Here is a 57671-nt window from a genome sequence, read left to right as displayed (position 1 = left end):
CGCATCGCGATTTGTTCTTGGGAGATCCCGCGAGAGCCGATAACCGGCTGGCCGGAGAGCAAGCTAAATAGGACCGCGGGTTCATTCCGCGCGTAAGCATGCTGACCGACGACGGATGTCCGATACAGCGAGGTTGCCGTAGTAGGATGAGCTTGGGCAACGACTAGCGCCGAGTTCTTGTCCGTCATGGGGCAATCGATGAACACATCCGCTTGGGAGATGTCCGCGATCAGTTGCAAGTGCCTCGCCAAGTTTGCTATCGTCTCCGCGTCGTGCTCGTTTAGTACGGTATGCTCTAGACAGAGCTCCTTAATCGAATCCATAGAAAATCCCTCTTTATCTTGGATTTGCCCTGATCGATTCTATTCTGACATAGGAGATCGCGAATCGCTGTCGAACGTACCCGTCGGTTCTTTACTTATTTTGCCTCACTGCCGTACCGCGACAACATTTGCTGCATTTCGTCGATGCCCGTGCGGCTCAACGCCGAAGTTAGAACGATGTCTCCGGCAGGCAACGCTTGCCGGAGCAGTCCGATCGCCCTTTCCGGATTCGCGTCCGGATGGTCGATCTTAGTTACCGCGCCGATCGCGGGAACCGGAAAGCCCCCGGCGAATCCCGGCGGGAATGCGTTCCGGTCCCTTGTCGCATCTTGAACGAGCAGGACCGCGGCCGCTTGATGCGACGTCGCCATGAGCGAACGATAAAATAACGGGTTCTCCGTATATTCGCCCGGCGTATCGATCAAGGCATCGTAATAGACGAGACTTTGCGTCTTCACCACTTGCTGCTTCGCATCCGTTAAAGCTCTAATTAACGACGACTTGCCCGTACCGACGGCTCCGATGACCATGATTCTTCTCATCCTCTACGACCTCGTTAACGATGCAATGGAAAATTGCAGCTTCTCTTGCAGGAACGCGTTAACCGCGCTCAGCGCCATCTCTACCGCGGAAACCTCCCCGGTAATGACAAGTGATCCCGTAAAGCGATCCAAGTAGCCAATGCCCACGCTGGCTGCTTTCGTAGCGACATCCGCCGCGATAATGGCCGTCTCCGTTGGTGTTAAGGTGAGAATGCCGATCGCGTTGCCCGTCTCCAATCCCAGCTTAGAGTAGAGGATCGGATCGGGATTCGCGATGACGTGGCACAAGGTGAGCTGCTTGCCGGGTACGTATTCCTGGATTACCCGTTGCTTCTGCTGCTCCATGTCCCCTCCTCCTTTTCTTCCTCGAACCGATCCGTCACCTCGAAGCTGTCCACGATGCCCACGATCATGGCGTCGATCGGCACCATTCTTTGATTGAACAAAATTCTGGCCGGGCTTCCTCGCGACACGATGACTCTCTCGCCTACTCCGGCTCCGATCCGATCTGCCACAATGACGTGCTGTCCATCCTCGCGATGATGGAAGTCGATAGGCTGGATGACGAGCAACTTCAAATTATCCATGCCTTCTTCTTTTTGCGTCGCCCATACGCTACCGATGACTTTTCCCAAAAACATCGCAATCTCACCCTTCGTCGTCGGCGTATCGGATCGTAATGCCGTTGATCTTCAACAAGTCGTGCGCCAGCGGAGAAATAAGCGTTCGGCGACGAATGGCCAACTCGTGGAATTTCCGGAGCTTAAGCTGCGAAATCAACCACTCCGCGCTAACGAGCTTCCCTTCGAACTTATGCCGTTCCTGTTCCTCTCGCTCCGGAGGTTGTTGTATCGCAGAGGCTCCCGACTCTACGGGTACGGGATATTCCTGTTCCTTGCCGCATTTCTTAACCGCAAGCTCGGCCAATCGTTTCTGTTCTCCGAACTCCACTCCGTACATTCGAAGTTCTTGTTTGTAGTAACTAAAAAGATGGACATAAGGCTGAGGAAGCGCGATCGTCTTGAGCGTGCGCCGATCCGACCGCTTCAAGCCGGGGCTGTCTTCCCCGACAAGCACGAATTTTCCTTGAACGAGAGCGGAGAAGACGATTTCCGATTTGATCGTGCCTTTCATTCCCAAGGCGATTCTAGCCGCGTTGTCCAAATCCAGCTCCGGAATGACGATGCCGTCGTAATCCCTCGGAACCTCCAACGGCGCCGGAGCGTACTCGTCCGCCATCAATATTCGACCTGCCCCGCCGCATTCGAGCTTATTCATGCCTAGCCATCCCGACGTCTCTCCATCTAGGAACAATAAGTCGTGGCATATCCCGTTGTTGTGCAGGTGGATAAAATGATCCGAATACGCCTCTTGGGCTGTGCTATCGCAAAAGATATACAGAAGCTTCGGTTTGGGAGGTTGAACGGCGGATTCCTTCCGCCATTCGCTGAACAGCTCGCGAACGATAGATTCAATCATCGGTTTGATCTCCATGCTCACGATGGCTCCCCCCAGGCGGAATCCCGTAGTTTACCGTTCACGCCGATAAGCGTTACGTTATCCCCGTTATTCAGGAACGAGGAATTCGCCTCGTCCGTATCGATGTGAAAATCCAATGAAAAGCGAGGATTAACTCTTGCAATGACTTCCGCGAAAATAACCGGTCGATCGCCGGTCGTTCGCAACATAAGACGATCTCCTTGTGCGACTTGCAGCCGTTTCGCTTCTTCGGGAGAGAGATGAAGGTGATTGCGCGCCACGATTAAGCCTTCGGACAGAACGACTGTGCCTGCCGTTCCGATAAGCGTAATTCCCGGCGTTCCCCGAATGTCGCCGGACAACCGGACCGGAGGTTGCACCCCTAACCGGTAGCCATCCGTACGCGAGATCTCTACTTGCGTCTCGCCTCTGGCCGGACCGAGAATCCGTACTTCGGGAATTTCCCCCTTAGGCCCGACTAACGCAACTGTTTCCCGTGCCGCGAATTGTCCTTTCTGGGATAACTCGCGGCGCGGCTGTAATTCGTATCTGACACCGAACAAAGCTTCTACGTGCCGGGGAGCCAGATGAACGTGCCGATTGGATACGCCGACGGGAATACGCGAGTGGTCATCTAGGCTGCCTCGTTCCGAACGCCTTATGGCGATATTCCGTTGCTTCAGGAAATCCGCCGCGGCGGGAGTGAGCTTATCTCCTGTCCCGATAGGGAACGGATCGGGCAATAACCTGCCTCGGCCCAGCATGGCGCGCAAGCTCGTTTCCGTGATGTGCGCCATCGTTCGTCTTACCCTTCAAGCTTCGGAAGGATGAATTCGATATCGGAATGCGGACGAGGAATGACATGCACCGATACGAGCTCCCCGATTTTCTCCGCCGCGGCCGCTCCCGCATCGGTTGCCGCCTTTACCGCTCCTACGTCGCCCCGCACCATGACGGTGACCAGCCCGCCCCCGACGTGTACTTTGCCGATCAGCTTTACGTTCGCTGCTTTCACCATCGCATCCGCGGCTTCTATCGATCCGACTAACCCTTTCGTTTCGATCATCCCAAGCGCCGTCAATTCTCCAGCCATCACAACATTCCTCCTTCTCTATTTTCCATCTCGGCGAGCACTTTCCTAACGATGCGGGTCACTTCTTCCCGGGAGATGGCCTGCCTGTTGACACCGCTGTTTGCGGTTATTGCTTCGACGACTCTCTCCTCTGCTTGTCGGTGCTCAAGTGTGGGAGCTGCCGGCATTTCGCGAATGCCGAAAGCGACCCGCTTCGTATTGAGCAGATGCTGCGGACCGATATTATCCGAAGTAATGTTGCCTCCGAAAGAGCCGCAGCCAAGCGTCATGGAAGGGAAAAGCGCGGTCGTCGCGCCGATCCCTCCGAAAGTCGTTCCGGTATTAACGACGATGCGCGAAGCCGGTTTCTCTAACCCGAATGCCTCGATGATCATAAAATCTTCGCAGTGGATGCCAAGCGTATGGCCTAACCCGCCTTGTTCCAGCAATTCAATGCATCGCCTGCAGCCTTCCTGCCAATCCTTCACCGTATAGAACGCGAGTACCGGACAAAGCTTCTCTACGGAAAAAGGGTACTCGTGCCCGACCGCTATTTCCTCGGCAATGATGACGCGTGTTGTACTTGGTACGTTAATCCCCGCTTGCGATGCAATAACCTGCGGCGATCTTCCGACGACCTTTGGATTCATTCCTTTACCGATGGTCAAAATCGAGGCAACCCGCTGCTTCTCCCCCTCGTTCAGGAAATGAGCGCCTTGTCTTTGCAATTCCTCGATTACTTGCTTCTTAATCGCCTCGTCTACGACCAAGGCCTGCTCGGAAGCGCATATCGTCCCGTAATCGAACGTCTTGCTCTGAACAATTCGGGAGACGGCTTGCTTCACGTTCGCGCTTCGGTGAATGTATACCGGAACGTTGCCAGGACCGACGCCGTATGCCGGTTTTCCCGAGCTATATGCGGCTTTCACCATCCCCGTCCCGCCCGTCGCGAGAATGATATCGGTCAGCTTGTGCCTCATCAGCTCATGACTCGCCTCGATAGACGGGATGGAGAGACAATGAATAACGCCGGGAGGCGCCCCTGCCGCTTCGGCGGCAGCCTTCATGAGCGCTGCCGATTCCGCTGAACACCTTAGAGCGGAGGGATGCGGGCTTATTACGATCGCATTCCTCGCTTTTAAAGCGATCAGGCATTTGAAAATGACCGTCGAAGTCGGGTTCGTCGAAGGAATAATAGCTGCCACGACGCCCATCGGTTGGGCGATCTCCCACACTTGCCCCGACTCATCTTTGCGGATGATGCCGACAGTCTTCATATCCTTGATCTCGTTGTACACATCTCTTGCCACGAACAAGTTTTTAGCTTTCTTGTCCGCCTTCAAGCCGAATCCCGTCTCCTCTACGGCCAGAGTCCCCAGTCTTTCCGCTTCCGCCTCGGCGGCTTGAGCCATCCGCTCCACGATGCCGTCAATCTGCGCTTGGGTCATCTGCTCCAGCAGTTTCTGTGCCCGTTTCGCCTCTAGCAACGCATTCCTCACTTCTTGAATGCCTAATAAATCCTCGTCCAGCTTCATGAGGAATCGCCTCCGTTGCCGGCGCCGTTGCCATTGTCTTGACCGTCGCCTTCTTGCGGGTATCCCGCTTCGCCTTCGTTTTCACCTATGTCTTCGCTGTCGCCAATTCCTTCGCCGCTATCCCTTCCGCTCAGGAAACAGCCCCATACCATTTCGAATACCGAGTCGTCAGGCCGTGGGATAACATGCGTTCCGAGCAGCTTGCCGACCTTCTTCGCGGCTTCCCCTCCTGCGTCCACTGCCGTTTGTACCGCGGCGACATCACCCAGTAAGTAGATCGTCACGATTCCCGCATCGGCCTTCTCATAGGCAGTGACCTCTACATCCGCCGTCTTGGCGGCGGCATCCGCAGCTGCGATCAGTGCCGGTACGCCCCAAGTTTCAATCATGCCAAGCGCTAACTTTCTTGTCGCCAACTGTTCTCACCCGCCTTATTTCCTCGGATCACGCGCCACTTCGTATACGGCATTCGCGAAAGCCTCGGCCGCCGCGCTGCAGGCGGATTGGCTTCCCGTCAGCAGCCCCCCGCCGAAGTTAGTTTCCGTGGGCGGCCCGTACAGCTGACAAAGCCGAACATCCGCCGCTTTTAACGCGGCATCCAGTCCATAGATGGCCTCTAACGGAGGAGCAATCAAATAAGCAAGCGGCTCGCCTTCCCCGATGCCTGCGATATTGGACAAATACGAGCCCGTACGGGAAATGACGTGCGCGTAATACGCATGGGTCCCTTCCTCGTTCAAAGAATAAAAGCAAGCACCGCTTTCCATCAACTCGAGAGCGGCATCCAATCCGCTCCTTACTTCTGCTGGAGTCTGCCCGCCGATAATTCCAATGAATTCTCCCGATAAAGGTCCCGAAGCATGACCCGAGCCCGCATAGAACGAACGGGCGTAGACGACTTCGACTGCCGCCTTCTTCGTTGCTTCGTCTACCGCGGTATAGCCAACGTCATCCACGGTCGAAGTAAATAGGCCCAAGCTGCGTATTCCTTCTCCAAGCTTTAACTCCTTCGCGAGCTCTGCGTCCACGTTCGGAATCAGCCTCACGGCAAGCGGAATCCCCCGGATCGGTTGACGGTTCACTCCTTTCACCTCTTCGCGTTCGGAATGGTGTTCCCAAGACGAAAAAAACAAAAAAGTGCCCAGGTTAGAAGAACGATCAACGTTCTTAAACCCTAGGCACCTTTGCCTCAAAACTATTCTTTTTTAAAATTCATTTTTTCCGAAGCTACGTAAGCTGCGGATCCGACATCGAATCTTGGATCCAGCCTGGCCTTCCAACCATCTACGTCCTGATAAGCTAACTCTATGTACAATCATTTGATTAGTTGCTCAACTCTTCCTTTAGTTTAAGGCAAGCCCGCCCCTAATTCAAGGAGATTCATTCCCCAGGAAATGATAGGATCCGAGGCGATTCGAGGGGATTTGATTATGTATAAAAATGAAGCTTCGGATTTGATAATACGATCCACTTATCCAATCTGGCGGACATAGGAGCCGTTATTTGTGATAATACGAGCTAAATAGCCAGTCTTGCGGACATAGGAGCCCTTATCCATCGAAAAACAACCACAATTCCCGCATTTTGGTGAAAATAACGACTCTAATGTCCGGCGAACTATCATAATACCTGATTTATGCTGGAATAACGGCTCTCATGTCCGCGAACTCTACATTTGTCTCGCTTCTCCCCTTTATCTCCACTCCTCCTCTTCTTCTCCACTCTCTCGCCTCGCTAATACGCCAAAAACCAAACCATCCGACAAAAGGAGTGGTTTGGTTTTCGGTTCTACGGTTTAGCTACCCACCTTGGCTGCCACATAACGATTAGTCGGAACTGGCAGGCCTAAGTTTCCACGCAACGTATCCGACTCGTACTCCGTCCGATAGATGCCGCGCTCCTGCAGGATCGGTACGACATGCTCCACGAAATCCTTCAACGTACCGGGAGTGGCCCCATGGATGATAAACCCGTCAGCCGCCTCTTCCTCGTGCCATCTCTGGATCAGATTCGCGATTTTCTCCGGCGTACCGATGAATTCGCTGCGCGGAGTAGCCGAGCGAATGGCAACTTCACGGAGCGTTAGCTGTTGCTCTTTGGCGACTTGCTTAAGCTTATCTGTACCGCTGCGGAAGCTGTTCGAGCCTAAATCTCCAAGCTCGGGAAACGGCTCGTCAAGCGGATACTGGGAGAAATCGTGGTGGTCGAAGAATCGGCCCAAATATTCCAGCGCCTTGTCGATGGTCACCAGATTGGCGAATTCCAGATACTTTCGCTCGGCTTCTTCTTCGGTTTTCCCGATAATCGGACCAATGCCAGGGAAGATGGCGATCTCGTCGCGAGAACGGCCGCCAGCGACAGCGCGATCCTTCACGTCCTTATAGAATCGTTTCGCTTCTTCGATGTTCTCATGTCCCGTAAAGACGGCGTCCGCTCCTTTGGCCGCCAGCGTTTTGCCGCTTTCCGAAGATCCGGCTTGGAAAATCACCGGATGCCCTTGCTTGGACCGGGCGATATTCAAGGGACCTTGCACGGAGAAATAAGTCCCTTTATGGTTCAACTGATGCAACTTGGATGGATCGAAGAAAACGCCGGATTCCTTATCGCGGACGAAGGCGTCGTCCTCCCAAGAATCCCATAGTCCGCGAGCGACCTCAAGAAACTCCTCGGCGATTTTATAGCGCTCATCGTGCGAAGGATGTTCCGGTTTACCGTAATTTTTGGCGGAGCCCTCCAGCGGAGAGGTTACGACGTTCCATCCCGCGCGTCCCCCGCTAATATGGTCGAGTGAACCGAACTGCCTGGATACGGTGAAAGGTTCGCTATAAGAGCTGGACAAAGTACCGACAAGACCGATATGCTTCGTAACCGCCGCCAATGCCGACAAAATCGTGATCGGCTCGAATCGGTTCAGGAAGTGCGGAATCGACTTCTCGTTAATGTATAAGCCGTCCGCGATAAACACGAGATCGAATTTTCCGGCTTCCGCGGTTTGTGCCTGCTGCTTGTAAAATTCGAAGTTTACGCTTGCGTCGACAGGCACATCAGGATGTCTCCATGCGGAGATATTGCCTCCTACCCCATGAATAATCGCGCCTAGTTTTAGCTGTTTTCTTGTCCCCATCTTAATTCCTCCCATTCTTGACTCTCCAATTTCTCCTAGTCCCATCTCTTAAACCTTTAGCAGTGCCGCTTCCTTCAACTGAAGCCGATAGCTCTTCACAAGCACCTCTCCGTTGTTGAATTCCTTATCGTAAGCCCGTTCGAAGCCCAATCGTTCATATAGTCTGACGGCGGAGTCCATAATATCGGAAGTATGGAGATGGATCGTTTCCGCGCCCCAATCCCGCGCGAGCTTGGCGCTCGATCGAATCAGTTCCGTTGCCACCCCAAGTCCGCGAACGCTGGGAGATACGCCGAGCAAGCGAACAATGGGAGTATCAATGTCCAATTGCGGCGCGCCGTACGCCGTTTCGGCACCGTCATACAGGAACACGCTGCCAACGATTTCCCCGTCCAACACGGCAACGAGCCTAGCTTTCGTCGTCTCCGAATCTACCGATTGCTCGATGTTTTCTCTGTATTGCTCCCAACGTTCCCTGGAAAGGGTATGTTCATATTGTTGGTAAGCGGCCTTGAGAACTTCCTTAATCGCTACGCGATCGCTTTCCTCAGCGGCGCGAACAACGACTTTGCTATCCGACATGATCTCCACCTCGTCTCTCAGATCGTGCAGCTCGAGTTCTGCGAGCTGATCTCGCCTTGCTTGATTCTATCGATTTGTTTCAAATGGACTTGAACATGGGCGGTAAAAGCCTGAACGATAGCCGCAATCGTCACCGTTTCCCCTTTGAAGTTAACCCCGGTCTTGTTCCAATCGTCCGGCGTCAAACGGCGGAATAGCAAGCTGTTATAGATCAGCAGGTTTCTGAAAATATCGAGCACGTCCGAAGCTTTACCTTCATTCGCCTTCTGCCCGGCAACCCAGGGATCCTGGCTGAAAGCGGGCAACCGAACGTCGGAGCCGGACAACACTTCGCGAATACGGAAGCTCACCACGATATTATGATCCGCTAGATGCGTAAGCACCTCCGTAACGCTCCACTGGGTATCATTCGCTTTCCATTTTAGCTGTTCGTCAGATAACCCCGAAATCGCTTCTTGCAACTGCTCGTAAGTGTGTAAATAAGAATCGATGGGATCAAGAGATTGGCTCATGCGTATTGCCTCCTTAAGAAAGGTTTATGATATGGATTGCGCAAATCGGGAAACGGAGAATAAGCCGACATTCTGTCCCCATTGGCCCCCCTCGATCTGGTTAGCCAGTAGCTCGCCCACAACGCTTGAGAACTTAAAGCCATGACCCGAAAATCCTCCTGCGAGTAAAACGTTCGAATGCTCGGGATGAGTATCGATAATAAAGTGATCATCCGGCGTATGCTCGTATTTGCATACCGCGCTTCTGAGAAGCTTGCCGGCAGCCCCCGGCAGGAACGTATCCAATGCGCGGCGCAGGTCCCCTTCGTCTTCGGGGTAGGCGCCGAATGGTTCGGACTCCTGACCCGGCTGCCATTCCACTCCCGTTTCATGACGGCCGATTTTTACTCCCGCACCCGAGATACTGGGAAAACCGTAGTAACCGCCTAAGCTGCTTCCGAACGTGAATCCGGGGAAGTTGCCTGCGTCGAACGAATTGCCGCTCGGCTCGAACCAGCCGACGACTTTACGGACGGATCGGATAGGTAGCCTGATGAACGGCTCTAACGTCTTGAACCAAGCTCCTGCGCTGAGAATGACTTTATTCGCTATAAATTCGTCCGATTTCGTAGATACCGATACGAACGAGTTGCCCGGTTGAATGCGAGTCACGAACGCGTTCGTCAACAACGAAGCACCCGCTTGCAGAGCAAGCTTCTTATAGGCGGACACGCATCTTTCGCTATAGAGATACCCGGCGTTAGGTTCATACATCGCGCGGTAATGATCGGGGATTCGTACGCCCGGCCAGCGATCGCGGATTTGCTCCGCATCTAAATCTTCGATAATGACCCCGTGATCGGACGCGTCCTGAAACCTGCCTTCATAGGAATAGAAATCCGGGTCCGCGACATTCAACACGCCTGCCCTCTCCAGCAGCTTCTCTCCCGTTGCTTCTTCCAGCTCTCGCCACAGCTCATCCGCGCGAAGCGCTAGCTTAACATAAGAGGGTCCTCCGCTATAAGCATGCCTGATCAAACGCGGATCGCCGTGATGGCTGCCGTTCGGATGAGGGGGATCAAAAGCGTCTATTAGCAATGTCTTGAGACCTCTGCGGGCAAGCTCGTATCCTGCGCTCATCCCCATCGATCCCGCTCCGACTACGATAACATCGTATAATTTTCGAATGGCCGCTACCTCCTACTTAAGGGACTGACCTGTTAAATGCGCCAAAGCGTCAACGGCTAATGCAGCAAAGAAAGATGCGCCGATTGGAAGCGCGCGTTCGTCTACATCGAAGGCGGGATGATGCCATTCCTGAGGACCTGAAGTTCCTAAGAAGAAAAAGATGCCCGGCGTCCGCTGCAAGTAAAAGGAGAAATCCTCCCCAGCCGGCGAAAGCGCCGGATCTACGATCGTCAGGCCAAGAGATTCCGCGGTTCGCGTCGCCTGTTCCGCCCATTTCGGATCGTTCACGACAGGGGGCGGACCTTCCAGCCATTCCACCGTTGCTTTCGTTCCAAGCGCGGATGCGACTCCCGTCACGACTTGCTCGAATCGTTCGCGTACCTTACCTCTCACTTTCTCGTCGAATGTCCGCAAGGTGCCGTCGAATACGGCCTTCTCCGCAATAACATTCCAAGCGGTTCCGCTATTCAGACGCGTTACGCTGATGACCGCGCTATCGAGCGCGCTAACGTTCCGGCTGACGATCGATTGCAAAGCGGTAATGATGTGCGCGGAAGCGACGATCGGATCCAATCCCGCTTCCGGCACGGCGGCATGCGTGCCTCGGCCTTCCACCTCTACGATGAAGCCATCTGCCGCAGCCATAATCGGACCCGCTTTAATGCCGATCGTGCCGACCGGCAAGTTCGGCTTGTTATGCAATCCGAATATCGCCCGCACTCCCTCCAGCGCTCCGCTGGCAATGACTTGCGATGCGCCCTTCGCCTTCTCCTCCGCCGGCTGGAACAGAAACCTAACCGTTCCCTCTAGCTCTTGCTCCTGCTTCTTAAGCAATAATGCCGCTCCCAGCGCCGTTGCCGTATGGAAATCGTGACCGCAGGCATGCATCTTGCCGGGAACGCGCGAAGCGAAAGGAAGATCCGTCTCTTCCTGAATCGGAAGAGCGTCGATATCCGCCCGGATCGCGATAATCGGCCCTCCGCGCAGCCCTCCGACTTCGGCGATCAATCCGGTCTTAAGCGGATAATTCGCAATCCGGATTCCCGCATCGAGAAGCCAGCCGCGAATCGTTTCCGTCGTCTCGAACTCCTCGTGCGATAGCTCCGGATTGGCGTGCAGATGTCTCCGGAAAGTGACTAACCGTTCTGCTAACGTCTCTGCCGTCAATGTTCCCATTGTTCTTCCCTCCCGAATTCAATTCCGTATACCTATCCTAATTAAGCCGGCTGCTCCTCGAAAGCTTCCTTCAGCAATTGGAACGACCGGACGCGCTTGCCGAAATCGGGAACGATCGTTGTAAAGATAAGTTCATCCACATCATAGGTATCCCGTAATTCCAATAGTCGCTTGCGGACGGTTTCCTTAGTCCCCTTCGTAATGTCCGCATCCCGTACTTCCGCCGTATACGTCTCTCCCGTTTGCCTCGCGAATTCCTCCGCTTGTTCCAGTGTTCCCACGTTTACGGTTTTACCGCTGGACAACGTCACCCGTACGTTCTTGAATTGGCCTGCAAGCTCCTTAGCTTCCTCTTCTGTATCTGCCGCAATGACCGACAGCCCTAATATCGTTCTAGGCTCGTTGCCGCTCGCCGTGTTGAAATGCTCCCGGTAAGTATCGAATGCGGCTCGGGCCGCTTCCGGATCATTATTAATGAATAACGCGAACGCGTATGGGTAACCTCTCTCCGCGGCGAGCCTAGCGCTGGATACGCTCGTTCCGAGCAAATAGATTTCCGCCGGTTGAGCCGGCAGCGGATTCGCTTGCAACCCTGCGAGCGAATGATCCTCTCCTAGCGAGCCGGTCAGCAATTGTTCAAGCTCGACTAGCTTAGCCTCCAGAGTTTCGGGTTCCGCGACTCCCTTCTGCAATGCCTTCGTCGAACGGGGCAATCCGCCGGGTGCCCGGCCGATTCCCAAATCTACCCGTCCCGGCGCGAGAGACGCGAGGACGTTAAAGTTCTCCGCTACCTTATAAGGGCTGTAATGCTGGAGCATGACGCCGCCTGAGCCGATGCGGATTTTGTCCGTATGAGCCAGCAAATGCGAGATAAGAATCTCGGGAGAAGCCCCCGCCATCTGCGGGGAGTCATGATGCTCCGATACCCAGAATCGCTCGAAGCCGAGCTTCTCCGCCAGTTGGGCAAGCTTGATCGTATTTCCCAAAGCCTCGGAAGGCGTCTGTCCCGGAAATACGATACTTTGATCCAATATACCGAATTTAAGCGTCATTTCTCACTCACTCCACTCTATGAATTTATATCGAATAGGCGCTTTCGGGGGTAATCCTCGCCAGGAACTGTTTCGTTCTCTCCTCTTTGGGAGATTGAAAGATGACTTTAGGCGACCCTTCCTCGACGATCACGCCTCCGTCCATGAACACCACATGGTTCGCGACATCTTGCGCGAAGCCCATTTCGTGCGTCACGATAATCATCGTGATCCCTTCCTTAGCGATCTTGCGAATAACGGCTAGCACTTCTCCTACCAGCTCTGGATCCAACGCCGAAGTCGGCTCATCGAACAAGATGACTTCCGGATTCAATGCTAAAGCGCGAGCAATCCCTACGCGTTGCTGCTGTCCGCCCGACAACTGGCTCGGATAGGCGTCCAATTTCGTGCCGAGGCCCACTTTCTCCAACAGCTCCGCGCTCAGCTTGCGCGCTTCCTCTTTCGTAAGCTTTTTCACGACTACGAGCCCTTCCATCACGTTCTCCAAAGCCGTTTTATGACGAAATAGATTATATTGTTGAAAAACCATCGCGGTTTTCTGTCGGAGCGTATGAATGTCTTTCTTCGCGGGTTTTCGGCAATTGACGGTGAATTCGGCGATGGAAATTTCTCCGTCGCTCGGCTTCTCTAAATAATTGATGCACCTCAGAAGCGTTGTCTTGCCTGATCCGCTAGGTCCGAGAATCGCCACGACTTCGCCTTTCTCCACAGTTAGATCGATGCCTTTCAACACTTCGTTGCGACCGAACGACTTGGAAATCCGACTCAGCTTGATCATGTTACACCCCCGCGATTGTATAGATTAATACGCTTCTCGATAAGCGCCGTCAGTCTCTCGACGAGAACGGTGAGCCCCCAGAAAATAACGGCTGCCGCGAGATAGGCTTCAAAAAACTTCCAATTCGACGAAGCTACGATCTGGGCTTGCGCGTTAATGTCTACGACGGATACGGTAAACGCGAGCGTAGAACCGTGCAGCATCCCGATCACTCCGTTAGACAGGTTCGGCAAGCTTGCCGCGAACGCTTGCGGCAATACGATGCGTCGCAGCGCTTGGAACGTTGTCATTCCAACCGAGTGCGCAGCTTCGAGCTGTCCCCGATCCACGGCGATAATGCCGGAACGAACGACCTCGGACATGTAAGCTCCCGCCGTAATCGAGAAGGAGATATAAGCAAACCCGATCATCGGAATCGACACGGAGCGGAAGGACCAACCGAAGGACTCGGCCAAGCTATCGATCAGCATCGGAAGCCCGAAATAGATCAATAACAAATGCGTGAGCATCGGGGTACCCCGGATTAGCGTGACGTATCCCGCGGCAAGCGGATGCAGTACAGGAACCTTGTATATTCGAATCAAAACTACCGCCGTTCCGATCAATAATCCGAAGAACATTGAAACGATCGTAATGTAGAGAGTCGTCGGGATGGCCGGCAAGATTTGGACGAACGCGGTCCAGATAAACGAGGGATCCAATGTCATATTCCCGTCCCTCCCTTAGTCCATGCGACTTTCGTTTCCAATCTGCGTTTAAGCCATTTTTTTCCTAACGAAACTCTCTCCGCTGTCTCCGACCTGCTCTCATGCCTTAGAAGTCTCCGTTCGAGGGCAAAGAAAACCTTCTCCAGCAGGAAACTCAGAATAAAGTAAATCGCGGCAAGCGCAATGTAGGATTCGATAAAATGTCTGGATAGCTGCCCAAGGGACTGCGATTTGGCCGTTAATTCCATCACCCCGAGCGTAAAGGCGAGAGAGGTGTCCTTAAGAGTCGCGATGATCAAGTTTCCTAGAATCGGAATCGCCACGGCCAACGCCTGCGGAAATACGATTCTCGTAAAAGCTTGGAAGCCGGTCATTCCGACCGCATATCCCGCTTCGATCTGTCCCCGGTCGACGGTCGTTACCGCGGCACGGATTCCCTCCGAGATATAGGCGGCGCTATGCAATCCGTAAGTTAAAATAACAAAGTAGAGAACGGGTACTCGGGATACGTCGATATGGACGGTCTTCAACAGTTCAGGCAGCCCGTAGTAGAACAAGAACAGTTGGATAAGGATAGGCGTTCCCCTGAAGAAGGAAGCGTACACTTGGGAAATCCGTTGCAGAACCGGAATGCGATAAAGCCGCGGAAGGGCGACGAGAAATCCGACGCCCAGCCCTACGACGATTGAACCGGCAACGATTAGCAACGAAATCTTGATGAACGGAAGCAGCTTGACGAAATATTCGAACACGGCGGTGATATCGAATTGTGCGCCCATATTACGATGTCACCCTTCCTTGGATTAATGAGCCTATTCGGCGGTAGTGAAATCTTGGCCCAGCCATTGCTTGCTTAACGCGCTAAGCGTGCCATCGGCTTTAATCTCGGTGATCGCTTTGTCGATCGCATCGGCGAGCGCTTGCTCATCCGGATCGTTCTTGCGGAATAAGAAAAGGATGTCGGCCGTACTCAGAGCTTTACCTACCGTTTTCAGCTTTTTCTCCGGGTCGATCAGGCTGAGCGCGAAGTCCGCCGCAACCGTAGCCGTTACGCGTCCCGACTCGATCTGCTCCACGGTATCGTTAGCGGCGCCGCTTTGGTATACGATTTTGTAGGTGCCCGGGTGATCCTTGTCATAATTTTTAAGAATTTGATCCGCAGCGCTCGATGGATGCGTGATGACTTTCTTGCCTTTCAAATCCGCCAACGTTTCGATCGGATCATTATTGTTCACGGAGACGACGATTTTGTTTTTCCAGTGCGCATAAGGCACTTTGTTAAACAAGTACTTTTCCGTTCTTTCCGGATTTTTCTCGATCTCGTGGGCGACAAAGTCGACTTTCTTCGTCTCTAGGCTTAGCAGCAAGCTAGGCATGGAATCCAGCAATTGGAATTCGAATTCGTATTCCGGCAACCGCTTATCGATTTCTCTGACGAGCTCGATATCGTAACCGGTCAGCTTACCGTTCTCGTCAAGGAAGCACACTTGAGGGAATAAGCTCGACGTTCCTACGATGATTTTCTTCGCCTTGACCGGGGCTTCCGGGCTTGAGGACGCCGATTCGCTAGCAGGCCCGCTTGTCGATGCGCTGTCGGATGATGATGCGGACGATTCGGAAGCCGTATTATTGTTCTTGTTGCCGCAAGCGGCAAGCGTAAATACTAAGATAAGCGCGAGCGGTAAAATGACCCATTTTTTCATTTCGGTTTCCTCCGTTTATGGTCTATTATTAAACTTATAATTCCTACTGGAAAAGTAAGAATTATGTCTGCAATAAACTTACCACCTCGCTCGCTTCAACGTCAATGCGGTTGGTAATAGAGATTTTCTATACGACGATACAAAAAAGCGATAAGAAAGAAACGGATAGCGTACCTAGTTGCGGCTGTACGCAAAAGGCTGTCCCACGTCTCGTCGACTTACGGACAGCCCTCTGATAATAACGGCTAGCTATGATTAACGGTTAGGAAATAACAATCTTCTCTTTGGCACGTATACCGAGCCAAGTGATCTCCTCGGCCAATTCTTCCGCGGAACGATCCAATCTCTCCTGCAGCTCCTCGGACAACTCGAATACACCATTATCTAGCCGTTGCACCCACTGGTCGATCGCATATACTCCGCCGATAATGTTGCGGCTGCCGAGCACGGAAATGACAGGCTTCAGGGCGTAATCCAAGCTCAACAAATGCGCGATCGTGCCACCGATGAAGAGAGGAAGCGTCACTTTCCCTTTCAGACCCGTTTGCGGGAGCAAGTCCAAGAATGCCTTCAAGATTCCGGTGAAGGAAGCTTTATAGACCGGGCTAGCGATGACGACTCCTGTCGCGGACTCAACTAATGCTAGCGCCGCCAAGATTTGCTCGTCCTTGAAATTCGCATGCAAAAGCGCCTCGGCCGGCAGCTCGGCTACCCGGACATGGCTAACCTTAATGCCGTTCTCGACCCACTTGCTTTCCACACGATCAATCAACCCGTTCAATCGGGATCCCGGCGTTGGACTTCCTGAAATGATGACGATATGACTCATAAGTAACTCCTCCTAATGGTGGTTTAACTGTTTGCCAATCTCAATGATCTCATTTAGAAATTGCGTATGCTCGCCAAGATTGGCGATCACATTCGTTTGCAAGGAAATGCCTGACGTCTCGGGGACGCGTAGGGGAATTAATCTCCCGTCGGCGATTTCCTGGCGAACGCTTAAGCCCGGAAGGAACGAAATGCCTGCCTTGCGGATGACTAACTTCTTGGCCATCTCGGAATTATCGGTCTGAATCTGGATGTTAGGCGGACGTTCAATGTTCTCGAACACCCGATGGATTCGCAGCCAGTCCAGCGCCCCGCATTCGAAAAAAACAAGCGGCTGTTCCGCGATCTCTTCGACGGTTAGGCGCTCAACCCCGACGAACGGATGATCCTCGTAGGCATACAGGGAGATCGGATCCTCGTAAAAAGCGATCGATTGCAAATAAGGATGGTTCACCTTGCGGACGAAGCCGATATCCACTTCCTTGTTCAGAACTTTACCTACGATATCATCGGTAGTGCCGGTTACGAATTTGTAGTGGGTATTCGGAAATTTACTCTTTAACCGAGGAAGCAGTTCCGGAATGATGTAGTTGGACACCGATACGGTGCAACCGATCCTGAGCTCCTCCGGCATGGCCTTCTTCTGGTTCACGTGAAGCTTACCCTTCTGGTACGTCAACAGAAGCTGCTGGGCGTAAGGCAAAAACCGCTTGCCTTCCTCGGTAATCTGGATTTGTTTGCCATGGCGGTCGAACAGCTTGCAATCTAGCTCCCGTTCGAGAGATTGAATGCGAGCCGTAACCGACGGTTGGGATAAGTATAACGCTTCCGCCGCTTTATTGAAACTTCCGCAGTGGATTACGTATACGAACGCCTCGATATTTTCTATGTTGACTAGAAGCACCCCCATTTGCCGCGATAGGACCTCATCGGCCAAACAATAATATATCCAATAGGATAACTCGGAATTAAAAAGTTGTAAAGAACAAATTTTCTACGGGTTTATAGGAGGGAATGATCTTGTTTGAATACGTACCTTGAAGAGCTAGGACACAACCCGGGATTCATTAAGCTCAATTGCTCCGCGAAGAGAGGATCCCGCCGGGCAAGCGCTTCGTAATAGCTGCTGATTACGTGATTGCCGGGAACCGATCCGTTGTGAAAGACAAGCCCCTCCGCCTGGCTTACATGTTTATAGCTGAACGTCTTTTCCCTCCTAGGCGGCTTATACGTCTTAGGCGGAAGATGCGTCACGACATCATAGCGGTTCTGAACGCGGAAGCTCTCATCTACCGTTTCCCCATAAGCATTCGTAAACTTAGGATCGCCTACCCTAGGGGAACCGAAAGTATAGACGATCGGGAAAGTGAAGGGGGAATTAACGGCAACGTCTAACGCGCATAAGGTGGCTAACGCCCCTCCCAGGCTATGCCCGGTAACGTATAACGTTTTGTCTGCGGATAGGCCGTCTAGAACCGTCAATATCGATTCCCTTGCCGAGTAATAGATGTTCGAAAATCCGCGATGGGTAAGTCCCGTATTAGGCACGCTCTTGAATTTGACTTGACTCGCCATCGCGTCGGATATCCAATCGGTCGTCGTGCTCGTTCCCCGAAACGCGACAATCACGTGACTATCGGACTGAAGAATAAAGCCGAATTTCTCCGTAACGCCTGTCAGCGATCTCGCGCGAATTCCCTCGACCATCTCATAAGAATACGGAATAACGAATTGCCCGTTCGGATCGTTAAAATGCTCATAAGTTTGACTGCATACGGAAGCCAAGAAGATGGCCGTCCGGTTATCGAATCCGCTCATCGGCATACGCTCCTCTTTAACATCATCTCTTTCCCATACACTATTAGGAAACAATGCAAGAGGTGCCTAGCTATCGCCGGAATCGCCGAAGCTAATGGAGGGAAAAATAAAAACCGTAGCTCCCAGCTAGCTGAGAGAACGGTTCGTTCCGCGTTCTATGATTTGGATTTGCTTCTCCGCTTCAAGTGATTCTGGTACGAGGCCTCCAGCAATCGATTCATGCCTTCCGCGAACTCTTCGTCCGAGGCGCTCTTGTCTATTTTGGAATCGGGAAACCGGATGTCTTTCACTTCCCAATTGTCCGTAAGCAGATTATGTTTGAAGCCTTTGGAAAGCAAATATTTCCTCCGGTTATCGGTATATTCAGGTGCCTTCGGCTCCGCTTGAGGGGCTTCCATCTCCGGCGTTTCTTCGGGTTGTTCGACGACAGCCGGACGTTTAATTCCTAGCGCTTCGTCGGCTTTAAGCTTCTCGTGCTCCGCCAGAGACATCGGTCTCGCAGGCTTGTTGCCTTTCATCCAATCCAGATCGTAACGCATTCTGGAGTTGATGACATAGTAAGATTTCCCGCGAATATTTTCCTTGGGAATTTCATCGTGGAGTTCTTTGCGTTTCTTGAAGCCTTCGATTACGCGTTTGATCTGCTCTTTCTCGATGTCGATCGGTACCACTTCGTTGCCTGGCATATAGACGTCGCACATCACCTGTTTGAACAAAAACTCGCCCAGCTCGGAGTCGAAATAGTTGCTGAAGGTGACGGCTACTTCTTTTTTATTAATCGTAATCGTTTGGTTCAAGGTAAATCCTCCTCATGACTATAGAAAGCTCGCTACCCTTTATTATATCCCATATCAAGCGAAAGAGCAGTAGCAACTGTGTGATCCGGACGTCGAATTGAATGATATCTATAGAAGAAAAAGATGGGAATAGCCCTAGTAACCGAAACAACATGATAGAAAGCGCTTGCCAAAAGGATAGCGCAATAGGTAGAATCAACAATGAAATTGTCGAAAGTAACATAACGACTTGGAGGAAAACGAAACTATGAAACGCGAAATCGGGGTTCACGAAAGACCCCCACTCGGACAAAGCTTAACGCTGAGCTTGCAGCATCTGTTCGCCATGTTCGGCTCGACGGTGCTTGTTCCGAACTTACTGCACGTGGATCCGGCAGTATGCTTACTGATGAACGGGATAGGCACTCTGCTCTATCTGTTTATCTGCAAAGGCAAAATACCCGCGTATTTGGGATCGAGCTTCGCCTTTATTACACCCGCAGGCGCGGTTATCGCCACCCATGCATCGGGCGGAGATGGTTACGCTGCAGCGCTAGGCGGCTTTATCGTCGCGGGCTTGATCTTCACCCTGCTTGCGATCGTTATTCAATACGCTGGCACCGCTTGGATTAACGTCGTATTCCCTCCGGCCGCTATGGGCGCGATCGTTGCGGTTATCGGGTTGGAGTTAATCCCTGTAGCTGCGCGAATGGCGGGCTGGATTTCCAATGGCGATCCTGACTGGACGCCTGACAGGAATACGATCATCCTGTCGGTCATTACGATGCTCGTTACGATTCTAGGCAACATTGTCTTTAGAGGATTCATGCGCATCATTCCGATTCTGGTCGGTATCATTACCGGATATGTAGTCGGATATTTGATGGGAATGGTAAAGTTCGGTTTCTTGAACGAACCCGCTTGGATCGATTCGCCTACGTTTACGACTCCCGTGTTCGAATGGTCTGCTATTCTGGTCATTATCCCTGCCGCGCTTGTCGTCGTAGCGGAGCATATCGGGCATCTGATCGTGACCGGCAACATCGTCGATAAAGATTTGTCCAAAGATCCGGGGCTTCACCGTTCGCTGCTCGGCAACGGGATCTCTACGATGATCTCCGGTTTCGTCGGTTCCACGCCCAATACGACTTACGGGGAAAATATCGGGGTCCTCGCGATTACTCGCGTCTACTCCACCTTCGTCATCGGCGGCGCTGCCGTATTCGCGATCGTTCTGTCGTTCCTCGGTAAATTCTCGGCCCTCATCTCCCACATTCCGGTCGCGGTCATGGGCGGCGTTTCCTTGCTGCTGTTCGGTGTAATCGCCGCGTCCGGCTTCCGGATGCTCGTCGAATCGAAGGTCGATTATGGTAAGCCGACCAACCTGTTCTTAACCACAATCGTGTTGGTTACCGGGTTAAGCGGCGTCACGATCAAATCGGGGAATTTCACGCTGTCGGGCATGGCGCTCGCAACGGTCGTCGCAATCGTGTTCAGCATATTGTTCAAGCTGTTCGAGATTACCAAACTGTCCAACGACAACGAAACAGCCGAAGAGAAAAAGTAAGCTTCTGAAATAACAACACGAAATAGGCGCCGTCACCTGTTTGATGAACAGGTAACGGTGCCTATTTTACCGGGTACGCCATACGACTTAAACGGAAATTATGACGTAAACGTACCGCATGTGATTATTAATCAAGTTTGTGGTGCCGGTTTAGCTACGGATACCGTAGTTGCAGTATCCCATGGTTTATCGAACTGTACAACCCGACGGATTACGCGTCGATCTTACCGGATGGTCGCTTCAATAAATAAGGTTTTCATAGGTTTGTTATGGTAATGTAGACTCATCAGTTTCAGCAAATGGAAGAGGAGGCCCCTGTTATGCTGCTAGACAACATTACCGTGCTAGACTTCGAGACTAGCGGACTTGATCCGTCCCGCGATCGCGTGATCGAGATGGCGGCCATTCGTTGCTATGGCGGCGAGATCGTCAGCCAGTTTCAAACGCTCATCCGCTTCGACGGCGCTCTACCGCCTAAGATTACGGAGATTACCGGAATTACTTCAGCCGATCTCGTTAACGGAATGGACGAGGAAACGGCTTTCCGCATCCTCAACCGCATGATCGGAGACAGCGTCATCGTCGCCCATAACGCCATGTTCGACCTGAGCTTCTTGCATCACGCGTTGAACAGGTTAGCTAGCCGTTCCTTTAAGAACTCTTTCTTGGATACGTTAACGATTGCTAGAGCCAGGCATACATATCCCCATAACCTGCAAGAAATGTGTAACCGCTACGGCATCGTCCTCGAAGGGGCTCATCGTTCGCTCAACGACGTCTACGCATGCTGGAAATTGCTCGAGAAAATGAACGAGGAACAAAGCGTGGAGAGCGACTTAAACGTACTTGGCTACATGAAAAAATTCGGAGTACCCAAGTGGTACCCTCAACAAGCGAGCATTGTGCCTATCGAGATTAAGTACGCATGATAGTACGCATGATCTCGAGGGACAGACTCTCTGCGCTCTTATGTTATGTACTAGTTTGTAGGGATGTAGTTAGGTTTTACCGGACTACATGGACCTTTGGGCTACATTAGTGCGCTGTAGTTAGGTTTTGCCCGGACTACAGCTGCTCAACAGGGCGCTCCCTGTGCTGTAATAAGATTTTCCCAACTCAAAAAGAGGCTTGCTCGCGAAGTAAATCCGAGAACAAGCCTCTTGTTTATTCATATTGCCGAATGAGTTCTAGGAACGCGTACCCGTATTTCTCGAATTTCGCATCGCCGATTCCTTTGACCGAGCGCATCGCTCTCTCCGTCGTCGGCATCGCCTCGCACATTTCCCGCAGGGTTGCATCGTGGAAAATAACGAACGGCGGCAAGCCTTCGGCGTCGGCGATTTTTTTACGAAGCTGGCGCAGCGCATTGAACAGCTCCGCGTTCGCAACCGACACGGCTGCTCCGCCTGAACGGGACGAACCGTACTTGCCGCTCGAACGGGTTACCGGAGGAGCTTCCGGCTCTACCCGGCGATAAACTTGCGTTTTCCCTTTCATAACGTCGAGAACTTGCTCCGTTAACTGTACAACGGGATACGCCGTATCCGACATACGCAAATATCCGTCCGCAACAAGCGCATGAATGAGCTGCGTCAACTGCTTCTCCGGAATGTGTTTCAACAGCCCGTAAGACCTGAGCCGATCAAAGTTAAATTGTCGGATCTTCGCGTCGTTCGCGCCACGCAGCACCTTCGCCGTGAGTGTTACCCCGAACCGTTGTTTCATTTCCGATATGCAAGCGAAAATATATTTCGCTTCCTCCGTCACGTCTTTCTGCTCTCGAGTATCCGTACAGTTCGCGCATGTGCCGCAATTGTGAGCATTTTCTTCTCCGAAGTATCGCACGATCGTCAGCTGCAAACATTCTCCGGTATGCGCATATTGAACCATGTCGTTCAGCAGCCGATAGTCGTTTTGTTTCCGCTCTTCGCCCGCCTCACTCTGCTCGATAAAGAACTTCTGAGTGACGACATCCTGTGGCGAGAATAACAGCACGCACTCTCCCGGATCCCCGTCACGGCCCGCGCGTCCGGCTTCTTGATAATAAGCTTCGAGGTTTTTCGGCATATTGTTATGAATAACAAAACGAACGTTTGACTTGTCGATGCCCATCCCGAACGCGTTCGTCGCCACAATGACTTGCACGTCATCCCTCTGAAAAGCATCCTGGGTACGAGCTCGCTCTTCCTCGCTCAGACCCGCGTGGTATTTTCCGACGGGAACTCCCATCCCATGAACGAACGAGAACACGCTCTCCACCTCGCGGCGAGTAGAAGCATAGATAATGCCGGCTTGGTCCGAATGCTCTTTAATGAATCTGGCGACGTAATCCCGCTTGTCCGCATTTCGAACGACGGACATCGCCAAGTTGTCGCGGGCATACCCGGTCGTAATTCTAACGGGCTCCTTCAACCTAAGCCGATCCACGATATCGTCCTTGACCACATCCGTCGCGGTAGCCGTGAATGCCGCCATAACCGGCCGCGGCTCGATATCCCGCAACAGTCGAACGATCGTCATGTAACTCGGCCGAAAATCATGCCCCCACTGGGAGACACAATGCGCTTCATCCACCGCGATAAGAGGAACTTCTAGCTGGCGAACTAACTCGCGAAAATATTCGGATTCCAGCCGCTCCGGCGCCACGTACAGCAGCTTGTAATGTCCGGCGGCCACATCTCGCATCCTGTCGTTCGTTTCTTTCACGGATAGCGAGCTATTAATATAGGTTGCTTCAATTCCGGCCGAGTTCAGCGAATCCACTTGGTCCTTCATGAGAGAGATCAGCGGTGAGATCACTAAAGTCACTCCGGGGAGCAGAATCGCCGGAATTTGATAACAAATCGACTTTCCCGCTCCCGTAGGCATGATGCCCAACACGTCTCTCCCGTTCAAGATTGCCTCGATCAACGTGGACTGCCCTTCGCGGAACCGATCATAACCGTAATAAGTTTTTAACGCTTCAATAGCTGCTGCATTCATTGTCATTCTCCTTGTATAGGAAGCCAAGGAGAAGCTTCGCCAGTATGGTAGATGTGCAGAACGTGAAGGGCACGAGTACAGACCGTATATAACAATTTACGATCCTTTTCTTTACCGTAGCTCGCGGATGAAGCATCCCACACGAGGACGGCGTCGAACTCGATGCCTTTCGCCAAGTAGGAAGGAAGTACCGACACGCCCTTCGGAAGCTCGGCAGCCCCGCCTGTGACGAGCGCTATCGACACTTCGTCCGGCAATTGTTCCTTCAGCAGCGCCGATGCATTGCCCGTTTCGTGCGCCGTCTTCGTAATAACGCCGATCGTACCGTATCCGCGCGCAAGCAGCTCGATGATATCGGACGCCATCTTCTCGCCAAGCTGGCCGCCATCCTTGCATGCCATGACCTTCGGCGCCTCTCCTTTGCGCTGAAAAGGAGTAATTCCCGCCGCGTCCTCCGCCGTTAAAATACCTTTCGTATATTCCACGATTTGCTCAGTAGATCGATAACTTGTCGTCAACCGAAGCACGGAGGTCACCTCCGGTGCCATGAGCCGCGTCCATCCGCCGAAGCCGCCGCTCTCCTGCGATTGGAGATAGATCGCTTGGTTGAAGTCCCCAAGCACGGTTAACCGAGCGCGAGGATACCGCCGCCGCAGATAAGCCGCCTGGAACGGCGAATAATCCTGCGCTTCGTCCACGAAGACATGAAGAATATCGCCTTCTACCCTGCGGAAGCCTTCCAACGCCTCGGACACGTACATAAGCGGAGTCGCATCCTCATGATCGATGATCTTGCGGCCCATCGTTTCTTCCGCCCGCTGCAGCATCCATTCCCAGCCGAGCGGCAGTTTACCGTCAGGGGCACATTCCGTGAACAGCGAACGGCTCTCGAACAGTTGGCGATAAGTTCCGATCGCATCGAGGAACCGATAACCCCGTGCCGCCTTCACCAACGGAGCGATTGCCTCCTCCGCGACCCGTCTTCGGATTCTCGCGCTCATCTTCTCTTCGTCGTCGAATACTTCATCATGGAACCCGCCGCTTCGCCGGACATCGACGTACGCCCGTTGCACGTCTTCGCTGTCCACCAGCTCGGCTGCTTCTTCCAGCCATGGCTCATTCATTTGCGAATCGATCCAGGCGTTCAGCTTCTCCAGAAGCCAGCGGCGAGCGCCCGCCGCTCTTGTGCCGAAGCCTTCGGAAGCGCGAATGCCGTAAAACACCTGCGAGATCTCTTCCGCCGATGCGATCGTCTCTGTGCGGAATCGCAAAGGACGGAATTGGATTCCATCTCGTTCCAGCCGTTTCAAATAATTTTCGACCGTGACGAAGAAATGCTCCGAGCCCTTATACCGGATAGCACGCTCCCTTGCATCGCCTAACGAAGTTCCGTCGGCCGCCTCGATATTTTCCGTCTGCGAGAATAGATCCTCTACCTCGTATCTCCGGCCTAATCTCGCTTCGATTAATTCGCGGAACGTCATTTGTCGCATATTCGCCTCGCCCAGGTCAGGCAAAACGTTGGAAATATAACCTTTGAACACCGGATTCGGGGAGAAAAGAATGATCTGATCCGAACCGAGCGTCCCTCGAAACCGGTAAAGCAAGTAGGCGATCCGTTGCAAAGCCGCCGACGTTTTCCCGCTTCCCGCTGCCCCTTGAACGACAAGCAGCTTGTGCTTCTCATCCCGAATTATCCAGTTCTGTTCTTTCTGTATCGTAGCAACGATGCTCTTCATCGACGTATCCGATCCCTCGGATAGGACAGCCTGCAGGATCTCGTCCCCGACTGTCTCGGACGTATCGAACATATGCTTCATTTGTCCGCCGCGAATGACGAACTGCCGCTTGAGCGCAAGCTCTCCCGTTATTTCTCCGTCCGGAACGCGATAGGTGGCGGGGCCTGGCTCATGATCGTAGAACAGGCTGGATACAGGGGCGCGCCAATCATATACGTAGAACGTCTCCTCGTCTTCGCCGACAAGAGAAGCGCGTCCGATGTAGATCACTTCGGTTCCCATGCCATTCTCCGCGAAGTCGATACGCGCAAAATAGGGCGAATCGAACTGTTTCGTAAGCCGCTCCACCGCTTCCGATGCCACCCGGTGACTGCGTTCCCGTTCTGCTAACAGTTCTGCCTGCTGCATGATGCTGCTCCAAGTTTCGCCGACTTCCGTCGAATCGGAGAAATTCATCCGCACGTCGTCCCAGAACTCCTGGCGTATGCCGACGACATCCTCGCGCCGATCTCCGAGATGAGCAAGCTCCTTGTGCATCCGTCTGCTTACTTGCTCCAGTACGACTAACAACCGCTTCTCTTCCTCGTCCCGAGGCGAATTCGGTTCGTTCACCACATTTCTCAGCTCCCAAATTCAAGCACTTGATACTTACTAATACTTACTAATCGTATACGCAAAACCTTCGTATTCTATGTTGTAACACGCTCATGGAGCGAGTGCAACCTTTCCGGCCCAAAATGTAAATTTCAACCTAAACATAGCAAAACCTCGCACAATTCGCATTGTGCGAGGCCCTCTATCCTGCGCTTATTTGCTTCTATTCAATACGTCGACAAGCACTTGTTCAATGCTCTCCGCGGTTTCCTGCAAGCGTTCGTCTTCCAAAAGCCGCATAAGCGCTCCCGGTCTAGGTAACCCGATCTTCGTCATCCCGTCCCGCCTATAGACGACAATCTTACAGGGAAGAAAATAACCTGCCAATTCATTGTCCCCAAGAACTTTGGCAGCTTCGCGCGGATTGCACACTTCGAGTATGCGATAGGGCTCCGTATAGGAATCGATGCCTTTTTCCTTAAGCTTCGCCGGAAGGTCCAACTGCCACAAGATGCCGAAGCTTCGTTCCTTCAAGTGCCCTTCCAATGCCGCTATCGCTTCTTCGACGCTCTTGTCCGTCTCGACCGTATAATGGAAGTCCATCTCATCCTCCGTTAATTCGTAATTTTACCCCTCCAGGACATGATTCCGCCTTGAAGATGTCCCAAGCGCTCCAAGCCATGACCTCGTAGTATAGCGGCCGCCCGTTTGCTACGCATGCCGCTCCGGCAATAAAGCAGCACTTCGCGATCCTTGACGTTGGCAACCTCGCCGATCCGATTTTGAAGCTGGGATAGCGGGATGTTAATCGCTCTCGGCAGGTGCCCGCTCCGGAATTCCGCAACCTCTCTAACATCGATTAGCATCGCTTTAGCATTCCCTGCTAAACGTTCGCCGAATTGCTCTGCATTATAATTGGACAAGCCCTTCGATGACGAAAATCCTCTAATCACAAGCATTACGATAACGACGATGAGCAATAAACCTAGTATCGTCGATAGTTCCATTAACCATTCCCCCTTTCAGGGTTAGATGCGACGACGCTACCGGCTTTTCACTAGCAGTTCAATCGCTTGTTTGACCACGTTCTTCGTATCTCCGCCCATCTCTTGCTCGGCGATGATGCATTGCTCCAGATTTTCTGCCACGATCGTGGCGATCGCCTTGTCGGCGGCGCTCCTCACCGCAGACAACTGAGTGATGACGTCCTTGCAGTCTTTCCGTTCTTCCATCATCCGGAGAACTCCGCGCACTTGTCCTTCCAGTCGCTTTAATCTCTTTTTCAGATCATCGTTGTATTCATATGCCATCTCGTCCATACCTCCTCGTTTATTTGGCGCAACATACCCTGTTGGGTATATTATAATCCAAAAAAAAGAGACGCGCCATGTCCGATCAGATGAACAGATTCACTTTCGCATTCGTTGCGTCACCTAGGTAAGCAGCTACGCCTGCCAGCTCCATGCCGTCGATCAACTCTTCCTGCTTCAAACCGAGCAAATCCATTGTCATCGTGCACGCGACGAGCTTGACGCCTTGCTCCTGAGCCATTTCGATCAATTGCGGAAGCGTAAGCGCATTATGCTTCTTCATGACGTGCTTGATCATTTTGGGACCCATGCCCATCATATTCATATTGGAAAGACCGAGCTTGTTCGCGCCTCGCGGCATCATCCAGCCGAACATTTTCTCCAGCAAGCCTTTTTCAGTCTTAACAACCTCGTCCTTACGCATCGTATTCAGTCCCCAGAAAGTAAAGAAAATCGTAACGTCGTGATCGTATGCCGCAGCGCCGTTGGCTATGATGAATGCGGCAATCGCTTTATCCAAATCCCCGCTGAAGAGGACTATCGTCGTTTGTTCCTTTTCCATTTCATCGATTCCTCCTATTAGTTAGAATAATAAGTCCGTCCATATTTTCACGACCGTAGCCGTAATGAGAGCGATCAGGATCCATTGCAGAGCTTTCGTATTGATTTTTTTGCTGATCAGCGCCCCCAACGGGGCTGCAAGCAAGCTCGCGATTACCATGACAACCGATGGGACGAGCAGCATATGACCGCCGAGCAGCTTGCCTGCCGTTGAGCCGATCGACGAAATGAACGTGATGGCCAAGGAGGACGCGATCGCCACCCTTGTCGGGATGCGCAGAATGACCAACATGACCGGAACAGTTATGAAAGCTCCTGCCGCTCCGACGATACCAGACACGATCCCGATTATGCCAGCGAGCACGAATGCCAACGGCTTGTTGAACGTCAACTTCGTGAAATCCCCATTTTCTTCTGCCTTTTTCGGAAAAAACATCATGATGGCAGCGATAAGCGCCAAGACGGCATAAGTGACGTTGATCGCAGAGTCGGAAAGGAATTTGGATCCATATCCACCCGCAAAGCTTCCGACGACGATGGCAACACCCATCACCATAACAAGGGCTTTATTGATAAAACCGCCTTTACGGAAAGCGAATACGCCAGCTATCGTCGCGAAGAAAACCTGTACCGCGCTAATCGCAGATACCTCCTGGGCGGTGAACGCCGCGAAGCCCAACGCCGGCGGGATATAGAGCAACATCGGATACTTGATGATCGAACCTCCGATTCCCACCATGCCCGAGATCATCGATCCGACGAAACCGATCGCGAATAGAACCGCAATGAGCCCCCAGTCTAAGTTGAAATCCATCGTTTCATGCCCCCTCTCAAGTTGAATTACGTGGTTGCATTAACCTTTGCGAATGAGGAAGCGGTGAACGCCGTTTGATTCCTCGTGCGAAATCCATTCGTTCGGGGATTTCTTCACCCAAGCCTGAAAATCGTTCAATGCCCCTTTGTCCGTCGAAAGCAATTCCAAGATTTGGCCTTGCTGCATGCCATCCAATGCTTTTTTTCCTTTCACGATCGGCATCGGACAAGCCATTCCTTTCGTGTCTACGCGTACGTCGATATTCATTTTGTTTATCCTCCTTATTTGTCGTGGATCGCGCAACGGTTCGGCCCGATCTCCATCTCGCGTTGTTCTTCATCATCAGGCTGGATCAAACCCATGTTCGTTCTGCGAATTTCTTGATAGGCGTTAGGTTGGGAAGGCAGGTTCGTCGTTACCGCTTGCCTGAACGTCGTTTCCTCTTCCATGTTCAAGCCGGGATTGTTGGCATATAGATCTCCCAGCTTCGCCGACACTCTCCCATCCTCGCCTAACTCGCTTAATTGACCGAAATGGGCAGGAAGCACCGTCAGCTCTTCGGATAAGCTTCTGTATGTTTCGTACAGCGTCGATCTCAAATCGCCTGCCCAGTCTCCGGCCTTCCCTGCCAGATCGGGACGCCCGATCGACGCGACGAATAGAATGTCTCCGCTTAGCAAATATTGATCATCGACGACCAGCGAAGTACTTCCGATTGTATGCCCCGGGGAGTATACCGGCTGAATCGCGATTTCCGTATTGCCGACCGTGAGCGTCTGCCCGTCTTCAAGCGGATTATAGGAGAAAACAACTTCATCCGCGTCTTTCGGCGGTAACCAGTAGTCCGCGCCGGATTCCTCGGCTAGCTTACGCCCGCCTGAGATGTGATCCGCATGCAGATGCGTGTCCAGCGTGTGTTTAATGCGAGCGCCCTTCTCTTTGGCGAATTTCTCGAATACCTCGGTCATTCTCAAAGTATCCACGACAGCCGCTTCTCCGTCAGACAGAACCATATACGACAGACACCCTTTGCCCAATCGCACGAATTGGTAGAGCTCGCCGCCATCCTTCAGGTCGCCGACTTTCACCGGCTCCAGATGTTCGCTCCATGCCTTCATGCCGCCTTCCAAGTAATGGACATCGTCTCGCCCCGCATCCACGAGCTGCTCGGCGACGAATTTCGACGAGCCTTCCTTAGCGCATACGACGAGTACCGGACTATTGTCGGGCAGTAATGGAAGAACGGATTCGACGCCTTCCAACAGCTCGAAATAGGGAACGTTGATGCTATTTATTTGAGTGCCTTCGATTTTCCAATCCGCATAAGCGTCCGCGTTACGTACGTCTAAAATAAAGAGCGATTTACGGTCGATGACCGCCCGGGCGATTTCCTGCGCGCTCATCGGGACAGCTTGATGGTTCATATCGGCATTGTCGGCGGTCTTTACGTTCTCATTATTCATTTTCGTTAACCTCCTGGATGTGGTTTTTATTCGGCCCGTTCATCACGATTATTGTTCTGTTTGCTCCGTCGGTCCGGTCCATGCCGTCATGCCGGGCATCACGTTACTTACCTTGTAGCCCTTCTCGTTTAGCTGTTGGCAAGCTAACCCGCTTCTTCTCCCGGTCCGGCAGATGACGTAGAACTCCTTGCTTGGGTCAAGCTCGTTCATACGGCTTTCCAGTTCGCTAAGCGGAATGGAGATCGCGCCCGGAATATGGTTGAAGGCGAATTCCGCGGGCTCCCTCACATCGAGAATAACCGCATCGCTTCCTTCTGCCAGCAAGCTTATCACTTGGTCATTCGTGCTTTCCGGGGAGAAAGGAACTTCTTCCTTCATCTCCTCGGGCGAAGCTTTCCGAATAAAATGCTTCAGCACTCCCCCTTCGCGTAAAGTGCCTAAATATTGATGGCCGGTGTTTTTGGCCCACCCCTGAATGTCCGCGAGAGAACCAACGTCCGTCGCTTGCATCTCGATGACTTCGCCCGGTTGCAAGCCGTCTATCGCTTTCTTAGTTTTAACGATGGGCATCGGGCAAGCTAGGCCCTTGCAATCCAACACCTGATTAGCCGTAAATGTTTTTGTCATTGCGAGTGATTCCTCCTTAGTTTTCCGTATACCCTATGGGGTATTATTTTTTGCAAAATTTTATACCCTGTGGGGTATGTAGATCATCATAAACGTTCACCTCGAAATTGTCAACACACTCCCGCCGGTTCCCACATATACATAAGGTGGTGAAATCTTTGTTCAGGACAGGGGGCTTGGCTTAGCATGATGCGCGACGAAGAACAACAGGAACTCGAAAGCGCCATAACTGAGATTACGGAGATTGCGGAACGTTTCGGACTCGATTTCTATCCGATGCGTTATGAGATTTGCCCGTCGGATATCATTTATACCTTTGGCGCTTACGGGATGCCTACCCGCTTCAGCCATTGGAGTTTCGGAAAAACCTTTAACCGGATGAAGATGCAGTATGACCTCGGCCTAAGTAAAATTTACGAGCTCGTCATTAACTCCAACCCATGTTACGCATTCCTTCTCGACGGCAATTCCTTGGTACAGAACAAGCTAATCGTCGCCCACGTGCTCGCGCACTGCGATTTCTTCAAGAACAACGCCCGCTTTTCCAGATCCAACCGCAATATGGTAGAGAGCATGTCAGCCGCCGCCGAGAGGATCAGCCAGTACGAGATCGAACACGGCACCGTCCAGGTCGAACGTTTTCTCGACGCAGTCATGGCCATACAGGAGCATGTCGACCCCGTCATTCATAAGCCTTACGGCTTAGACAAGAAGCATTACTTGGAGTCTCAGATGAGGCGCGACAAAAACAAGGACCGCAGTTCCTCGCGCCCCTCTTCACCTTATGAGGATTTATGGGACTTGGAGAGCTTCGAGGAGGACGGCAAAGGGAACAGCCAGCTCGATGAAATCGTCGATCCGCACAAGTTTCCCGTGAACCCGGAGAAAGACATCGTCTGGTTTATCCAGGAATTCTCGCCCCACTTGGAGGATTGGCAACGCGACATCATGAGCATTCTGCGGGAAGAAATGCTTTACTTCTGGCCCCAGATCGAGACGAAAATCATGAATGAAGGTTGGGCTTCCTACTGGCATCAGAAAATCATGAGAGAGCTTCCGCTCACGAGCGAGGAAACGATCGAATACGCCAAGCTCAATTCCGCCGTCGTGCAGCCTTCCCGCCATTCCTTAAACCCTTATTATTTGGGACTCAAAATATTCGAGGATATCGAGAAGAGATTCGGACAGGAGAAAATATTCGAAGTTCGGGAACTCGATTCCGATCCGTCCTTCCTCCGCAATTACTTAACGAAAGAGCTGACGGAGGAGCTGGATCTGTACATTTTCGAGAAGAAGGGCCAAGAGTGGAAAATTACCGACAAGACGTGGGAAACGATTCGCGATCAACTCGTATACTCGCGGGTAAACGGCGGTTTTCCTTATTTGGAAGTATCGGACGCGGACTATCAGCGGAATGGAGAACTTTATATTACCCATAGTTACGAAGGAACCGAGCTCGACCTGAAGTACGTTGAGCGCACGCTCCCCTACCTGGTTCAGTTATGGGGCAAACAAGTTCATCTGGAGAGCATCACGGATGACAAGAAAATCGTTTTTACTTGCGACGGGAAGAAGACGACACGAAAAAGCGTGTAAGTAACGCAAAGGGCAGCCCGATTGACTCAAGCTGCCCTTCCGTTATTAGATTTTGAAGCGTGCAAGCTTCTCCATTAATTCTTGAACCATGTGGCTAAGCGCTACTGAGGAAGAAGCGATCTCCTCCATCGAAGCAAGCTGTTCTTCGGAAGCGGCGGCGACGCTTTGCGAATTATCGGAAGCTTCCCCCGCAAGCCGTGCCAACTCCCCGACCGATGCGTTTACTTGCTCGGAGCTTGCATTCATTTGCTCCGACGTCGCAGATACCTCTTGGATCTGCTCGCCTACCCGTGACATCTCATCGGCGACAGCCCGGAATAACGCCGAACATTCAACGACATGCTGCTCTCCCGATTTTACTTCCATTGTACCGAGCTTCATCATTTTCGTGGCATTGGCCGTTTCATCCTGAACAACCTGAATTAATCCGGTGATTTGTTCGGTCGCTTTAAAAGTCTGATCCGCGAGTTTGCGTATTTCCGCGGCAACGACGACGAAACCGCGGCCGTGCTCCCCTGCCCTTGCCGCTTCAATAGCAGCGTTCAGCGCCAGCAAATTGGTCTGGTAGCTGATTCGGGAAATCAAATCGACGATGCCTCCGATTTCTTTGGAGCGCTCGCCCAACTGGTCCATCACCCGTTCAGCTTCGGACACCGTATTTCGGACTCGCTCCATTTGCTCCCCGGCTTCGCGCAAACGCGAATTACCGAGCTCGGTTTGAGACTGTACTTCTTGTGCGGAAGCGGATACCGCGGAAGTCGAATCCGCGATTCTCTGGATGCCGGCGGACATCTCGGACATGGCGGTCGCGGTTTCTTTCACATAACGGTCTTGCGTAACCGATCCTGATGCTACCTGCTCAATCGAACGAGCGATCGTCTCGGATGCTAGGCTTGTTTGTTCAGCGCTAGCCGTCAGTTGCTCGGAAGTGGCCCCTACCGACAAGGAGAGATCGTGAACGAGATGGAACATGCCACGCAATTCTCCGGTCATGTGGTTGTAATCTTTGGCAAGCTCTCCGAATTCATCCTTGGTTAGCACTTCAACCTTCTGAGTCAAGTCCCCTTCCGCCATGCTTTTCATGCTTCGAACAAGCACGCGCAGATGGCTAGTGACCAAACGCCGGATCGAAAGCGCAAGGACAAGCCCCATTACGATCAAAGCCGCCGCGCTGATCAATTGCGTAGCGGTCTTGCTCTTATTGTACGATTCCATAATTTTGTTCTTGGGAATAACGGTTTCGGCATACATGACGTCGTCGCTGCCATCCAAATGAATAGGCAAGAACATCCTAAGCACCGTATTTCCCTCTACGTCTTTCGTGTAGCCTTGGGAAGTTTCTCCTGCGACGACGCTAGCGAATAGCTTCGCTTTATCCTCTTGATCTCCGAAGGGCTTCGAGATAAGGTCCGGATGAGCAGAATTCGCAACATAATTGCCTTGCCCCGACACAATCGTTACGTATCCGCCCAGCGGTTTATAGTTCGCCGCGGCTACCTGCAGAGAGTCCAGAGCGAAATCTGCTCCCACCATACCTAGGAAACGATTCTCTTTATCCAGAATGGGAACGATTAACGAAGTTAGTTGAACGGTTTTTCCGTCAATGTCGTACGAATAAGGCTCCATTAAAGTCACTTTCTTATTTTTCTTAGGCAACAGATAGAAATCCCCGTCCCCTGGAGTTTCATAATTTTTAACCGGCTCTACGACGATTTGATCTCGGTTTCGCACCACATAGGGAATAAGTCGACCCGTTTCGTCCTCATAAGAGCTCTTGCTTATATGTTCCGCATCCTTCCCGTCGAATGCGTTAGGCTCCCATAACGTATAGGTCCCCAGTACATTCGGATTTGCCTCCAGCATTTTTCTTAGAAGGTCGACAACTTCTTCGCGAGAAAAGGATTGGGTCTTATTCGCGTTTTGCAATACAAGAGAAAGCATTTCGAGTTCATGCTGAAGTCCGACGAGCGTTTTGCGGAATGACAAACCGTACTCCTGGCTAACGGTTTTAGCTTCGAGCTCCCCTTTGCTGATGCTTACGCTTTTGAGATTGTTGAGATTAAGCTGCACCATGATGACGAATATACCGCCCAAAAACACGGTAAAAACTACGATGAATTTGAATATTAACGAAAGTTTGATTTTTTTGCTCAAAACAACAACCCCCCATCCGACAAGAATGAGATATATATCGACAGCATTCGAGCTTTTCTGAACATTTGCTTAAAAAACAAGCATTCGGTAAAACTTAACTCTATCGAGACCGTCGATCGGTTCTTGTTTACGTCCGCTATTAACAAAGGAGAGTAACCAACATGGCTGATATACCAAATTTACAAACTCCCCAAAGACCGACTTCCTTCCCCCCGCAGCACCAAAACCAGCAGCCCGGCATCCAGCAAAATATGAACCCGCTGCCGGAAGCGGAATCTCCTATTTATCGTCCGGCAGGCAAGCTAATGGGGAAAGTCGCCATCGTCAGCGGAGGGGATAGCGGGATTGGCCGCTCGGTTTCCATTATCTATGCCAAAGAAGGAGCCGACGTGGCCATCATCTATCTGAATGAAGATATCGATGCCAATGAAACCAAAAGCCAAATCGAAGCCGAAGGACGACGCTGCCTGCTTATTAAAGGCGATATCGGCGACCGAGCGTTCTGTAAGCAAGCCGTGGAGCAAACCGTCTCCGGCCTGGGTCGACTCGACATTGTTGTCAACAATGCCGCGGAACAGCATCCTCTGGATAAGCTGGAGCAAATCACGCCACAGCAGCTCGAGAGAACGTTCCGCACGAACGTATTCGGCATGTTCTATTTGTCGCAAGCGGCGATTCCCCATCTCGCAGCCGGCTCGACTATCATCAATACGACTTCCGTAACCGCTTATCGGGGAAGCCCAACCTTGCTCGATTACTCCGCCACCAAGGGAGCGCAAGTCGCCTTTACCCGTTCGCTGGCTATGAATCTTATCGGGCAAGGCATCCGAGTGAACGCCGTTGCTCCTGGTCCGATCTGGACACCTCTCATCCCGTCAACTTTCGATGCCCAGGCGGTCGCCAAATTCGGAGCCGATACTCCGATGAAGCGCGCCGGTCAACCGGATGAGCTGGCACCCGCATACGTGTACTTGGCAAGCGAGGATTCTTCTTACATGGCTGGGCAAGTTCTGCACGTTAACGGCGGCGAGATCGTGAACGGGTAAATCGTCTCTCATAGTCGCATATTGCGACTATGGGGCGCCGCACCCGATCCAACCATCTCTCATAGTCGCATATTGCGACAATGGGGCACCGTACCCGACCCAACCGTCTCGCATTGTCGCATATTGCGACAATGGGAGCAGATTGCAGCCTATCTTTGAAGTCACAAAACCCGCGAAGTCTGCATCATTGAGCGAAAAAAAGAGACTGTCCCAGTATCTAACTGGGACAGTCTCTGGTTCAATGATTATCCGTGCGCTTCCTTCAATTTAACGCTGTTAAAGTCCGTTCGATAATAACGGATCATGACGGCCGAGCCGAGGGCGACGAGGAACGAGTAAAGCGCAAGCCATGCTCCCATGCTCCCCCAATCGAACACGATAACGAAAAGATAAGTGAGCGGAATGAACATGAATATACTGAGCACGAACGAAGCTCTCATCAAGAAAGTCGTATCCCCGATTCCTCGCAAACCGCCGGCATAGAAGTTATAGAATCCATCGAAAATTTGCAGATAAGCGGACACTTGGATCAAATACGCAGCTAGTTCATATACACCCGGGTCATCGCTGTACAATCGTGCTATCGGAACCGCCCAGATTAATTCGACCGTACCGAGCAAGACCAAGAAAATGGAACCCAGAATCGCAGTGCTCGTTCCTGCTTTTTTCGCCAAATCCGGCCTTCGCTGCCCGATCTCCTGTCCGACCAAGATCGTCGCCGTTGAACCGAATGCGAATGCGGGCATGAAGCCGAACGACATAATGCTTAGCGCAACCTCGTTCGCTGCCGCGGCTAAATCTCCTAACGTCAAGACGAATATCGTGAAAATATACATCGAGACGCTCATCGAGAATTCCTGCAAACCCAGCTTTCCGCTTTCAACGGAGATGAGCTTGAGTTCCTTCCATTCCGGCTTTTGCAGCTTACGCGTTTGATAACGTTTGTGCATTGGTCCCCAGAATACGGCTAAACAGATCAACAATTGTACCGCTTCCCCAATAAGCAAAGCGTATCCGGCGCCGATGATCCCCATATCCGGCAGCCCCCAGTGGCCGTATGTGAGTCCATAAGTAAGCCCGACCATGAGAACATTCGCCACGATGGATACGATCATTGATGTTCGAGTGTCGCCCACTCCGCGGAAAAAGCCATGAAATACAAAACTAATAATCCCGAAGGACATCGCGTAAAACCGCAATTCCAGATAATCCCCGCCCGTCGAAATGAGATCGGCAGATCCGCCAGTCAATTTTAAGACGGCACCGCTCGCGAGCCAGCCTGCCAACGCTATGATGAGCGCAACACCAACGCTAACAATGAGGGCCAAATATGTCCTTTGCATCCCTTTGCGCATTTCTTTAGCTCCGAAATTTTGCGCTACGAGATAGTTAATCGAGTGGCCTATCCCTGAGAAAATGGCGAACACGTTGTACATAATAATGTTGGACACGCCAACGACCGCAATGACCACGAAACCGAGATCGCCGACGACGATCAAATTGATCGTCCCGGTTAACGTTTGCGTTGCAAAAGCGAATAGTGATGGGAGAGCCAGCATGAGAATGCCATACCAGCCTTTGAGAAGTTTCATGATGTTATACCGTCCCCGCTAACATTGATGTCCTCATTTTCTCTGAGTTGCCTCTATTAGTCAATGAACGAATCGGTTTTATTTTTATCCCATTATGCTATATTTCAACTATCGCTTTACCGCCACGACACGCAAACGCCAGTAGTCCGCCGTCCATAATCCATTGTCGTAGAGAGGAGTTTGTTTCAGGTTTTCCACTGCCTCGCTCATCCATTGTCGGACTTCCGACTCGCTAGCCTGCGGGAACATCGCCGTCCCGAACATCTCTAACCAACCTTTCATTCCCTCTTCGCCGTTCTCCAATCTAGTAGGGCGCTCGAAAAGATTCGCGCTCCTTACTTCCATCCCGTATACCTCAAGTAACTTCGCATACTCTCCTATGGTTGGAAAATACCATGGCATCACGAATGCTTCGTCCCGCCCATTCCGATGCATTGTTTCCTGCACGGCTTCGATAATCGTCGCGACATTCCGATAACCCCCGAACTCCACGACTAATCTTCCTCCGGGGCGAAGCCCCCTGATCATGCTGCTAATCGCGGATTCCGGATCCTTCATCCAATGTAGAGCCGCATTACTGAATACCGCGTCGTAAGATTGTTCCGATCTCCATTGCATTCCATCCGCGCATTCGAAGCGAAGAGTCGGGTATTTCATGCGTGCCCTTTCGACCATTTCCGGGGAAATATCCACTCCGATTACTTCTGAGCCATAAGTGGCGATCTGCGCAGCAAGATCACCGGTTCCGCAACCGAAATCTATGATGTTTTCCCCGCTTTTAGGCTGCAGCCAACGAACCAGGTCTTCTCCATACTGGGACACAAAACTCATCGATTGATCGTATACATTAGCTTCCCAGTTTACTTTTTGCTCATTCGCTTTGTCTGTCATACCCGCCTCATCTCCTCATGGATTTTGGATAGCTAAGTTATAACACACGTTTCTTAATAGTTAAAATATATATAATCTATTTATTATATAGATGTTGACTATAATCATTGCGATTCAATTAGCATAGGACACAAAAAAACCAAACCTAGGCGGCTTGGCTCCTGTTTCCTTATGGCTGAACGTTCACTTCTTCCAGAACAACGATGGTTTGTGAAAAACCTTATACCTCGCCGGCTCTTCTTTAGCCAGATGTTCCACTTTACTCACATTCGCTTCCGATACGGTTGCAAACTTGCTGTCTTTAGTCCAGGGCTGCTCAAAGTAAACCTTACGAGCTTTGGGATCAAAAGCCTTTACGTGATTCAGATTGACCAGATTAGTCCGATCTAATCGTTCAAAACCGACCTCTTTCAATACAACCATCAGTTCTTCAAGAGTCGTGGGATAATAATACATGGCATCTTTAGTATAGAATTCCGGTCCGTCTGCAGTAGGTCGAATAGCAATTACATCCGCAGGATCAAGTTTCACCGGATTTCCATTAGAATCAAGAAGTGCGATGTACGACATTATTATCCCCCCCGATATTTTATTCATTTACTTTTAATTCGTCCGGAATTTCTGGACGGTATATTATAAACCAACTGGCAGTACTAACAAAAACCGCAGCAATCAAAACTAGAATTTTTGAAATAAGAATCGCCCCATTACGTTTCATATTACCACCTCCTCATATATGGTATTAAGGTAATTGCTTGTAGCAAATGGGCTACCGCTATGGTTGAACTCATGAAAATAAAATTACTTGAAATAAGTAATACTGATATTAATTTCAACAGAGGGAAATACTTTTTTGGAATTCTTGCATGATTGATAATATTAGCAGGTGCAAGAAATAGCGCAATTAGTAAGCTTATACCAATAATAATAATTGTCAATTCCGGTGCCAAAGGAATGTGGGGAGCAACCGAAATCAATATGGTTGATACTATTGAACAATTAATTGCCTTTTTCAAGTGCAGGCCACCGGAGAAAAAACGAAGAACAATAAATGACATCAAACCAATCATTGTAAGTTCAAGGCTATTAGTTATTATCCCAATGATAACAATAAAAACGACAGTTAAAGCGGTATGAAGAATGACCACTAAGGAAAATTTCATAACCTCAATACTTGCGGTTTTTGTAGGTTCAGCTTTTTTTATTGCTTCAGCCATTTTTAATGCAATGGAATCAATCAATACGCTCATCCTTTCTAACCGTCAAGAAAATAAGAACAAGCATTGAAACCATTAAAAATATTGACACTAATAAGTACGGAGGACTTTCAGTAACCATTAATAAGAGGTTAGCAATGAATACAGTGAACAATGAGATTACAATAAAAAGTAAAAATAATCTATTTTGTTTACTGAAAAACTTTGATTTATTTATTCTATTGTAATTCTCAACAAAACTGAACCCTCCTTTTAAAACTACGATTAGAACTGTTAATAAAGCCATCACTAATACGGAAGAGGTTTGTAACAAATATCCATCTCTTGTATACGGCAATAATTCCTGCACAATCCCAAAATGCATATAAATACCTGCAAAAGTCCATTGAACTATAAAATTGAGTAGATATCCGGTTATTACCATAACAGCAGAATTAAACAATGTAACTTTCAAAAAGAAATAAAAGAACAATATGATCAATAATGTTTGAATTAGCGATGATGTTGCTTGTAAAAACTCAGTTTGTAATGTTTGGGAAACAAGACTCAGAACAAGGGCAAACACTCCAAATTTAAGGGAATTTTCTCTAAAGCTGAAACGAAATAGTACGAGGATAAAGGAAAAAGATGCAAGATACTCTATTGTTGAAAAAAACATGAAGCCTGCAAATTGCATTTTATTTACTGCTCCTCCACTTAATATCGAAAACAAAAAATTTATTAATACTATTTTATCATTTTTATTAGAAAACGCATCCATTTTTTCTCGATATATCAGTAGTTAAACCAAATAATACTCCATATTTCCTATATTTAATGGTATAAAAGAAGTGTGCGAATATGAAATACCTGGGAGAGACGCAAGAGATAGGCAATATTTTTTCGATTTTCTCAAATTGGATCTCTTGATTGCTCAACCGCAAACCTTTGTTTATTGGTTGTTCTGCTTTTCAATCCTAGAAAACCAACCTTCAAAATTAATTAGAAGAATTGCTTTATTAACTTTTATCCATTCGGTTTATACCGATGCTCTTATCCTTGTACTTCCTCTGCATCTTCATGTCATCAATTCTCCAATAGCCGGCATGCTCCTACTATTCGTTAGTTCAAAGAGACTAGCATAAAGAAAAAACTTTTTCTCATGCTTTTTTCATTTTTCCTTAGTATTGTAATGGACAACTGGAATAACGATGAGACAACCATTAAAGTCATCGATATTATCAAAATCATGGGTAATCTCGTAGACAACACGTTTGACGAAACGGAGATTCTCCCTCAAGATGAGCGGCAAGTACATGCCTCAATCAGAATAACGGACGATAATGGGATAGAGCTTCAAATTTCCAACAAAGGCAGCTCACTTCAAGCAACAGATAGGGAGCGCATCTTCCAGCCGGGCTACTCAACTAAAGGAGAGGGTCATTCGGACTTGCCATCGTTCATGAACGTGTCAAGTACTACAATAGCGAGTTGGATCTACTATCGAACGAAGACAATGACACAACCGTATTCGTATTACCCTTCCGCAATATGCTGTCTAACATTCCCATTATACCCATGATATTAAGCTTTACTTAACTCTACCTCTCCCTGAGAATAAGTAGAAACGCACTTATTCTCATAGGGAGAGTGACGAATGAAAAGCTACGCAACCCGTCTCAGTATCCTTATGCTGCTGATGTTTGTAGGTATTGCTACGATTCCTACGCCTTCAGGCCATGCAGGCAATGAAATTAAAGTTACATATAACAATCAAAGAATATCATTTAACATGCAGCCCATCGTCCAGAACGGCAACACTTACGTGGAAGCGCGGCCATTGTTGCAACCGCTCGGACTGCAGGTCGATTGGATCAGCAAAAGCAAATTCAAGCTCTCGAAATCAAATCTAGCAATTATTATGGAGCTTAATAGTAAGTCAGCCTCTCTGAATAACGCTGCCGTCACGATCGCAGCCGCTCCGCTGCTGAAAGGTTCAACGCTCTTTCTGCCTGTTCGTTCCGTTGTTTCCCTATTGGGATTCTCATTGAATTGGACTACGGCTTCGCATACGATCGACATATCCGGCAAAGAAGCTCCTCCAGCGCTTAGTCCGTCTTACAAAATCGTTGGCTATTATCCATACTGGGCGACTTACCAGAAGTTCGATGTAGCCCAGATCGCGGCTTCGAAAATCACGCATCTTAATTATGCATTCGCCAACATCAAGAACGGCTTGGTCGTGAATGGGGATTACTGGGCGGATCAAACGAACTTCGCTCAGCTCCGTACACTTAAGCAAGCTAACCCTAAGCTACAGTCGCTAATTAGCGTAGGCGGATGGACATGGTCCGATACGTTCTCCGACGTTGCGTTATCCAACTATACACGTACTAGATTCGCTGAGAGCGCAGTGAAATTTATCCGTGACAACGGCTTCGACGGGATCGATCTGGACTGGGAGTATCCGGTATCGGGAGGATTGTCATCGAATGCCGCTAGACCCGAGGACAAGCAAAACTTCACGTTACTCCTTCGGACGATTAGAGATAAGCTTGATGCCGCGCAACTTAAGGACGGCAAAACTTATTTGTTAACGATAGCCGCAGGCGCTTTTCCTGCTTACGTGAATAACGTGGAGGTAGCTAAGGTCGCTGGAATCGTCGATTGGATCAATTTGATGACCTATGACTATTACGGAAGCTGGGAGAAACGAAGCAATCATAATGCGCCTTTATACGCAGATCCCGCCGATAACAATAGTGCTAAGTCTAATATTAATTATACGGTTAACCTGTATCTCAGCGCGGGGGTTCCATCTAGCAAGCTGATTATGGGAATTCCGATGTATGGACGGGGCTGGACGGGCTGCGGTCCCTCCAACCAAGGTTTATATCAAGCATGCGAAGGCGCTTCGCAAGGAATTATAGCTGACGGTATCCATGAGTACGGCAACTTGGAGCAGCAGGGCTGGATCAACGGAAACGGATTTGTCCGCTACTGGAACGACAGCGCTAAAGTTCCTTGGCTGTACAAAAAGTCGACCGGCACTCTAATCAGCTACGAAGATCCTGAATCGATCGCCTACAAAGCGGGGTATATCCGTTCGAAAGGACTTGGCGGGGCCATGCTGTGGGAGTTAAGCCAAGACACCAACCAAACCCTACTAGACAAGCTAGTCTACTCGTTAAAATAAAAGCGTTCATTCCCTTCGTGTGATGACAAGGAAGAACGGACACTAGAGACCTTATTTGCTGTATAGACCTTTGTTTCCGGATACTTGCGGACACTACAGACCTTATTCCCCAAAATCCCATGCGTTTCGGGACCATTTCGAGCAAATAAGGTCTCTCATGTCCGTTAGAAAACGATTGGACCCTGAAATTCACAAATAAGGGCTTCTGTGTCCGTTTGGGTGAAGCCTAAACACGCTGTCATGTTCTTATTGCTAGAGAACGCAATAATCATAAAAAAAGCACCCGTGAGGGTGCTTTTTCCATGAACCATCATTTTCCCTGAACATTCATTACCCGGCGCTTATTGTACGCCATGCAGCCTGTACACTCTTGCTTCATAAGGACGCAAGTTAACCGATGCAATAGACTCCGCAGAGTCCACTTCATAATTGCTAATGATCAATTCACGTGTATCATGGCTCAGTTGCGTCGGGAGATCGAACGTGACGGGCTCCTTGAAGAAATTCAAAATCACGAGCCAGATTTCTTCTCCGAGCTTACGCGTGTATGAGTAAATCGAGTCATGGTCCTCTAGGTATAATTCATAGTCTCCATAAACCATCACCTCATGCCGCTTACGCAAGGCGATTAGCTCCTTATAATAGGCATAAATCGATTGCGGATCTTGGACCGCTTGCTCTGCATTGATTGTTGAGTAGTTAGGGTTCGTCTCGATCCACGGCGTGCCTGTCGTGAAGCCCCCATTATCCGTGGCGTCCCATTGCATCGGCGTACGAGCATTGTCGCGCCCTTTGACGTAAATCGATTCCATCACTTGTTCGTTACTTTTGCCCTGCTGGGTTGTGGCATCACGGTACATATTGAGCGTCTCGATATCTTTGTAACGATCGATCGAATCGAACTTCACGTTCGTCATGCCGATCTCTTCACCTTGATAAATATAAGGCGTACCCTTCAGGGTATGTAGCAATGTCGCCAACATTTTCGCCGAAACGCTTCTGTATTCACCGTCATCGCCGAAACGCGATACCATTCGCGGTTGATCGTGATTATTGAGATATAGGCTATTCCAGCCGTCGTTCGCGAGACCGACTTGCCACTTATGCAATATCCCTCTTAATTGACCTAACGTCCATGGAGCCAGATCCCACTTCCCTCCGGTCCCGGAGCCGATATCCATATGCTCGAATTGGAACACCATTTGCAGCTCTTTGCGGTCTTTTCCCGTATAGAGCTTAGCTTCGTCCGCCGTAACTCCAGGCATTTCGCCCACAGTCATGACATCATACTTAGACAATACTTCCCGATTCATCTCTTGCAAATATTCATGTATGCGAGGCCCGTTCATGAAATATTCGCCGCCCCAAGCATACCGATCCGTACCGGCGTCGGGCAGTTCGGGCACTTTGGATATAAAATTAATAACGTCCATGCGGAAGCCGTCAATCCCTTTGTCCAGCCACCAAGTCATCATGTCGTAGATTTCTTGCCTTAATTTGGGATTGTCCCAATTCAAATCCGGTTGCTTCTTGGAGAAAACGTGCAAGAAATATTCGCCGGACTGTTCATCCCATTCCCAAGCCGATCCGCTGAACACGGACACCCAGTTGTTCGGCTCTCTATCGTCCTTGCCCGGTCTCCAAATATAATAATCGCGATAAGGATTATTATCCTTAGATTGCCGTGACTTCACGAACCAATCATGCTCATCGGAAGAATGATTCACGACGAGATCCATAATCAGCTTAATGTCCCGCTTATGCATCTCGGCAAGCATTTCTTCCCAATCCGCAATCGTGCCGAACTCGTCCATGATCGCTTGATAATGGCTGATGTCGTAGCCGTTGTCGTCATTCGGCGACTGGTACACGGGACTTAACCATACGACGTTCACGCCAAGATCCTGCAAATAATCCAACTTAGAAATAATGCCGCGAAGATCGCCGACGCCATCTCCATTGCTATCCTTGAAACTTCTTGGGTAAATTTGATACACGACCGCTTCTTTCCAGAACGCTTTGTTCATTCCATTAACTCCCTTGCTAAATCATATAATTGTAATATTACTATTGCCTCTAAGGAATATCTAGTTTTTTCGATGGTATCAACCCAGCCCAAAAAGCACCTTTAGAGGTGCCTTTTGGGTTTATTCCTCTACAAGTTTATCGGTTCAGCAAACTACCTACATAGCGCAGTAGCTCGTTCGCGCAAACCGGACAATAATGGTGCTCGTCGATAAGCCGCTTGGTCACCTCGTTAATCCGCTTCAGTTGGCTTTCGTCCGGCGTTTTCGTCGACGTCGTAATTTTCACGATGTCCTTCAGATCGGTGAACAGCTTCTTCTCGATCGCTTCCCGCAGTCGGTCGTGCATACTGTAGTCGAACTTCTTGCCTTTGCGCGAATACGCGGAAATCCGAATGAGAATTTCTTCGCGGAACGCTTTCTTGGCATTCTCGGAGACGCCGATTTGTTCTTCGATCGATCGCATGAGCCGCTCATCCGGATCCATCTCTTCGCCCGTTAACGGGTCCTTGATCTTCGACCAGTTACAGTATGCTTCTATGTTGTCGAGATAATTCTCGAACAGCGTGCGCGCGGACTCCTCGAACGAATAGACGAAAGCCTTCTGGATTTCCTTCTTCGCCAGATTATCGTATTCCTTGCGCGCGACCGAAATGAAGTTCAAATATTTCTCCCGCTCCTCCCTCGTAATCGAAGGATGCTGGTCCAGACCGTCTTTGAGCGCGCGCAGGACGTCGAGGGCGTTAATGCACGGCAAATCCTGCTTGATGAGAGCACTGGAAATCCGATTGATTACGTAACGAGGGTCGATGCCGGACATTCCTTCCTCGACGAACTCGTTCTGCATCTCCTTGAGATCGGCTTCCTTATACCCTTCCACTTCTTCACCGTCGTACATTCGCATTTTCTTAACGAGATCCATTCCTTGTTTCTTCGATTCCTTCAAGCGGGTCAGTATGGAGAAAATAGCGGCGGCTCGCAAGGCGTGAGGCGCGATATGAACGTGGCTCATATCCGATTGGCCGATCAGCTTCGTATATATTTTCTCTTCAGCCGACACCTTCAAATTGTACGGAATCGGCATAACGATCATACGCGATTGTAACGCTTCGTTTTTCTTGTTCGATATGAATGCCTTATACTCCGATTCGTTCGTATGCGCCACGATCAATTCGTCCGCGCTGATCAACGCGAAACGGCCGGCTTTGAAGTTGCCTTCTTGCGTTAACGAGAGAAGGTTCCAGAGAAATTTCTCGTCACACTTCAGCATCTCCTGAAACTCCATCAATCCACGATTCGCCTTATTTAACTCGCCGTCGAAGCGGTAGGCACGCGGGTCGGACTCCGATCCGTATTCCGTAATGGTCGAGAAATCGATGCTTCCGGTCAGATCCGCGATATCCTGGGATTTCGGGTCCGAAGGGCTGAACGTCCCGATGCCGACCCGATTTTTCTCCGAGATTAACACTCGCTCGATGGGCACTCGTTCGATTTCATTCTCGAACTCCAGCTTTAATCTCATCTGGCACGAAGGGCACAGATCTCCTTCAATGCGTACGCCCAGCTCCTTTTCTACTTCCAGACGAAGCTCGCTGGGAATGAGATGAAGGGGGTCCTCCTGCATCGGGCAGCCTTTAATGGCGTATACTGAACCTCGGTCTGAGCGTGAATATTGCTCTAGCCCTTTCTTAAGTAATGTTACGATCGTGGATTTCCCGCCGCTGACCGGTCCCATCAATAACAATATTCTCTTGCGAACGTCAAGCCTTCTAGCGGCGGAATGGAAATATTCCTCCACCAGCTTCTCCATCGTTTGGTCCAATCCGAAAATTTCGGAATTGAAAAAATTATATTTTTTACTACCACCCCGCTCCTCTACTCCATGGGACACGATCATATCGTATACCCTTGCGTGAGCGGTCATCGCCGGAGTATTGTCGCGGCGAAGTAGATCGATGTAATCCCGAAAAGTGCCCGACCAGCTTAATTTCTCACTCTCGGCCCGATACTCTGAGATCCGACTGAAGATGTCCATGCCGCTTCCTCCTCGCAACTTTCTCTACTCTTGACCTGACGTAATACATACTTATGCGAGGGAACGGACGAATTTGACCTTACATTACTTTTACATTACGCATTTCATTCGAAATCGGTGTGATATAATGGCGATATTCTACAGGATAGCTGTTCCAAAAGCAGGAGGGAATCCGGTGGCCGTCAAATTAGAAACCGAGCTTTATCCGCCGGTCAAAGGCTTTTTTACCGAAAGAGGCTATGAAGTTAAAGCGGAAATTCGAGGTTGCGATCTGGTTGCCTATCGGGCCGATGAGGCTGATCCGATCATCGTAGAAATGAAAAAAACATTTACGTTGCCCTTGTTGCTCCAAGGCGTCGATCGTCAAAAGACGGGCGCAACGGTCTGGCTGGCGGTCGAACGTAACCGAACCAAACGCGGAGCTCATAACCAAAGATTTACGGAGATCACCGCTCTATGCCGACGACTGAATCTCGGTTTCCTTACGGTGACCTTTTTCCGGACGAAATCCGCCATCATCGAAGTGTGGTGCGAGCCTGCCGGGATCAGCGGATTCGCGGCGGCTGCTTCTCCCGTGTCCGGTAACAGGGTCGCAGAGACTCCTCCCCTATATCAAACCGCTCCAACGGGAAGACGCAAAGCCAAAGCCGCAAAACTGTTGAAGGAGTTCCACGCGCGAAGCGGCGACTATAACGTCGGGGGCAGCACGAAGCGCAAGCTAATAACCGCCTATCGGGAAAGGGCAATCCAATGCGCGCTAGCGCTTGACTGCCATGGTCCGTCCGCCCCCCGTCAGGTGAGAGATTGGACCCACTGCCCTACGGCGGCATCCCAGCTCCAACAAAATTATTACGGCTGGTTCAGGCGGGTCAAGAAAGGCGTCTATGAGCTGACGCCGTCCGGTAAAGCCGCATTGCTGCAATACTCCGACGTGACGAAAGTATGGGCTAACCAATTTCCGTGGGCTTCGCACTATTTAGAAATCTTAAACAATCAGATCGAAGGAGTAACATCCCAATGAACGAACCGGAAATTGAACTAGGCCCACTGGATGCCTATATGGATTTACCTGCGGAAGTGACGATCGAGGATACTCCATACTGGCTTGTCCGTACGTCCGAAGGACGATTTCGTTTGTTGCTGGCACTATGTCCGCACGCGGGAGGAGACATCCGGCCGATGAATGACGTCCTCTTCTGCCCTCTTCATTTCTGGACTTTCCATGCGGAGAGCGGAGTTTGCTTGAACGATCCGTCCGAGAGGCTTATGCAGCGCAACGTAACGGTGAAAGAGGGGCGGTTATACGCGGTCGGAGACCCTTATTAACTCCTCGACCAGCGCCCCGTAAACTCCGCTATGCTCTCTTCAAGCCTTGACAGCCCTAACTTCATTTGCCGCTCATCCGCGAAAGCGTGGGTCATTCTCAGCGAGTTCGCCCGGGGATCCTTCACATAGAAAGGAGCACCGGGTTGAAAAATAAGCCCTTTAAGCCACGCGCCGCGTAGCAACGCTTCCCCGTCCAATCCAGAAGGCAGAACGAGCCATAAATGAAGGCCGCCTCTCGGTTGTACCCAACTTAGATCTTCGATCCCTTTGCGCGCCAATTGCTCAGTCATCCTTCTCATCCGTTCCGCGCATTGGACGCGAAGCATATCATACAACGGCTCAAGCGGTTGCTCTTCGATAAGCTGCGATAAAGCTTGTTGTTCGATTGGATTAGCCAGAAACTCATCCCGCGCGGAATCTATCTTCGGCTGAGACTGAACGGAATCGGTTGTACCCGCGATCCAGCCGATACGCAAGCCCGCTACTAATCCGGGCGGAAATTGGCCGATGGACACAATGCCCGGCTCCAACCTGCGGTGAGCACGGAGCTCGGCCGGGTCGTAGAGCAGCATCTCTTGACGATCGTCCGTCACGAGCAGCACTCCGGCTTCCCTGCACCTGATCTGGACGGCCGCTTTGTTCTCGGGGCTCCAGCATACTCCCTCGGGATCGGTTAAAGAAGGCGACACGTATACCATCTTCGGGCGATACCGGAACAACGCGGTCGTAAGCGCTTCTGGATCCATCCCTCTGCGGTCTCCTTCAACCGCTTCCACTCTGAGCCCCGCTTTGCGGAAGGCCAATAGCGCCGATCGCGAAGTCAGCTTCTCGGTTAGGATCGTATCTCCCGGAGCCAGCTTATTGTCCAATAGCCAAGCAAGCGCCCCGTCCGCCCCCCTCGTCATCCTAAGTTGATTGCTATGGCCGCCCGTCTTGCCCTTCAGCAAGCCTTTCGCCAGTTGCTCCCTTAGCTTCTCCTCCCCGTGGATATCGGACTTCCTTTCCAATATCCCTAATTGTTCCGTTGCCGCGAAGGCTGCGGCCGCTTCCACCCGCTCTTCCCAATCCGCCGAGGAAACTAGTCCTTCCTTAGGCCATCCGCCCATCCAGTTAATAATCGAACTCAAGGCGTTCCCCTCCCATGACGATGTTGGCCTTGGTTCATTTATATGCCTGCGACGAGGAGGACAAACCATGATTCGAAGCAGGAACGCGATAGAAATTCCGTTTAACGTCGACGATCGGGAAGAAAACGATTGTTCACAACATTTTGCGTTTTCTTTTTGGGAGGGGTTGGTTATAATATGGGTAGTTAAGCGGAGGTGTGGAACATGTTACTTGCTGAGACAGCTGCGAAAGCGGCAGAGCAGTTAGAGTTGTTTGGAATGTCCAATAAGTTCTGGATCGTAATTTTGGTTCTGGCTTTGTTCCTCACGGCTATCTTGACGTCTTCTTATAACGAAGATAAAACCAAAGGGCTGTAAAGCCAACCTAAAGCCGGAGCTTTCCTCGAATAGGAGGAAGCTCCGGCTTTCTCGTGGCATGAACGCACAAAAAAACCGTCTCCCCCCGGAGACGGTCTTTTTGTGCCGGTTATGTTTACAGTCCGTGCATATCCTTCACACAAGATGCGCATACATAGCGCTCCTTGAATTCTCCGACGCCTTCCATCGAAGAACAGAATACACAACGAGGCCGATAACGTTCCAGAATGATGTGATCTCCTTGGACCAGTATTTCTACCGGATCCCCTTCGTTCATTTGATATCGTTTACGCAACGATTTTGGGAGTACAATACGTCCCAATTGGTCCACTTTACGAACTACGCCTGCAGGTTTCAATGCAGTACCTCCATTCATACGCTTATTCTAGCTAGTTATCTCGAAACCTTTTAGCCACTCTATACCGTTCTATAAAAATGCCTAATACCCTGCCAATCTATCGATTTGCTTAAAATAGTGCAACATTTCGACATAATAATCTCATAAAAAGTGGATTTTGTCGAATAATGTTGATTAAGACAAAGGAAATCCATTTTGCCTGAGCGCTTCGAATACGACAATAGCGGCCGAGTTGGCCAGATTTAACGAACGCACTTTATCCGTCATCGGAATCGTCATGCACGTGTCCGGGTTAGAGTCGAGTATCGCTTGCGGCAAACCGGCGGTTTCTTTGCCGAAGACGAAGAAATCCCCGTCGCGAAATTCAAAGTCCGTGTATCTCTTGTTTACTCGGGTACTCGCAAAGAAAAACCTCGAGCCCGGATTGGCCGCTTCCACCTCTTCGAACGAGTCGTAATACGTGATGTTAACCGCGTACCAATAGTCCAGTCCCGCCCGTTTCAAGACGCGATCATCCGTCGAGAAGCCTAAAGGACGAACCAAATGAAGATGAGTACCGGTAGCGGCGCAGGTTCTTGCGATGTTGCCCGTATTCGCCGGGATTTCCGGATTGACGAGCACGATGTGAAAAGCCAAGACAATTGCCTCCTTATGCAACACAAATTGAAAAATAGCGGCTTATGACCGCTATTTTTCATCATTCCTTATAGTCATCCAGCTTGCTTAAGCATTCCGGCTTTGGAAATCGCGCATGAATTCCGCCAAAGCGCGTACGCTTTCCGGAGGTACCGCATTGTAGATCGAAGCGCGTAAGCCTCCAACGCTACGATGGCCTTTCAAGCCGACGAAACCTTTCGCTTCCGATTCTTTAATGAATTGTTTCTCCAGCTCTTCGCTTGCTAGCGTAAAGGTAACATTCATTAATGAACGGCTGCCCTTTTCAGCGAAACCACGGTAGAACCCGTTACTGCTATCGATAATGTCGTAGATCAGGTTGGCTTTCTCGCGATTGCGTGCTTCCATTCCTGCGGCTCCGCCATTTGCTTTTACCCATTTAAGCACTTCGTTCATCATGTAGATGGCGAATGTCGGAGGCGTATTGTATAACGAATCCGCCTTCGCGTGCGTGTCGTAGCGAAGCATCGTAGGTACAGGTGTCGACGGCTTAACGATGAGGTCCTCGCGAATGATGACGATCGTTACCCCGGACGGTCCAAGATTTTTCTGAGCTCCGGCGTAAATAACACCGAATTTGGAAACATCGATCGGACGGCACAGAATGTCGCTCGACATGTCTCCGATCAAAGTGACATCGCCCGTGTCGGGAAATTCCGACCATTGCGTTCCTTCAATCGTCTCATTGGAAGTTAAATGCAAATACGCCACGTCGGAAGAATAATTCAATTCGCTAATCGCGGGAATCCGCTTATAGGAATCGGCTTCCGAAGATGCGGCGATGGAAGTATCGCCGAACAATTTAGCTTCTTGAATCGCTTTCGTTGCCCAGCTTCCCGTCGCGACATAAGACGCCGTAGTGCCTGGACGAAGCAAGTTCATTGGAATCATGGCGAATTGCGTGCTCGCTCCGCCTTGAACGAACAATACTTTGTACCCTTCAGGAATCGCAAGCAATTCCTTAAGTAAATTAACGGCTTCGAAGTGGACTTTCTCGTAAATAGCGCCTCGATGGGACATCTCCATCAAAGACATTCCGCTATTCTCGAATTCGACGAATTGCTCTTGGGCTTTCTGCAGTACTTCTAGCGGTAACGCCGCCGGACCAGCATTGAAATTATAAGCGCGGTTAGCCATCTTGTCCCCACCTTAAGTAAATTCATAATAGGCTTATCATATCAAAGCTTTACGCCCAAGAGCAACCATAATCCGTCCATTTTCGCCAGGTTTGTGACTGATTTCCGAACGAAAGCGGTATCATTGTTAAGAAATTTTCGTCTTTTTCTTATCACTGTATCGGATTGCCGGAATTTCGATTTGAACCGTCGTTCCGATTCCCTTCTTGCTGTGGATTTTAACTCCGTACTGATGTCCGTAATACAGCTTGATTCGTTCGTTAACGTTATGAATGCCGTATCCCGCCTTGGCGTCCTCCGTACCCTCGAATAATCGAGCAACGATTGGAGAGGACATGCCGACCCCGTCATCGATAATCCGGAATACGATCAGTTCGCGTTCAAGCGTTCCCGTAATCCGAATATGGATTCTGTCTCCGCACCAAGCATGCTTTAAACAGTTTTCAACAAAGGGCTGCAATATCAGCTTTAACGTATCAAAATGGATAATCCCCACGGAGATGTCGGTTTGAACCTGCATGCGTTCGCCGAATTTGACCTGTTGGATATCCAAGTACGCTTGAATTAACTCCAGCTCTTTAAGAATGGATATATTCGCGCGCCCATCGTTTAAGGATAACCGATAAAACTTCGCTAAATTCATAACCATCAGATGCTGAGTGTCCACGTCGCCGAACTTGGCTAATCGACTTATCGAGGATAATGTGTTGAACAAGAAATGCGGATTGATCTGTGCTTGCAGCGTCTCTAACTCCGCTTCCGTCTTGCGTAAATTCGTCACATAAACTTCCCTGATTAAACCGCCGATATTGTGGCCCATGTCGTTTAAGGCTAAGGAAATCCTAGTAAACTCGTCATTCCCTTTAAATAGAATTCGCTTATGGAATTCGCCTTCCTGAAACGAATCCAGTACGGACACGATTTTCGACACCCGTTTGGAGAAAAACCGGGAAATAAAGAAGCCGGCGATTGAGAAAATGGCAAAACAGGCCAAACAAATAATGAAGGTAAGCGTCCTTATCTTATCCGTATCTGTGTCCGTTAACTTGGTTGGAACAAGCGCGACGAGATTCCAATTCAATTCGGGCAGCGCCTGTTGAATGACCAAATGCTCCTTCGGATTCGCTCCCGTCCATGTATCGCCCGATTTCCATCCAGGCAATCCCGATGAGATCACGATACGCTGCTCATTATCCGTGACGAGAAGCGTCGTCCCCTCGCCGATTTTCTGAAAATCCAAGCTTTCGAATAATTCGGATAGATACACGCTAATCCGCAGAAATCCAATCTCTTTCATATCCGCTTGGCTAATATCGACTACTCTTCTGAGCAAAGAAATTCGGCCATACCTGTCGTCATCCTCGATTTTTCTCCACTGCATCGTCAATCCGTAGTTTTCCGGAGGAAACTGCCGATACCAAATCTTCTCATTAATTCGTTTGATGTGGTACCACTCCAACACTTGCGGATTCCTTAGCAAGGGGTCCGAGCTTCCCCATAAGCTATAAATTTCATTGAACGTTTCGTTATGAAAATAAAAGGACAACCACACCTTACTCGTCGTGGTTTCGATCGCCGTGCGGAATTTAGGCAGCATGTATTTCTTCGTCGCCTCGTAATTGACCCAGCCCATCTCGTAATGATGAAGATGTGCCGCCAGCTTATCATCGAAATAGAGCATATCGGAAATCCGCTGAATGTTTTCCATCTTATATTGGACGTTGTCCTTCATTTGCTGAAGCGTCCCTTGGATGTTGGTTCGAGTCTGCTTGCGCATCGATTCGACGAATACCGAATTCGCTATATATCCAACCAGAAGCACGGGAATAATAATAAATAAGGAATAGGAAAGCATGAGCTTATACCCGAACGGGATATATTTCCTAGCTTTGTTGACTTTCATCGGCCACTCACGCCTTTCCTGTTCAGCCTACTTACGATTTTCTCCGGTATTCTAGCGGTGTCATTCCGATAGTCTCCCTGAATTGCCTACTGAAATAGGGCAAGTAACGATAACCGACTAAACTTGCCACTTCGTATATTTTGAGCTTCGTATTTTTCAGAAGCTGCTGAGCCTTCTCCATCCGAAGCCCGATAATAAAGTCGCTGAAATTTTGCCCGGTTTCTTCTTTAAACAATACCCCTAAGTAGTTTGGCGAGAAGCTGAACTTGTCCGCGACCTCGCGTAACGTAATATTGTCTTGCAGTCGATCGCTGACGCTTGTAATGACGGCTTGAACAAGCTTGCCGTTCTTCGTATGTTTTTTCCGATATAACATTTCGGATAGTTCGAATACCCGGTAACGCAGCCATTTATGAATATCGTCGATCGTTTCGAATTGCAACAAAATATCGAGGTTTTTAAGCTCCATTCCAAGGAGCTTGAATAGATCTTCATTCATAGCTCGCAGATGATCATTGAGCTTCATGACCAAGTACATAGCGAAGTTATGGACGGTAACCCTTGATCCCATTACAGAAGTGATCTGAAATAACCCGGACAACTCGTCATGAATGCGCACCAAATCATAATGCGCCATGGCGGCCAGCATCGCGTCCAAGTGCTCGTCCAGGCTTTTCATGTCACGAGTCTCATGGCTTCCTACGTTATCGTAAGCGATCAACTTTCCTTTCCCCAGGAACATCTTTGATTCAATCGCCTCGACGGCCTGTCCGTAGGACGTATAGATCTCGGTCAAGCTGGCTACCGCTGCGCCCAAACCGATCGTTATCGTAAAGGGAAATACATCCTTGATCCGCGAGAGAACCTCATCCATCGTATGAAGATCAACGTTCTCTTCGAGCAATAGCGCGGTTCGTTGCTTCGAAATTCTGCATACATGCGTTATTCCATACTTGTTGAAACACTTTGATAGTTCCTCGTAGAAGCAGCTAAGCATTTTTTTGCGCTTCTCGTCTTCATACGGATTTAGCTTCCAGGAATAATCGTCGATTTCTATAAGGGCTACCCTCACCGGCCAATCTAGACGATCTAATCTATATTCTTTATCTAGCAGTTCAGAAGAGGCACTTTCCATTGGCCCCTCCAAAAGCTGAGTTAAATACTCGTTTTTGACGATGGGGACCATCTGCTTGTAAGCCTCTTCCGTATTCCGTTCCTTTTTCTTCTGATCCAGGTCTTGCCGGAGCTTGTTCAATGAATCAATAAGTTCCCGGTCATCCATCGGCTTCAGTACGTAACCGTGCGCATTCAACGAGAGCGCTTGCTTCACGTAATTAAAATCTTGATGCCCGCTAACGAATATGATTCGCAGGTTGTTCTGTTTCTCCAACGCTTTCTGCGCCAGCTCCAGCCCGGACATATTCGGCATTCGGATATCGGTTACGAGAATATCGATCTTCTCCGTCTCTATAACCTCGCAAGCGGCGAATCCATTGTTAACCGCTCCGACAACCTCCAAACCCAAATCTCCCCAAGGAATGAACTTGCGCATCCCTTCCAAGTCCAATATCTCATCATCCGCAAGCAGCACCTTATACATCTTGACTCACTCCTTGCAAAATGAATATCGGCAAGGAGAGTAAGCTATGGAAGCCTACTCTCCTTGCCTATGCTCTCTCTTTTCTTAGTTTCCGTTCATTTTCTTCACGTTAGCCTGCCAAGCTTCCGTTTGGTAATCCAATTGCTTCTGGTAGCCAACCGCGAATGCTTTCTCGTTCGCTTCGTCTAGGATTTTGAGAACTTCTTCATCGTTCTTGGCGTACAAGGCTTTCGCTCTATACTCATCGAAAATATCCTCGACGGCTTGAGTGGCGATACCCGCATCGCTATCTTTGGAAGGAAGCATGTTTACGGAATATTCCGTAGCATCGGCTTGCGTTTTCCAAGTGACTTCGTATTGGTAATGCGTATTCCAGTTCTGCTGTTCGATAGGCAACGTCGATTCGAATTTCGCTTTCGTCGTGTCGAGGAATACCGTGTTGCCGTTCCAGAAAATATTGTTGGAATCCGCTTGAAGCTTAGCAAGCCCTTCTTTGTCGGACGTATATTTCTCCGTGAAGATCGGAGTAATTCCGTCTTCCTCGAGCCCGTTCCAATATCCGCCTTCCGGTCCCCACATCAAGATGCGTTGTCCTTCAGGCCCCGTATACCAGTCAAGGAAAGCGAAGATTGCTTCAGGGTTTTTGGCCGCCTTCGTAATTACGCTAACGTTCCATCCCAATTTGCTGTACGTTCCCGGGAAAATTTTGTTTTTGTCTAATCCCGGCTTAGCGATTGGCCAAGTCACGAAGTATCCGGCTTCCGGATCTGTTTTAGACAGAATGCCGTCTCCTTCTGCCGCAAAATCGGTAGGGCTTGAGCTAGCGTATACGGCCACTTTGCCGTTCAATACTTTTTCTTTCACTTGATCGCGCGTTTGCGTCAAAGCGTCCTGCGTCATTAACTTCTCGCGGAACAATTTGGCTGCATACTGCATGGACTCACGGAATGTTGGATCGGCGAAGACCGAAGTCATTTTCCCGTCTTTAGGAATTGAGCGGTTACCTACCCAACGATTCAGAGCGTTTTCTTCGAATGCCGTGTACAGGACATCCAAGCCTTGGCCGTCGATAACAAGCTCTGGCTCGAACGGTACAACGTCTTTGTATTTCGCTTTTACGGCTTTCAGGTATTCGTACAAGTCGTCCGTCGTTTCTAATTTAGGAGATCCGAGTTCTTTGTAAATTTTCTTATTAATGACATAACCCGCATTCCCGTTCGGTTGGTTCGTGTACCAGTTCGGGAACTGATACAATTTGCCGTCGTCGCTGCGAAGCATGTTAATCGCTTCCGTGCTCAACCATTTTTTCAAATTCGGATACTTATCGATATAGTCATCGAATGGAACGAGCATATCCGACTCGATCAACAGCTTGATATCCGCGGAGTGACGATCCGCCCATATGACGTCCGGAAGATCTTTCGATGCCATCATCGTGTTTAGTTTTTGCTTGGCATTATTCGCGGATTGAATGGCTTTGATGTTAACCTTCATGTTTTCCTTGATCCACTTGGAAGCAACGTCCTCTCCCCACTGCGGCATCGAGTACCAGTCATAATGGCCGTAGAAGCTAAATTCAAGCGGTTCTTTGCCGATTTCGTAAATATCCGCCGCCGGCGCGCTTTCACTTGGAGAAGTGTCGCCGCCGCTTGCGGAAGAAGTGCTGCCGCCTGCCGCCCCTTCTTTACCCCCGTTGTTGTTTTTACCGGAACAACCAGCCAGGACAAGCGATAAGATCATTAGGACTGCGACTGAAACGAGTAAAGCTTTTTTCGTGCTTCTCATTTTCTAAATGCCCCTTCCTTAATTAAATATAATCTATGTTTAAAGCAATTTGCTCTAAACTCGGGAGACAATCCTCTTACTCTTTCAAGGATCCGACTAACACGCCTTTAACGAAATACCTTTGCAAGAACGGATAGACGCAGATGATCGGAAGCGTAGCCACCATCATAATGGCCATCGATAGCGATTTGCTCGTAATGCTCTGCATCCGTCCCAGAATCGCCTGGGAAGCCGTATCGAGCGCCGAAGTGTTAGCCGTGATGACGTTCGTATTCAGAACCTGCTGCAGAAGCGTCTGAATGGGAATCAGCTTCTCGTTCGTAATATAGATACTAGGCAAGAACCATTCATTCCAATGGTATACCGCAGTAAAAAGCGCCAAGGTCGCGATGACGGGACCGGAAAGCGGAAGTACGATTCTGAAGTACGTTCCCCAGTTCCCGCAGCCGTCGATCTTCGCCGACTCTTGCAAGCCATCCGGCAAACCGTTGAAGAATGTCCGAAATATGATCATATTCCAGACGCTAATGAGCGAAGGAATAATGTACACCCAGAAAGAGTTGTCTAATCCAATGCCGCGGATGAGCAAGTAGGTCGGAATCAAACCGCCGCCGAAATACATCGTGATAATACAGACGACCATATAAAACTTGCGTCCGATCAACTCTCTCTTGGTCATTCCGTAGGCTAATATCGAAGTGGCCAGAATCGAGGTAATCGTACCGACAACCGTACGTAATATCGTGACGGTGAACGCACCGACCAGTTTGTCATTTTTGAACACGGTACTATAATTTTCCCACGTCCAAGCTCTCGGCCAGAAGGTTACGCCCCCGAGCGCCG

60 protein-coding genes (2 of these 60 cut by a window edge) are annotated in these 57671 nt (G+C 50.2%); 9 read left to right on the top strand and 51 right to left on the bottom strand.

Annotated elements, in window-relative coordinates:
• From L3D05_RS05475 to L3D05_RS05360, 24 genes are all read right to left on the bottom strand, one after another.
• Positions 1–323, bottom strand: partial view of a sensor histidine kinase gene (locus L3D05_RS05475; protein ID WP_239614999.1) — the beginning only. Its footprint begins 1120 nt before the window's first position; only the first 323 of its 1443 coding nucleotides appear in the window; it begins with the start codon at positions 321–323; its stop codon lies off the left edge, out of view.
• A gap of 95 nt (positions 324–418) precedes the next feature.
• Positions 419–865 carry a EutP/PduV family microcompartment system protein gene (locus tag L3D05_RS05470; RefSeq protein ID WP_239614998.1) on the bottom strand — a complete coding sequence of 149 codons (447 nt, stop codon included), beginning with the start codon at positions 863–865 and terminating at the stop codon, positions 419–421.
• A 3-nt stretch (positions 866–868) separates the two neighbouring features.
• A complete protein-coding gene (locus tag L3D05_RS05465; RefSeq protein ID WP_239614997.1) occupies positions 869–1210 on the bottom strand; it encodes a BMC domain-containing protein in 342 nt (113 codons plus the stop codon).
• On the bottom strand, positions 1186–1506 hold the full coding sequence (locus tag L3D05_RS05460; protein WP_239614996.1) for a EutN/CcmL family microcompartment protein: 321 nt from the start codon (positions 1504–1506) through the stop codon (positions 1186–1188). Before L3D05_RS05460 ends, L3D05_RS05465 begins: the two co-directional genes overlap by 25 nt.
• Before the next feature lie 7 nt (positions 1507–1513).
• The gene (locus L3D05_RS05455; protein WP_239615346.1) at positions 1514–2359 is read right to left on the bottom strand and encodes a hypothetical protein; all 846 of its coding nucleotides are present in this window, start codon (positions 2357–2359) and stop codon (positions 1514–1516) included.
• Between the two features lie 2 nt (positions 2360–2361).
• Positions 2362–3141, bottom strand: a complete 780-nt coding sequence (gene pduL / locus L3D05_RS05450; RefSeq protein WP_239614995.1) for a phosphate propanoyltransferase — start codon at positions 3139–3141, stop codon at positions 2362–2364.
• 8 nt (positions 3142–3149) lie between these two features.
• A complete protein-coding gene (gene eutM / locus L3D05_RS05445; RefSeq protein ID WP_182299810.1) occupies positions 3150–3437 on the bottom strand; it encodes an ethanolamine utilization microcompartment protein EutM in 288 nt (95 codons plus the stop codon).
• A complete protein-coding gene (locus L3D05_RS05440; RefSeq protein WP_239614994.1) occupies positions 3437–4951 on the bottom strand; it encodes an acetaldehyde dehydrogenase (acetylating) in 1515 nt (504 codons plus the stop codon). Before L3D05_RS05440 ends, eutM begins: the two co-directional genes overlap by 1 nt.
• Positions 4948–5340, bottom strand: a complete 393-nt coding sequence (locus L3D05_RS26595; RefSeq protein WP_369417958.1) for a BMC domain-containing protein — start codon at positions 5338–5340, stop codon at positions 4948–4950. Before L3D05_RS26595 ends, L3D05_RS05440 begins: the two co-directional genes overlap by 4 nt.
• 42 nt (positions 5341–5382) lie before the next feature.
• The gene (gene eutL, locus L3D05_RS05430; protein ID WP_239614993.1) at positions 5383–6033 is read right to left on the bottom strand and encodes an ethanolamine utilization microcompartment protein EutL; all 651 of its coding nucleotides are present in this window, start codon (positions 6031–6033) and stop codon (positions 5383–5385) included.
• A 713-nt stretch (positions 6034–6746) separates the two neighbouring features.
• Positions 6747–8075 carry an LLM class flavin-dependent oxidoreductase gene (locus L3D05_RS05425; protein ID WP_239614992.1) on the bottom strand — a complete coding sequence of 443 codons (1329 nt, stop codon included), beginning with the start codon at positions 8073–8075 and terminating at the stop codon, positions 6747–6749.
• Positions 8076–8123: 48 nt separating this feature from the next.
• Positions 8124–8657 carry a GNAT family N-acetyltransferase gene (locus tag L3D05_RS05420; protein ID WP_239614991.1) on the bottom strand — a complete coding sequence of 178 codons (534 nt, stop codon included), beginning with the start codon at positions 8655–8657 and terminating at the stop codon, positions 8124–8126.
• A 17-nt stretch (positions 8658–8674) separates the two neighbouring features.
• Positions 8675–9169, bottom strand: coding sequence for a DinB family protein (locus tag L3D05_RS05415; protein ID WP_239614990.1), 495 nt, complete (start codon positions 9167–9169; stop codon positions 8675–8677).
• Positions 9170–9193: 24 nt separating this feature from the next.
• Positions 9194–10336, bottom strand: coding sequence for an N-methyl-L-tryptophan oxidase (solA, locus tag L3D05_RS05410; protein ID WP_369417957.1), 1143 nt, complete (start codon positions 10334–10336; stop codon positions 9194–9196).
• 12 nt (positions 10337–10348) lie between these two features.
• Positions 10349–11512 (bottom strand): amidohydrolase, encoded by a 1164-nt coding sequence (locus tag L3D05_RS05405; protein ID WP_239614988.1) that lies wholly within the window; start codon positions 11510–11512, stop codon positions 10349–10351.
• A 41-nt stretch (positions 11513–11553) separates the two neighbouring features.
• On the bottom strand, positions 11554–12564 hold the full coding sequence (locus tag L3D05_RS05400; protein WP_239614987.1) for an LLM class flavin-dependent oxidoreductase: 1011 nt from the start codon (positions 12562–12564) through the stop codon (positions 11554–11556).
• A gap of 25 nt (positions 12565–12589) precedes the next feature.
• The gene (locus tag L3D05_RS05395; protein WP_239614986.1) at positions 12590–13342 is read right to left on the bottom strand and encodes an amino acid ABC transporter ATP-binding protein; all 753 of its coding nucleotides are present in this window, start codon (positions 13340–13342) and stop codon (positions 12590–12592) included.
• Complete coding sequence (locus L3D05_RS05390; RefSeq protein WP_239614985.1) at positions 13339–14049, bottom strand: amino acid ABC transporter permease; 711 nt, start codon at positions 14047–14049, stop codon at positions 13339–13341. The genes L3D05_RS05395 and L3D05_RS05390 overlap by 4 nt, the downstream gene beginning before the upstream one ends.
• Positions 14046–14828 (bottom strand): amino acid ABC transporter permease, encoded by a 783-nt coding sequence (locus L3D05_RS05385; protein WP_239614984.1) that lies wholly within the window; start codon positions 14826–14828, stop codon positions 14046–14048. The genes L3D05_RS05390 and L3D05_RS05385 overlap by 4 nt, the downstream gene beginning before the upstream one ends.
• 33 nt (positions 14829–14861) lie before the next feature.
• Positions 14862–15752 carry a transporter substrate-binding domain-containing protein gene (locus L3D05_RS05380; RefSeq protein ID WP_239614983.1) on the bottom strand — a complete coding sequence of 297 codons (891 nt, stop codon included), beginning with the start codon at positions 15750–15752 and terminating at the stop codon, positions 14862–14864.
• 262 nt (positions 15753–16014) lie between these two features.
• Positions 16015–16581: an NADPH-dependent FMN reductase gene (gene ssuE, locus L3D05_RS05375; protein WP_239614982.1), complete on the bottom strand. Its 567-nt coding sequence runs from the start codon at positions 16579–16581 to the stop codon at positions 16015–16017.
• 12 nt (positions 16582–16593) lie between these two features.
• Entirely contained in the window at positions 16594–17490 is an 897-nt protein-coding gene (locus tag L3D05_RS05370; protein ID WP_239615345.1) for a LysR family transcriptional regulator, read from the bottom strand.
• Positions 17491–17582: 92 nt separating this feature from the next.
• A complete protein-coding gene (locus tag L3D05_RS05365; protein WP_369417948.1) occupies positions 17583–18398 on the bottom strand; it encodes a lipase family protein in 816 nt (271 codons plus the stop codon).
• Between the two features lie 155 nt (positions 18399–18553).
• Positions 18554–19195 (bottom strand): hypothetical protein, encoded by a 642-nt coding sequence (locus tag L3D05_RS05360; RefSeq protein WP_239614980.1) that lies wholly within the window; start codon positions 19193–19195, stop codon positions 18554–18556.
• Between the two features lie 247 nt (positions 19196–19442).
• On the opposite strand from L3D05_RS05360, the gene uraA reads away from it, so the two are divergent.
• Both uraA and L3D05_RS05350 read left to right on the top strand, forming a co-directional pair.
• The gene (gene uraA, locus L3D05_RS05355) at positions 19443–20741 is read left to right on the top strand and encodes a uracil permease (protein WP_239614979.1); all 1299 of its coding nucleotides are present in this window, start codon (positions 19443–19445) and stop codon (positions 20739–20741) included.
• A 320-nt stretch (positions 20742–21061) separates the two neighbouring features.
• Positions 21062–21670 (top strand): 3'-5' exonuclease, encoded by a 609-nt coding sequence (locus L3D05_RS05350; protein ID WP_239614978.1) that lies wholly within the window; start codon positions 21062–21064, stop codon positions 21668–21670.
• A gap of 235 nt (positions 21671–21905) precedes the next feature.
• On the opposite strand, the gene recQ is transcribed toward L3D05_RS05350, so the two are convergent.
• The 10 genes from recQ to L3D05_RS05300 form a co-directional block, all read right to left on the bottom strand.
• Complete coding sequence (recQ, locus tag L3D05_RS05345; protein WP_239614977.1) at positions 21906–23723, bottom strand: DNA helicase RecQ; 1818 nt, start codon at positions 23721–23723, stop codon at positions 21906–21908.
• A gap of 2 nt (positions 23724–23725) precedes the next feature.
• Positions 23726–26074, bottom strand: a complete 2349-nt coding sequence (gene helD, locus L3D05_RS05340; RefSeq protein ID WP_239614976.1) for an RNA polymerase recycling motor HelD — start codon at positions 26072–26074, stop codon at positions 23726–23728.
• Between the two features lie 195 nt (positions 26075–26269).
• Positions 26270–26659, bottom strand: a complete 390-nt coding sequence (locus L3D05_RS05335) for a DUF302 domain-containing protein (RefSeq protein ID WP_239614975.1) — start codon at positions 26657–26659, stop codon at positions 26270–26272.
• 11 nt (positions 26660–26670) lie between these two features.
• Positions 26671–27063 carry a rhodanese-like domain-containing protein gene (locus L3D05_RS05330; RefSeq protein WP_239614974.1) on the bottom strand — a complete coding sequence of 131 codons (393 nt, stop codon included), beginning with the start codon at positions 27061–27063 and terminating at the stop codon, positions 26671–26673.
• Between the two features lie 36 nt (positions 27064–27099).
• On the bottom strand, positions 27100–27366 hold the full coding sequence (locus L3D05_RS05325) for a metal-sensitive transcriptional regulator (protein ID WP_239614973.1): 267 nt from the start codon (positions 27364–27366) through the stop codon (positions 27100–27102).
• 85 nt (positions 27367–27451) lie between these two features.
• Positions 27452–27928: a DsrE/DsrF/DrsH-like family protein gene (locus tag L3D05_RS05320; protein WP_239614972.1), complete on the bottom strand. Its 477-nt coding sequence runs from the start codon at positions 27926–27928 to the stop codon at positions 27452–27454.
• 21 nt (positions 27929–27949) lie between these two features.
• Entirely contained in the window at positions 27950–28741 is a 792-nt protein-coding gene (locus L3D05_RS05315) for a sulfite exporter TauE/SafE family protein (protein ID WP_239614971.1), read from the bottom strand.
• A gap of 39 nt (positions 28742–28780) precedes the next feature.
• Complete coding sequence (locus tag L3D05_RS05310) at positions 28781–29008, bottom strand: sulfurtransferase TusA family protein (protein ID WP_239614970.1); 228 nt, start codon at positions 29006–29008, stop codon at positions 28781–28783.
• Positions 29009–29022: 14 nt separating this feature from the next.
• Positions 29023–30204, bottom strand: coding sequence for an MBL fold metallo-hydrolase (locus tag L3D05_RS05305; RefSeq protein WP_439647933.1), 1182 nt, complete (start codon positions 30202–30204; stop codon positions 29023–29025).
• A gap of 48 nt (positions 30205–30252) precedes the next feature.
• Positions 30253–30831 (bottom strand): sulfurtransferase TusA family protein, encoded by a 579-nt coding sequence (locus L3D05_RS05300; protein ID WP_239614969.1) that lies wholly within the window; start codon positions 30829–30831, stop codon positions 30253–30255.
• 189 nt (positions 30832–31020) lie between these two features.
• On the opposite strand from L3D05_RS05300, the gene L3D05_RS05295 reads away from it, so the two are divergent.
• Positions 31021–32427 carry a SpoVR family protein gene (locus L3D05_RS05295; RefSeq protein WP_239615343.1) on the top strand — a complete coding sequence of 469 codons (1407 nt, stop codon included), beginning with the start codon at positions 31021–31023 and terminating at the stop codon, positions 32425–32427.
• Positions 32428–32472: 45 nt separating this feature from the next.
• Here the strand turns inward: L3D05_RS05295 and L3D05_RS05290 are convergent, their stop codons facing one another.
• Positions 32473–34581, bottom strand: a complete 2109-nt coding sequence (locus L3D05_RS05290) for a methyl-accepting chemotaxis protein (RefSeq protein WP_239614968.1) — start codon at positions 34579–34581, stop codon at positions 32473–32475.
• A gap of 161 nt (positions 34582–34742) precedes the next feature.
• Between L3D05_RS05290 and L3D05_RS05285 the strand changes: the two genes are divergently transcribed.
• Positions 34743–35627: an SDR family oxidoreductase gene (locus tag L3D05_RS05285; RefSeq protein WP_239614967.1), complete on the top strand. Its 885-nt coding sequence runs from the start codon at positions 34743–34745 to the stop codon at positions 35625–35627.
• Between the two features lie 245 nt (positions 35628–35872).
• Here L3D05_RS05285 and L3D05_RS05280 read toward each other — a convergent pair whose 3' ends face one another.
• The 6 genes from L3D05_RS05280 to L3D05_RS05255 form a co-directional block, all read right to left on the bottom strand.
• On the bottom strand, positions 35873–37219 hold the full coding sequence (locus L3D05_RS05280) for an MATE family efflux transporter (protein ID WP_239614966.1): 1347 nt from the start codon (positions 37217–37219) through the stop codon (positions 35873–35875).
• A 108-nt stretch (positions 37220–37327) separates the two neighbouring features.
• Entirely contained in the window at positions 37328–38110 is a 783-nt protein-coding gene (locus L3D05_RS05275) for a class I SAM-dependent methyltransferase (protein ID WP_239614965.1), read from the bottom strand.
• A gap of 183 nt (positions 38111–38293) precedes the next feature.
• The gene (locus L3D05_RS05270; RefSeq protein WP_239614964.1) at positions 38294–38680 is read right to left on the bottom strand and encodes a LytTR family DNA-binding domain-containing protein; all 387 of its coding nucleotides are present in this window, start codon (positions 38678–38680) and stop codon (positions 38294–38296) included.
• A 19-nt stretch (positions 38681–38699) separates the two neighbouring features.
• Positions 38700–38828 carry a cyclic lactone autoinducer peptide gene (locus tag L3D05_RS05265; RefSeq protein WP_239614963.1) on the bottom strand — a complete coding sequence of 43 codons (129 nt, stop codon included), beginning with the start codon at positions 38826–38828 and terminating at the stop codon, positions 38700–38702.
• A 1-nt stretch (position 38829) separates the two neighbouring features.
• Positions 38830–39351, bottom strand: a complete 522-nt coding sequence (locus L3D05_RS05260) for an accessory gene regulator B family protein (RefSeq protein ID WP_239614962.1) — start codon at positions 39349–39351, stop codon at positions 38830–38832.
• Positions 39344–40003 (bottom strand): hypothetical protein, encoded by a 660-nt coding sequence (locus L3D05_RS05255; RefSeq protein ID WP_239614961.1) that lies wholly within the window; start codon positions 40001–40003, stop codon positions 39344–39346. Before L3D05_RS05255 ends, L3D05_RS05260 begins: the two co-directional genes overlap by 8 nt.
• Positions 40004–40468: 465 nt before the next feature.
• On the opposite strand from L3D05_RS05255, the gene L3D05_RS26675 reads away from it, so the two are divergent.
• Positions 40469–40888: an ATP-binding protein gene (locus L3D05_RS26675; protein WP_369417947.1), complete on the top strand. Its 420-nt coding sequence runs from the start codon at positions 40469–40471 to the stop codon at positions 40886–40888.
• A gap of 75 nt (positions 40889–40963) precedes the next feature.
• On the top strand, positions 40964–42502 hold the full coding sequence (locus L3D05_RS05250; RefSeq protein WP_239614960.1) for a glycosyl hydrolase family 18 protein: 1539 nt from the start codon (positions 40964–40966) through the stop codon (positions 42500–42502).
• A 341-nt stretch (positions 42503–42843) separates the two neighbouring features.
• Here the strand turns inward: L3D05_RS05250 and L3D05_RS05245 are convergent, their stop codons facing one another.
• Both L3D05_RS05245 and L3D05_RS05240 read right to left on the bottom strand, forming a co-directional pair.
• On the bottom strand, positions 42844–44529 hold the full coding sequence (locus L3D05_RS05245) for a glycoside hydrolase family 13 protein (protein ID WP_239614959.1): 1686 nt from the start codon (positions 44527–44529) through the stop codon (positions 42844–42846).
• Between the two features lie 136 nt (positions 44530–44665).
• Positions 44666–46561, bottom strand: coding sequence for a PrkA family serine protein kinase (locus tag L3D05_RS05240; protein WP_239614958.1), 1896 nt, complete (start codon positions 46559–46561; stop codon positions 44666–44668).
• Between the two features lie 175 nt (positions 46562–46736).
• Here L3D05_RS05240 and L3D05_RS05235 point away from each other — a divergent pair, with 175 nt between their 5' ends.
• Entirely contained in the window at positions 46737–47582 is an 846-nt protein-coding gene (locus L3D05_RS05235; RefSeq protein WP_239614957.1) for a DUF2161 domain-containing phosphodiesterase, read from the top strand.
• Positions 47579–47887 carry a Rieske (2Fe-2S) protein gene (locus L3D05_RS05230; protein ID WP_239614956.1) on the top strand — a complete coding sequence of 103 codons (309 nt, stop codon included), beginning with the start codon at positions 47579–47581 and terminating at the stop codon, positions 47885–47887. The genes L3D05_RS05235 and L3D05_RS05230 overlap by 4 nt, the downstream gene beginning before the upstream one ends.
• Here the strand turns inward: L3D05_RS05230 and L3D05_RS05225 are convergent.
• Complete coding sequence (locus L3D05_RS05225; RefSeq protein ID WP_239614955.1) at positions 47884–49014, bottom strand: aminotransferase class I/II-fold pyridoxal phosphate-dependent enzyme; 1131 nt, start codon at positions 49012–49014, stop codon at positions 47884–47886. The genes L3D05_RS05230 and L3D05_RS05225 overlap by 4 nt on opposite strands.
• A gap of 204 nt (positions 49015–49218) precedes the next feature.
• Between L3D05_RS05225 and L3D05_RS05220 the strand changes: the two genes are divergently transcribed.
• Positions 49219–49371, top strand: a complete 153-nt coding sequence (locus L3D05_RS05220) for a hypothetical protein (protein ID WP_239615363.1) — start codon at positions 49219–49221, stop codon at positions 49369–49371.
• A gap of 115 nt (positions 49372–49486) precedes the next feature.
• Here the strand turns inward: L3D05_RS05220 and L3D05_RS05215 are convergent, their stop codons facing one another.
• The 7 genes from L3D05_RS05215 to L3D05_RS05185 form a co-directional block, all read right to left on the bottom strand.
• Positions 49487–49729 carry an AbrB/MazE/SpoVT family DNA-binding domain-containing protein gene (locus L3D05_RS05215; RefSeq protein WP_115992011.1) on the bottom strand — a complete coding sequence of 81 codons (243 nt, stop codon included), beginning with the start codon at positions 49727–49729 and terminating at the stop codon, positions 49487–49489.
• Positions 49730–49903: 174 nt separating this feature from the next.
• A complete protein-coding gene (trmL, locus tag L3D05_RS05210; RefSeq protein ID WP_239614954.1) occupies positions 49904–50365 on the bottom strand; it encodes a tRNA (uridine(34)/cytosine(34)/5-carboxymethylaminomethyluridine(34)-2'-O)-methyltransferase TrmL in 462 nt (153 codons plus the stop codon).
• A gap of 87 nt (positions 50366–50452) precedes the next feature.
• Positions 50453–51541, bottom strand: coding sequence for a 3-phosphoserine/phosphohydroxythreonine transaminase (gene serC / locus L3D05_RS05205; RefSeq protein ID WP_239614953.1), 1089 nt, complete (start codon positions 51539–51541; stop codon positions 50453–50455).
• Between the two features lie 126 nt (positions 51542–51667).
• A complete protein-coding gene (locus tag L3D05_RS05200; RefSeq protein ID WP_239614952.1) occupies positions 51668–53443 on the bottom strand; it encodes a sensor histidine kinase in 1776 nt (591 codons plus the stop codon).
• Between the two features lie 31 nt (positions 53444–53474).
• Positions 53475–55043, bottom strand: a complete 1569-nt coding sequence (locus tag L3D05_RS05195; RefSeq protein ID WP_239614951.1) for a response regulator — start codon at positions 55041–55043, stop codon at positions 53475–53477.
• Positions 55044–55127: 84 nt separating this feature from the next.
• Positions 55128–56828 (bottom strand): extracellular solute-binding protein, encoded by a 1701-nt coding sequence (locus L3D05_RS05190; protein ID WP_239614950.1) that lies wholly within the window; start codon positions 56826–56828, stop codon positions 55128–55130.
• Positions 56829–56904: 76 nt separating this feature from the next.
• Positions 56905–57671, bottom strand: the 3' portion of a protein-coding gene (locus L3D05_RS05185) for a carbohydrate ABC transporter permease (RefSeq protein ID WP_239614949.1). 130 nt of this gene lie beyond the right edge of the window; 767 of the gene's 897 nt are visible here — the last part of the coding sequence; the start codon falls outside the window, past its right edge — the gene reads right to left on this strand; it ends in the stop codon at positions 56905–56907.

Source organism: Cohnella mopanensis (genome assembly GCF_022352055.1).
Classification (GTDB): Bacteria; Bacillota; Bacilli; order Paenibacillales; family Paenibacillaceae; genus Cohnella; species Cohnella mopanensis.
The sequence above is the reverse complement of the archived record's forward strand: the minus strand, read 5'-3'. Positions and strand labels throughout refer to the sequence as shown.

What these genes read in the sequence shown, in the direction of transcription:
- L3D05_RS05425 (WP_239614992.1), bottom strand. Translation starts at nt 8,075, where the DNA reads ATGGGGACAAGAAAACAGCTAAAACTAGGCGCGATTATTCATGGGGTA.
- L3D05_RS05335 (WP_239614975.1), bottom strand. Translation starts at nt 26,659, where the DNA reads ATGGACTTCCATTATACGGTCGAGACGGACAAGAGCGTCGAAGAAGCG.
- L3D05_RS05250 (WP_239614960.1), top strand. Translation starts at nt 40,964, where the DNA reads ATGAAAAGCTACGCAACCCGTCTCAGTATCCTTATGCTGCTGATGTTT.
- L3D05_RS26595 (WP_369417958.1), bottom strand. Translation starts at nt 5,340, where the DNA reads ATGATTGAAACTTGGGGCGTACCGGCACTGATCGCAGCTGCGGATGCC.
- L3D05_RS05370 (WP_239615345.1), bottom strand. Translation starts at nt 17,490, where the DNA reads ATGGGGGTGCTTCTAGTCAACATAGAAAATATCGAGGCGTTCGTATAC.
- L3D05_RS05400 (WP_239614987.1), bottom strand. Translation starts at nt 12,564, where the DNA reads ATGACGCTTAAATTCGGTATATTGGATCAAAGTATCGTATTTCCGGGA.
- L3D05_RS05305 (WP_439647933.1), bottom strand. Translation starts at nt 30,204, where the DNA reads ATGAATAATGAGAACGTAAAGACCGCCGACAATGCCGATATGAACCAT.
- L3D05_RS05275 (WP_239614965.1), bottom strand. Translation starts at nt 38,110, where the DNA reads ATGACAGACAAAGCGAATGAGCAAAAAGTAAACTGGGAAGCTAATGTA.
- L3D05_RS05195 (WP_239614951.1), bottom strand. Translation starts at nt 55,043, where the DNA reads ATGTATAAGGTGCTGCTTGCGGATGATGAGATATTGGACTTGGAAGGG.
- uraA (WP_239614979.1), top strand. Translation starts at nt 19,443, where the DNA reads ATGAAACGCGAAATCGGGGTTCACGAAAGACCCCCACTCGGACAAAGC.
- L3D05_RS05380 (WP_239614983.1), bottom strand. Translation starts at nt 15,752, where the DNA reads ATGAAAAAATGGGTCATTTTACCGCTCGCGCTTATCTTAGTATTTACG.
- L3D05_RS05200 (WP_239614952.1), bottom strand. Translation starts at nt 53,443, where the DNA reads ATGAAAGTCAACAAAGCTAGGAAATATATCCCGTTCGGGTATAAGCTC.
- L3D05_RS05415 (WP_239614990.1), bottom strand. Translation starts at nt 9,169, where the DNA reads ATGAGCCAATCTCTTGATCCCATCGATTCTTATTTACACACTTACGAG.
- L3D05_RS05455 (WP_239615346.1), bottom strand. Translation starts at nt 2,359, where the DNA reads ATGGAGATCAAACCGATGATTGAATCTATCGTTCGCGAGCTGTTCAGC.
- L3D05_RS05465 (WP_239614997.1), bottom strand. Translation starts at nt 1,210, where the DNA reads ATGGAGCAGCAGAAGCAACGGGTAATCCAGGAATACGTACCCGGCAAG.
- L3D05_RS05240 (WP_239614958.1), bottom strand. Translation starts at nt 46,561, where the DNA reads ATGGACATCTTCAGTCGGATCTCAGAGTATCGGGCCGAGAGTGAGAAA.
- L3D05_RS05285 (WP_239614967.1), top strand. Translation starts at nt 34,743, where the DNA reads ATGGCTGATATACCAAATTTACAAACTCCCCAAAGACCGACTTCCTTC.
- L3D05_RS05440 (WP_239614994.1), bottom strand. Translation starts at nt 4,951, where the DNA reads ATGAAGCTGGACGAGGATTTATTAGGCATTCAAGAAGTGAGGAATGCG.
- L3D05_RS05220 (WP_239615363.1), top strand. Translation starts at nt 49,219, where the DNA reads ATGTTACTTGCTGAGACAGCTGCGAAAGCGGCAGAGCAGTTAGAGTTG.
- L3D05_RS05270 (WP_239614964.1), bottom strand. Translation starts at nt 38,680, where the DNA reads ATGTCGTACATCGCACTTCTTGATTCTAATGGAAATCCGGTGAAACTT.
- L3D05_RS05245 (WP_239614959.1), bottom strand. Translation starts at nt 44,529, where the DNA reads ATGAACAAAGCGTTCTGGAAAGAAGCGGTCGTGTATCAAATTTACCCA.
- L3D05_RS05350 (WP_239614978.1), top strand. Translation starts at nt 21,062, where the DNA reads ATGCTGCTAGACAACATTACCGTGCTAGACTTCGAGACTAGCGGACTT.
- L3D05_RS05280 (WP_239614966.1), bottom strand. Translation starts at nt 37,219, where the DNA reads ATGAAACTTCTCAAAGGCTGGTATGGCATTCTCATGCTGGCTCTCCCA.
- L3D05_RS05330 (WP_239614974.1), bottom strand. Translation starts at nt 27,063, where the DNA reads ATGGAACTATCGACGATACTAGGTTTATTGCTCATCGTCGTTATCGTA.
- L3D05_RS05295 (WP_239615343.1), top strand. Translation starts at nt 31,021, where the DNA reads ATGCGCGACGAAGAACAACAGGAACTCGAAAGCGCCATAACTGAGATT.
- recQ (WP_239614977.1), bottom strand. Translation starts at nt 23,723, where the DNA reads ATGAATGCAGCAGCTATTGAAGCGTTAAAAACTTATTACGGTTATGAT.
- L3D05_RS05405 (WP_239614988.1), bottom strand. Translation starts at nt 11,512, where the DNA reads ATGGGAACATTGACGGCAGAGACGTTAGCAGAACGGTTAGTCACTTTC.
- L3D05_RS05300 (WP_239614969.1), bottom strand. Translation starts at nt 30,831, where the DNA reads ATGACAAAAACATTTACGGCTAATCAGGTGTTGGATTGCAAGGGCCTA.
- L3D05_RS05310 (WP_239614970.1), bottom strand. Translation starts at nt 29,008, where the DNA reads ATGAATATCGACGTACGCGTAGACACGAAAGGAATGGCTTGTCCGATG.
- L3D05_RS05265 (WP_239614963.1), bottom strand. Translation starts at nt 38,828, where the DNA reads ATGAAACGTAATGGGGCGATTCTTATTTCAAAAATTCTAGTTTTGATT.
- L3D05_RS05320 (WP_239614972.1), bottom strand. Translation starts at nt 27,928, where the DNA reads ATGGAAAAGGAACAAACGACGATAGTCCTCTTCAGCGGGGATTTGGAT.
- L3D05_RS05365 (WP_369417948.1), bottom strand. Translation starts at nt 18,398, where the DNA reads ATGAGCGGATTCGATAACCGGACGGCCATCTTCTTGGCTTCCGTATGC.
- pduL (WP_239614995.1), bottom strand. Translation starts at nt 3,141, where the DNA reads ATGGCGCACATCACGGAAACGAGCTTGCGCGCCATGCTGGGCCGAGGC.
- L3D05_RS05420 (WP_239614991.1), bottom strand. Translation starts at nt 8,657, where the DNA reads ATGTCGGATAGCAAAGTCGTTGTTCGCGCCGCTGAGGAAAGCGATCGC.
- eutM (WP_182299810.1), bottom strand. Translation starts at nt 3,437, where the DNA reads ATGGCTGGAGAATTGACGGCGCTTGGGATGATCGAAACGAAAGGGTTA.
- L3D05_RS05230 (WP_239614956.1), top strand. Translation starts at nt 47,579, where the DNA reads ATGAACGAACCGGAAATTGAACTAGGCCCACTGGATGCCTATATGGAT.
- L3D05_RS05470 (WP_239614998.1), bottom strand. Translation starts at nt 865, where the DNA reads ATGAGAAGAATCATGGTCATCGGAGCCGTCGGTACGGGCAAGTCGTCG.
- L3D05_RS05460 (WP_239614996.1), bottom strand. Translation starts at nt 1,506, where the DNA reads ATGTTTTTGGGAAAAGTCATCGGTAGCGTATGGGCGACGCAAAAAGAA.
- L3D05_RS05190 (WP_239614950.1), bottom strand. Translation starts at nt 56,828, where the DNA reads ATGAGAAGCACGAAAAAAGCTTTACTCGTTTCAGTCGCAGTCCTAATG.
- L3D05_RS26675 (WP_369417947.1), top strand. Translation starts at nt 40,469, where the DNA reads ATGCTTTTTTCATTTTTCCTTAGTATTGTAATGGACAACTGGAATAAC.
- L3D05_RS05390 (WP_239614985.1), bottom strand. Translation starts at nt 14,049, where the DNA reads ATGACATTGGATCCCTCGTTTATCTGGACCGCGTTCGTCCAAATCTTG.
- serC (WP_239614953.1), bottom strand. Translation starts at nt 51,541, where the DNA reads ATGGCTAACCGCGCTTATAATTTCAATGCTGGTCCGGCGGCGTTACCG.
- L3D05_RS05315 (WP_239614971.1), bottom strand. Translation starts at nt 28,741, where the DNA reads ATGGATTTCAACTTAGACTGGGGGCTCATTGCGGTTCTATTCGCGATC.
- L3D05_RS05395 (WP_239614986.1), bottom strand. Translation starts at nt 13,342, where the DNA reads ATGATCAAGCTGAGTCGGATTTCCAAGTCGTTCGGTCGCAACGAAGTG.
- ssuE (WP_239614982.1), bottom strand. Translation starts at nt 16,581, where the DNA reads ATGAGTCATATCGTCATCATTTCAGGAAGTCCAACGCCGGGATCCCGA.
- L3D05_RS05385 (WP_239614984.1), bottom strand. Translation starts at nt 14,828, where the DNA reads ATGGGCGCACAATTCGATATCACCGCCGTGTTCGAATATTTCGTCAAG.
- L3D05_RS05255 (WP_239614961.1), bottom strand. Translation starts at nt 40,003, where the DNA reads ATGCAATTTGCAGGCTTCATGTTTTTTTCAACAATAGAGTATCTTGCA.
- L3D05_RS05325 (WP_239614973.1), bottom strand. Translation starts at nt 27,366, where the DNA reads ATGGCATATGAATACAACGATGATCTGAAAAAGAGATTAAAGCGACTG.